Source organism: Inquilinus sp. CAU 1745, from assembly GCF_039839375.1.
In the GTDB taxonomy this organism is placed as follows: Bacteria; Pseudomonadota; Alphaproteobacteria; order DSM-16000; family Inquilinaceae; genus JBDOQU01.
The window spans coordinates 1-56,030 of sequence record NZ_JBDOQU010000005.1 but is presented as its reverse complement, the minus strand read 5'-3'; the positions used below and the strand labels follow the sequence as shown (position 1 = coordinate 56,030).

Annotated in this window: 55 protein-coding genes (1 of these 55 running past the window's edge); 29 read left to right on the top strand and 26 right to left on the bottom strand. The window is 66.2% G+C overall.

Annotation, left to right across the window (positions count from 1 at the left end; all coding sequences use genetic code 11):
• The 4 genes from AAFN89_RS07840 to AAFN89_RS07825 form a co-directional block, all read left to right on the top strand.
• Positions 1 to 205: the 3' portion of a sarcosine oxidase subunit alpha gene (locus AAFN89_RS07840; protein WP_347537718.1), read on the top strand. The gene continues 2,825 nt to the left of window position 1, outside the view; the window shows 205 of its 3,030 coding nt (coding positions 2,826–3,030); its start codon lies beyond the left edge, outside the window; it ends in the stop codon at positions 203 to 205.
• Positions 198 to 770, top strand: a complete 573-nt coding sequence (locus AAFN89_RS07835; RefSeq protein WP_347537716.1) for a sarcosine oxidase subunit gamma family protein — start codon at positions 198 to 200, stop codon at positions 768 to 770. Before AAFN89_RS07840 ends, AAFN89_RS07835 begins: the two co-directional genes overlap by 8 nt.
• A 34-nt stretch (positions 771 to 804) precedes the next feature.
• On the top strand, positions 805 to 3,267 hold the full coding sequence (locus AAFN89_RS07830) for an FAD-dependent oxidoreductase (RefSeq protein WP_347537714.1): 2,463 nt from the start codon (positions 805 to 807) through the stop codon (positions 3,265 to 3,267).
• A 115-nt stretch (positions 3,268 to 3,382) separates the two neighbouring features.
• A complete protein-coding gene (locus AAFN89_RS07825; protein WP_347537712.1) occupies positions 3,383 to 4,915 on the top strand; it encodes a trimethylamine methyltransferase family protein in 1,533 nt (510 codons plus the stop codon).
• A 9-nt stretch (positions 4,916 to 4,924) separates the two neighbouring features.
• On the opposite strand, the gene era is transcribed toward AAFN89_RS07825, so the two are convergent.
• From era to rpoZ, 6 genes are all read right to left on the bottom strand, one after another.
• A complete protein-coding gene (gene era / locus AAFN89_RS07820) occupies positions 4,925 to 5,836 on the bottom strand; it encodes a GTPase Era (RefSeq protein WP_347537710.1) in 912 nt (303 codons plus the stop codon).
• Positions 5,833 to 6,540: a ribonuclease III gene (gene rnc, locus AAFN89_RS07815; RefSeq protein ID WP_347537708.1), complete on the bottom strand. Its 708-nt coding sequence runs from the start codon at positions 6,538 to 6,540 to the stop codon at positions 5,833 to 5,835. Before rnc ends, era begins: the two co-directional genes overlap by 4 nt.
• Complete coding sequence (gene lepB, locus AAFN89_RS07810) at positions 6,537 to 7,289, bottom strand: signal peptidase I (protein WP_347537706.1); 753 nt, start codon at positions 7,287 to 7,289, stop codon at positions 6,537 to 6,539. Before lepB ends, rnc begins: the two co-directional genes overlap by 4 nt.
• A 96-nt stretch (positions 7,290 to 7,385) precedes the next feature.
• Positions 7,386 to 7,793, bottom strand: a complete 408-nt coding sequence (gene acpS, locus AAFN89_RS07805) for a holo-ACP synthase (protein ID WP_347537704.1) — start codon at positions 7,791 to 7,793, stop codon at positions 7,386 to 7,388.
• A 10-nt stretch (positions 7,794 to 7,803) separates the two neighbouring features.
• On the bottom strand, positions 7,804 to 9,963 hold the full coding sequence (locus tag AAFN89_RS07800; RefSeq protein WP_347537702.1) for a bifunctional (p)ppGpp synthetase/guanosine-3',5'-bis(diphosphate) 3'-pyrophosphohydrolase: 2,160 nt from the start codon (positions 9,961 to 9,963) through the stop codon (positions 7,804 to 7,806).
• Positions 9,964 to 10,066: 103 nt separating this feature from the next.
• A complete protein-coding gene (gene rpoZ / locus AAFN89_RS07795; protein ID WP_347537700.1) occupies positions 10,067 to 10,513 on the bottom strand; it encodes a DNA-directed RNA polymerase subunit omega in 447 nt (148 codons plus the stop codon).
• Between the two features lie 214 nt (positions 10,514 to 10,727).
• On the opposite strand from rpoZ, the gene AAFN89_RS07790 reads away from it, so the two are divergent.
• Genes AAFN89_RS07790 through AAFN89_RS07775 form a run of 4 tightly spaced genes read left to right on the top strand, consistent with a single transcriptional unit; the run spans position 10,728 to position 12,699 of the window.
• A complete protein-coding gene (locus tag AAFN89_RS07790; RefSeq protein WP_347538135.1) occupies positions 10,728 to 11,354 on the top strand; it encodes an NYN domain-containing protein in 627 nt (208 codons plus the stop codon).
• Positions 11,351 to 12,010 (top strand): uracil-DNA glycosylase, encoded by a 660-nt coding sequence (locus AAFN89_RS07785; protein ID WP_347537697.1) that lies wholly within the window; start codon positions 11,351 to 11,353, stop codon positions 12,008 to 12,010. Before AAFN89_RS07790 ends, AAFN89_RS07785 begins: the two co-directional genes overlap by 4 nt.
• Positions 12,000 to 12,380, top strand: a complete 381-nt coding sequence (locus AAFN89_RS07780; RefSeq protein WP_347537695.1) for a type II toxin-antitoxin system RelE/ParE family toxin — start codon at positions 12,000 to 12,002, stop codon at positions 12,378 to 12,380. The genes AAFN89_RS07785 and AAFN89_RS07780 overlap by 11 nt, the downstream gene beginning before the upstream one ends.
• Positions 12,381 to 12,399: 19 nt before the next feature.
• Entirely contained in the window at positions 12,400 to 12,699 is a 300-nt protein-coding gene (locus AAFN89_RS07775) for a transcriptional regulator (protein ID WP_347537693.1), read from the top strand.
• 6 nt (positions 12,700 to 12,705) lie between these two features.
• On the opposite strand, the gene smpB is transcribed toward AAFN89_RS07775, so the two are convergent.
• Complete coding sequence (gene smpB / locus AAFN89_RS07770) at positions 12,706 to 13,185, bottom strand: SsrA-binding protein SmpB (protein ID WP_347537691.1); 480 nt, start codon at positions 13,183 to 13,185, stop codon at positions 12,706 to 12,708.
• 3 nt (positions 13,186 to 13,188) lie between these two features.
• A complete protein-coding gene (gene dapA, locus AAFN89_RS07765; protein ID WP_347537689.1) occupies positions 13,189 to 14,064 on the bottom strand; it encodes a 4-hydroxy-tetrahydrodipicolinate synthase in 876 nt (291 codons plus the stop codon).
• Between dapA and AAFN89_RS07760 the strand changes: the two genes are divergently transcribed.
• From AAFN89_RS07760 to AAFN89_RS07750, 3 genes are read left to right on the top strand one after another with little or no spacing between them, the layout of a single operon-like run.
• A complete protein-coding gene (locus AAFN89_RS07760) occupies positions 14,056 to 16,092 on the top strand; it encodes a transglycosylase SLT domain-containing protein (protein ID WP_347537687.1) in 2,037 nt (678 codons plus the stop codon). The two genes, dapA and AAFN89_RS07760, sit on opposite strands and share 9 nt — an antisense overlap.
• Positions 16,089 to 16,772 (top strand): haloacid dehalogenase type II, encoded by a 684-nt coding sequence (locus AAFN89_RS07755; RefSeq protein ID WP_347537685.1) that lies wholly within the window; start codon positions 16,089 to 16,091, stop codon positions 16,770 to 16,772. The genes AAFN89_RS07760 and AAFN89_RS07755 overlap by 4 nt, the downstream gene beginning before the upstream one ends.
• Positions 16,772 to 17,773, top strand: a complete 1,002-nt coding sequence (locus tag AAFN89_RS07750; RefSeq protein WP_347537683.1) for a threonine/serine dehydratase — start codon at positions 16,772 to 16,774, stop codon at positions 17,771 to 17,773. The genes AAFN89_RS07755 and AAFN89_RS07750 overlap by 1 nt, the downstream gene beginning before the upstream one ends.
• Here the strand turns inward: AAFN89_RS07750 and AAFN89_RS07745 are convergent.
• Both AAFN89_RS07745 and AAFN89_RS07740 read right to left on the bottom strand, forming a co-directional pair.
• Entirely contained in the window at positions 17,764 to 18,798 is a 1,035-nt protein-coding gene (locus AAFN89_RS07745; RefSeq protein WP_347537681.1) for a peptidoglycan DD-metalloendopeptidase family protein, read from the bottom strand. The two genes, AAFN89_RS07750 and AAFN89_RS07745, sit on opposite strands and share 10 nt — an antisense overlap.
• A gap of 290 nt (positions 18,799 to 19,088) precedes the next feature.
• Positions 19,089 to 21,521 carry an ABC transporter substrate-binding protein gene (locus tag AAFN89_RS07740; protein ID WP_347537679.1) on the bottom strand — a complete coding sequence of 811 codons (2,433 nt, stop codon included), beginning with the start codon at positions 21,519 to 21,521 and terminating at the stop codon, positions 19,089 to 19,091.
• Between the two features lie 242 nt (positions 21,522 to 21,763).
• Here AAFN89_RS07740 and AAFN89_RS07735 point away from each other — a divergent pair, with 242 nt between their 5' ends.
• Both AAFN89_RS07735 and AAFN89_RS07730 read left to right on the top strand, forming a co-directional pair.
• Positions 21,764 to 22,570: a cyclase family protein gene (locus AAFN89_RS07735; RefSeq protein ID WP_347537674.1), complete on the top strand. Its 807-nt coding sequence runs from the start codon at positions 21,764 to 21,766 to the stop codon at positions 22,568 to 22,570.
• Between the two features lie 107 nt (positions 22,571 to 22,677).
• Positions 22,678 to 24,141, top strand: a complete 1,464-nt coding sequence (locus AAFN89_RS07730; RefSeq protein WP_347537672.1) for an HTTM domain-containing protein — start codon at positions 22,678 to 22,680, stop codon at positions 24,139 to 24,141.
• On the opposite strand, the gene AAFN89_RS07725 is transcribed toward AAFN89_RS07730, so the two are convergent.
• Positions 24,138 to 24,614, bottom strand: a complete 477-nt coding sequence (locus AAFN89_RS07725) for a DCC1-like thiol-disulfide oxidoreductase family protein (protein ID WP_347537670.1) — start codon at positions 24,612 to 24,614, stop codon at positions 24,138 to 24,140. The genes AAFN89_RS07730 and AAFN89_RS07725 overlap by 4 nt on opposite strands.
• On the opposite strand from AAFN89_RS07725, the gene AAFN89_RS07720 reads away from it, so the two are divergent.
• Entirely contained in the window at positions 24,613 to 25,269 is a 657-nt protein-coding gene (locus tag AAFN89_RS07720) for a glutathione S-transferase family protein (protein ID WP_347537668.1), read from the top strand. The two genes, AAFN89_RS07725 and AAFN89_RS07720, sit on opposite strands and share 2 nt — an antisense overlap.
• Positions 25,270 to 25,470: 201 nt before the next feature.
• Here AAFN89_RS07720 and AAFN89_RS07715 read toward each other — a convergent pair whose 3' ends face one another.
• From AAFN89_RS07715 to AAFN89_RS07675, 9 genes are all read right to left on the bottom strand, one after another.
• Entirely contained in the window at positions 25,471 to 26,751 is a 1,281-nt protein-coding gene (locus tag AAFN89_RS07715; RefSeq protein ID WP_347537666.1) for a cystathionine gamma-synthase family protein, read from the bottom strand.
• A gap of 144 nt (positions 26,752 to 26,895) precedes the next feature.
• Positions 26,896 to 28,287, bottom strand: a complete 1,392-nt coding sequence (locus tag AAFN89_RS07710; RefSeq protein ID WP_347537664.1) for a TRAP transporter large permease subunit — start codon at positions 28,285 to 28,287, stop codon at positions 26,896 to 26,898.
• Positions 28,288 to 28,292: 5 nt separating this feature from the next.
• Entirely contained in the window at positions 28,293 to 28,856 is a 564-nt protein-coding gene (locus AAFN89_RS07705; protein WP_347537662.1) for a TRAP transporter small permease subunit, read from the bottom strand.
• Between the two features lie 211 nt (positions 28,857 to 29,067).
• Positions 29,068 to 29,676, bottom strand: a complete 609-nt coding sequence (locus AAFN89_RS07700; RefSeq protein ID WP_347537660.1) for a biotin transporter BioY — start codon at positions 29,674 to 29,676, stop codon at positions 29,068 to 29,070.
• Between the two features lie 226 nt (positions 29,677 to 29,902).
• Entirely contained in the window at positions 29,903 to 32,143 is a 2,241-nt protein-coding gene (parC, locus tag AAFN89_RS07695) for a DNA topoisomerase IV subunit A (RefSeq protein WP_347537658.1), read from the bottom strand.
• A complete protein-coding gene (recO, locus tag AAFN89_RS07690) occupies positions 32,140 to 32,877 on the bottom strand; it encodes a DNA repair protein RecO (RefSeq protein WP_347537656.1) in 738 nt (245 codons plus the stop codon). Before recO ends, parC begins: the two co-directional genes overlap by 4 nt.
• A gap of 7 nt (positions 32,878 to 32,884) precedes the next feature.
• A complete protein-coding gene (locus tag AAFN89_RS07685) occupies positions 32,885 to 34,072 on the bottom strand; it encodes an MFS transporter (protein ID WP_347537654.1) in 1,188 nt (395 codons plus the stop codon).
• A gap of 427 nt (positions 34,073 to 34,499) precedes the next feature.
• A complete protein-coding gene (locus AAFN89_RS07680) occupies positions 34,500 to 34,841 on the bottom strand; it encodes a type II toxin-antitoxin system PemK/MazF family toxin (protein WP_347537652.1) in 342 nt (113 codons plus the stop codon).
• Positions 34,828 to 35,040, bottom strand: coding sequence for a type II toxin-antitoxin system PrlF family antitoxin (locus AAFN89_RS07675; protein ID WP_347537650.1), 213 nt, complete (start codon positions 35,038 to 35,040; stop codon positions 34,828 to 34,830). Before AAFN89_RS07675 ends, AAFN89_RS07680 begins: the two co-directional genes overlap by 14 nt.
• Positions 35,041 to 35,200: 160 nt before the next feature.
• Here AAFN89_RS07675 and AAFN89_RS07670 point away from each other — a divergent pair, with 160 nt between their 5' ends.
• From AAFN89_RS07670 to AAFN89_RS07645, 6 genes are all read left to right on the top strand, one after another.
• Entirely contained in the window at positions 35,201 to 36,064 is an 864-nt protein-coding gene (locus AAFN89_RS07670) for a dienelactone hydrolase family protein (RefSeq protein WP_347537648.1), read from the top strand.
• Positions 36,065 to 36,221: 157 nt separating this feature from the next.
• Positions 36,222 to 37,628 carry a cytochrome ubiquinol oxidase subunit I gene (locus AAFN89_RS07665; protein WP_347537646.1) on the top strand — a complete coding sequence of 469 codons (1,407 nt, stop codon included), beginning with the start codon at positions 36,222 to 36,224 and terminating at the stop codon, positions 37,626 to 37,628.
• Entirely contained in the window at positions 37,625 to 38,629 is a 1,005-nt protein-coding gene (gene cydB, locus AAFN89_RS07660) for a cytochrome d ubiquinol oxidase subunit II (RefSeq protein WP_347537644.1), read from the top strand. The genes AAFN89_RS07665 and cydB overlap by 4 nt, the downstream gene beginning before the upstream one ends.
• On the top strand, positions 38,613 to 38,750 hold the full coding sequence (locus AAFN89_RS07655; RefSeq protein WP_347537642.1) for a DUF2474 family protein: 138 nt from the start codon (positions 38,613 to 38,615) through the stop codon (positions 38,748 to 38,750). The genes cydB and AAFN89_RS07655 overlap by 17 nt, the downstream gene beginning before the upstream one ends.
• A 72-nt stretch (positions 38,751 to 38,822) precedes the next feature.
• Positions 38,823 to 39,551 (top strand): hypothetical protein, encoded by a 729-nt coding sequence (locus AAFN89_RS07650; RefSeq protein ID WP_347537640.1) that lies wholly within the window; start codon positions 38,823 to 38,825, stop codon positions 39,549 to 39,551.
• A 119-nt stretch (positions 39,552 to 39,670) separates the two neighbouring features.
• Positions 39,671 to 40,636, top strand: a complete 966-nt coding sequence (locus AAFN89_RS07645; RefSeq protein ID WP_347537638.1) for a polysaccharide pyruvyl transferase family protein — start codon at positions 39,671 to 39,673, stop codon at positions 40,634 to 40,636.
• Between the two features lie 16 nt (positions 40,637 to 40,652).
• Here AAFN89_RS07645 and AAFN89_RS07640 read toward each other — a convergent pair whose 3' ends face one another.
• A complete protein-coding gene (locus AAFN89_RS07640) occupies positions 40,653 to 41,582 on the bottom strand; it encodes an iron-siderophore ABC transporter substrate-binding protein (protein WP_347537635.1) in 930 nt (309 codons plus the stop codon).
• Between the two features lie 356 nt (positions 41,583 to 41,938).
• On the opposite strand from AAFN89_RS07640, the gene AAFN89_RS07635 reads away from it, so the two are divergent.
• From AAFN89_RS07635 to AAFN89_RS07620, 4 genes are all read left to right on the top strand, one after another.
• On the top strand, positions 41,939 to 43,441 hold the full coding sequence (locus AAFN89_RS07635) for a DegQ family serine endoprotease (protein WP_347537633.1): 1,503 nt from the start codon (positions 41,939 to 41,941) through the stop codon (positions 43,439 to 43,441).
• Between the two features lie 80 nt (positions 43,442 to 43,521).
• Complete coding sequence (locus AAFN89_RS07630; RefSeq protein WP_347537631.1) at positions 43,522 to 44,193, top strand: response regulator transcription factor; 672 nt, start codon at positions 43,522 to 43,524, stop codon at positions 44,191 to 44,193.
• The gene (locus AAFN89_RS07625; protein WP_347537629.1) at positions 44,186 to 45,577 is read left to right on the top strand and encodes a HAMP domain-containing sensor histidine kinase; all 1,392 of its coding nucleotides are present in this window, start codon (positions 44,186 to 44,188) and stop codon (positions 45,575 to 45,577) included. The genes AAFN89_RS07630 and AAFN89_RS07625 overlap by 8 nt, the downstream gene beginning before the upstream one ends.
• A 14-nt stretch (positions 45,578 to 45,591) precedes the next feature.
• Positions 45,592 to 46,518, top strand: coding sequence for an esterase-like activity of phytase family protein (locus AAFN89_RS07620; protein WP_347537627.1), 927 nt, complete (start codon positions 45,592 to 45,594; stop codon positions 46,516 to 46,518).
• On the opposite strand, the gene AAFN89_RS07615 is transcribed toward AAFN89_RS07620, so the two are convergent.
• The 4 genes from AAFN89_RS07615 to AAFN89_RS07600 form a co-directional block, all read right to left on the bottom strand.
• Positions 46,497 to 46,790: a type II toxin-antitoxin system RelE/ParE family toxin gene (locus tag AAFN89_RS07615; protein WP_347537625.1), complete on the bottom strand. Its 294-nt coding sequence runs from the start codon at positions 46,788 to 46,790 to the stop codon at positions 46,497 to 46,499. The genes AAFN89_RS07620 and AAFN89_RS07615 overlap by 22 nt on opposite strands.
• Positions 46,778 to 47,050, bottom strand: coding sequence for a CopG family ribbon-helix-helix protein (locus AAFN89_RS07610; RefSeq protein ID WP_347537623.1), 273 nt, complete (start codon positions 47,048 to 47,050; stop codon positions 46,778 to 46,780). The genes AAFN89_RS07615 and AAFN89_RS07610 overlap by 13 nt, the downstream gene beginning before the upstream one ends.
• A 92-nt stretch (positions 47,051 to 47,142) precedes the next feature.
• Positions 47,143 to 47,367: a hypothetical protein gene (locus tag AAFN89_RS07605; protein ID WP_347537620.1), complete on the bottom strand. Its 225-nt coding sequence runs from the start codon at positions 47,365 to 47,367 to the stop codon at positions 47,143 to 47,145.
• 80 nt (positions 47,368 to 47,447) lie between these two features.
• The gene (locus AAFN89_RS07600) at positions 47,448 to 48,620 is read right to left on the bottom strand and encodes a S8 family serine peptidase (protein WP_347537618.1); all 1,173 of its coding nucleotides are present in this window, start codon (positions 48,618 to 48,620) and stop codon (positions 47,448 to 47,450) included.
• Positions 48,621 to 49,134: 514 nt separating this feature from the next.
• Here AAFN89_RS07600 and AAFN89_RS07595 point away from each other — a divergent pair.
• From AAFN89_RS07595 to AAFN89_RS07575, 5 genes are all read left to right on the top strand, one after another.
• Positions 49,135 to 49,452, top strand: a complete 318-nt coding sequence (locus AAFN89_RS07595) for a hypothetical protein (protein ID WP_347537616.1) — start codon at positions 49,135 to 49,137, stop codon at positions 49,450 to 49,452.
• Between the two features lie 79 nt (positions 49,453 to 49,531).
• Complete coding sequence (locus AAFN89_RS07590) at positions 49,532 to 50,035, top strand: PAS domain-containing protein (RefSeq protein WP_347537614.1); 504 nt, start codon at positions 49,532 to 49,534, stop codon at positions 50,033 to 50,035.
• Positions 50,036 to 50,206: 171 nt separating this feature from the next.
• Entirely contained in the window at positions 50,207 to 50,740 is a 534-nt protein-coding gene (locus tag AAFN89_RS07585; protein WP_347537612.1) for a PadR family transcriptional regulator, read from the top strand.
• A gap of 130 nt (positions 50,741 to 50,870) precedes the next feature.
• Positions 50,871 to 51,899, top strand: a complete 1,029-nt coding sequence (locus tag AAFN89_RS07580) for an efflux RND transporter periplasmic adaptor subunit (protein WP_347537610.1) — start codon at positions 50,871 to 50,873, stop codon at positions 51,897 to 51,899.
• Positions 51,896 to 55,075 (top strand): efflux RND transporter permease subunit, encoded by a 3,180-nt coding sequence (locus AAFN89_RS07575; RefSeq protein ID WP_347537608.1) that lies wholly within the window; start codon positions 51,896 to 51,898, stop codon positions 55,073 to 55,075. Before AAFN89_RS07580 ends, AAFN89_RS07575 begins: the two co-directional genes overlap by 4 nt.
• A 24-nt stretch (positions 55,076 to 55,099) precedes the next feature.
• Here the strand turns inward: AAFN89_RS07575 and AAFN89_RS07570 are convergent, their stop codons facing one another.
• On the bottom strand, positions 55,100 to 55,777 hold the full coding sequence (locus AAFN89_RS07570; RefSeq protein ID WP_347537606.1) for a CDP-alcohol phosphatidyltransferase family protein: 678 nt from the start codon (positions 55,775 to 55,777) through the stop codon (positions 55,100 to 55,102).
• Positions 55,778 to 56,030 lie beyond the last annotated feature (253 nt).

Genomic DNA, 56,030 nt, shown 5'->3' with positions numbered 1-56,030 from the left:
CGCCCCGCCCGTGCCGATACTGGGCCATGTGACCTCCAGCTACCGAAGCCCGACGCTGGGCCGGTCGATCGCGCTGGCACTGGTCAAGGGCGGGCGGGAGAAGATGGGCCGGAAGCTCTATGTCGCCATGCCGGACAGGACGATCCCCGTCACGATCGTCGATCCGGTCTTCGTGGACCGGGAGGGAGCGAGGCTGCATGGCTGATCTCGACACGCTGCGCCGCCCGGCGCTCGCCGCCCTGGACCCCGCGCCGCATGGCACGCCGGACGCGCCGGTGCGCCTCAGGGAGATCGCGCACGTCCGCAAGATCAATCTGCGCGGCGACCCGCAGGACAGGGGCTTCCTGGCGGCGGTCGGGGCCGCACTGGATCTCGTCCTGCCGACCGAACCCAACATGTCCGCCGCCCGCGACGGCGTCACCGCCTTGTGGCTGGGGCCGGACGAATGGCTGTTGACCGGCGAGGTTCCGCCGATCGCACTGGAGGGACATCACGCCTCCAGCGTCGACGTGACCGACAACAGCACGATCCTGCGGCTGGCCGGCCCCCGCGCCCGGGACGTGCTGGTGAAGGGCTGCCCGCTGGATTTCCATCCGTCCACCTTCCCGGTCGGCAAGGTGGCGCAGAGCCTGATCGGGCCTGTCGACATCATCATCCATCAGGTCGAGGCTGATGGTTTCGATCTCCATGTGCGCCGGTCCTTCGCCGAATATCTCTGGCTATGGCTTGAGGATGCCGGGCTGGAATATTCAATATCCACTGGCGTTTGATGTAATTTCATAAGAGTTTGGATGAGGTGAAGTGATGCAGACCAGCGCCAGACTCGTGATCATCGGAGCCGGCATCGTCGGCTGTTCGACTGCCTATCACCTGGCGAAGCTGGGATGGCGGGACGTGCTGGTGATCGACCAGGGTCCCTTCCCGCGCACCGGCGGCTCCACCAGCCATGCGCCGGGCGGTATGTTCCAGACCAACACGTCGAAGCTGATGACGGGTCTGGCGCATTATTCGGCCCACCTCTACGAAAGCCTGCGCTGGGACGACCAGCCCTGCGCAGCACTGGTCGGCGGCATCGAACTGGCCGAAACGCCGGAGCGGTGGGCGGACCTGAAGCGCAAGGCGGGGCTGGGCCGGAGCTGGGGGTTGGAGAACCATCTGCTGACGCCGGACGAATGCAAGGCGAGGATCCCGATCCTGGACCAGCGGAAGGTGCTGGGCGGCTTCTTCGTACCGGACGACGGCGTCGCCCGGGCGGTCAATGCCTGTTCCGCCATGGCGCGGGAGGCCTCGGCGGGCGGCGCGGTGACGTTCCAGGGCAATGTCACCGTGCAGGATATCGAGGTCGTGGACGGCCGGGTCCGGGCGGTGGTGACGGACCAGGGGCGAGTCGCCTGCGAGGCCGTCCTGTGCTGCGCCGGCATCTGGGGACCGCGCATCGGGCGGATGGTAGGCCAGCCGATCCCGCTGATGCCGATGGAGCATCAGTACACGAAGACTGAGCCGCTGCCGGAACTGGCCGAATGGGCGGCGAGCGAGATCACGATCCCGCTTCTGCGCGCCCAAGATCATGCTTCCTATTACCGGCAGCATTTCGACAGTTGGGGCATCGGCAACTATCGGCACGTGCCGCTGCCCGTGGAGCCGGACGCCATACTGTCGCCGAAGGACGCGCCGGTGATGCCGTCGATCCGCGACTGGACGCCGGAACATTTCGAGGAGGCGCACCGGGCCGCGATCAACCTCTTCCCCGCCGTCGAAGGGCGGGCGCTGACCTACAAGATCAACGGCATGTTCTCCTTCACGCCGGACGCGCAGTCGCTGCTGGGCGAAAGCCAGGTCGCGCGCGGCTTCTGGGTCGCCGAAGCGGTCTGGGTCACCCATGGCGGCGGCGTCGGCAAGGTGATGGCCGAATGGCTGGAGGCGGGCGAGCCGCAACTGGACGTCCATGAGGCGGACCTGCACCGCTTCTATCCCCACCATGCCACCTCCAGCTTCGTGCGACGGCGGGGGAAGCAGAACTACCTGGAAGTCTACGACATCATCCATCCCAAGCAGCAGATGGAGGAGCCGCGCAATCTGCGCACAGGGCCGGCGCATCCCCGGCTGGTCGAGCAGGGAGCGGCGTTCTTCGAGACGGCGGGGTTCGAGCGCGCGCAATGGTGCGAGGCGAACGCCCGCCTGCTGGATGGCCGGAACCTGCCGGGGCGGGATGGTTGGGCCGCCCGCTTCTGGAGCCCGATCGAGGCGGCGGAGGCCCTGCACACGCGGGAGAACGCGGCGCTCTACGATCTCTCCGCCTTCGCGATCATGGAGATCAGCGGGTCGGGCGCCCTGCCCTTCCTTCAGCACATGACGACCAACCAGATGGACGTGAAGCCCGGCCGGGTCGTCTACACCAACATGTTGGACCGGCGCGGCGGCATCGTCTGCGACCTGACCGTGGCGCGGCTGGCGGCCGACCGCTTCTGGATCATCACCGGCGGCGGCGTCGGCCCGCACGATTTCGCCTGGATAAGGGACCACGCGCCCGACGACGGCAGCGTCCGGCTGGAGGATGTCGGCGGGAAATGGGCGGTCTTCGGTCTGTGGGGGCCGAAGGCGCGGACGATCCTGGAGAGCGTCACGGAAGACGATGTCAGCCATCAGGGGCTGAAATATTTCCACTGGAAGGACATCACCATCGGCTATGTCCCCGCCCGCGCGTTCCGCGTCTCCTATGTCGGAGAGCTGGGGTGGGAGATCTACTGCCCCATGGAGCTGGGACTGAAGCTGTGGGACACGCTGTGGGAGGCGGGCCGGCCGCACGACCTGATCGCCGCCGGGATGGGCGCCTTCGACAGTCTGCGGCTGGAGAAGGGCTATCGCGGTTGGGGCGCGGACATGACGCCCGACGACACGCCGCTGGAGGCCGGGCTGGACTTCATCGTCCGCTGGGACAAGGGCGACTTCCACGGCCGCGAGGCGCTGGAGCGGCAGAAGGAGCAGGGCATTACCAAGCGTCTCTGCACCCTGACCTTCGAGGATCCCGACGCGATCGTGCTGGGGAAGGAGCCGATCTTCGCCAATGGCGGCGAACGGGCGGTCGGCTATGTGACCAGCGCCAACCATGGCTACAGCGTCGGCAGGACCATCGCGCTGGGCTGGCTGCCGGTCGAGCATTCGGCGCATGGATCGAAGCTGGAGGTCGAATATTTCGGCCGGCGCTTCGCCGCCACGGTCCAGCCCGACGTGCTGTTCGATCCGGAGATGACGCGCATCAGGGTCTGAACCCACGTCATCCTCTATGTCGTCCGCGCGCCCTTCCCTGGCGGAAACGGGCTGATAGCGGCCACCGCCGCATGACAGGCTGCCCTCCGGTCAAGTTCCGGAGGTCCAGCAGCCCGTGTCCCGCGATCGTTCGGCCCAACGCCGCCCCCGCCGTGAACGCAGCGCCGTCGCCAGCCAGCTTCCCTGGCGACCGCTCGCCAACCCACTGTCCCCCATCGAGCCCTTGAGCGCCGACCAGGTCGAGGCGATCCACGACGCCTCCCTGACTGTGCTGGAAGAGATCGGGATGGATTTCCTCCACCCCGAGGCGCTGGCGATACTGAAGAAGGCGGGCGCGGATGTCGCGCCGGATGGCAACCGCGTGCGGTTCGACCGAACGCTGGTGCTGGACAGCGTGCGCCACGCGCCATCCCAATTCACGCTTCACGCGCGCAACCCGGCGCGGAACGTCACGATGGGCGGCAACAATCTGGTCTTCGCGACCGTGGGCAGCGCGCCCAACGTGTCGGACATCGTGGGCGGCAGGCGCATCGGCAACTTCAAGGATTATTGCGACCTGATCAGGCTGGCCCACAGCCTGAACATCATCCACATCTTCGGCGGCTATCCGGTGGAGCCGGTGGACCTGCCGCCGGCCACCCGCCATCTGGACGCGCTGCACGCCTTCATCACCTTGTCGGACAAGGCGTTCCACGGCTATTCGCTGGGCTATGGCCGGATCAACGACGCCATCGAGATGGCGCGGATCGCGCGCGGCGTCAGCGCGGAACAGCTTCGGTCGGAACCGTCGCTGTTCACCATCGTCAACTCCTCCTCCCCCCTGCGGCTGGACACGCCGATGCTGGAGGGCATCATGGCGATGGCGCGGGCGCGGCAGGTGATGGTGCTGACTCCCTTCACGCTGGCCGGCGCGATGGCTCCGGCGACGTTGGCCGGGGCGCTGACGCTCCAGAACGCCGAGGCGCTGGCCGGCCTGGCGTTCGCCCAGATGGTCAATCCGGGCGCGCCGGTGATGTATGGCGGTTTCACTTCCAATGTCGACATGAAGACCGGCGCTCCGGCGTTCGGAACGCCCGAATATACCCGCGCCGCGATGGCCGGCGGGCAGTTGGCGCGGCGATACGGCATTCCCTACCGATCCTCCAACGCCAACGCCTCCAACGCGGTCGACGCCCAGGCGGCCTGGGAGAGCGAGATGTCGCTGTGGGGCGCGGTGATGGGCCATGCCAACATGGTGATGCACGCCGCGGGCTGGATGGAAGGCGGCCTGCGCGCCAGCTTCGAGAAGATGGTGATGGACGCGGAGATGCTCCAGCACATGGCGGAATTCCTGCGCCCCATTGAGGTCAATGAGGACACGCTGGGGCTGGACGCCATCCGGGAGGTCGGCCCCGGCGGCCATTTCTTCGGTTGCGCCCATACGCTGGAGCGGTATGAGACCGCATTCTACGGGCCGATGCTGTCGGACTGGCGCAATTTCGAGAATTGGCAGGATGGCGGCGGCCCCGACGCCACCCAGCGCGCGCATGCGACCTACAAGCAATTGCTGACCGACTATGAAGAACCGGAACTCGACCCCGCGATCCGCGAGGAACTGGATGCCTTTGTCGCCCGGCGCAAGCAGGAAGGCGGCGTTCCCAGCGACTGACGAATACGCTCAGGCGTTGAAATTCAGGCCCCAGTCGCGATAGCGATCCGGATCGTCGATCCAGTTCTCCCGCACCTTCACATAGAGCGAGAGATGGACCCGCCGCTCCAGCATCTCCTCCAACTCCTTCCGGGCGGCCGCGCCGACCGCCTTGATGGTCTGGCCGCCGCGGCCGAGGATGATCGGCTTCTGGCTTTCGCGCTGGACATAGATCACCTGGGCGATCCGCGTGCTGCCGTCCTGGAATTCCTCCCAGCTTTCGGTCTCCACCGCGATCGAATAGGGAAGCTCCTGATGGAGGCGGAGGAAGAGCTTCTCCCGCGTCACCTCCGCCGCCAGCAGCCTTTCCGGCATGTCGGAAAGCTGATCCTCCGGAAACAGCCACGGTCCCTCGGGCAGCCGGTCGGCCACCGTCCGGCGCAGGCGGTCGACGCCGTCGCCTTTCAGCGCGGAGATCATGAACGTCTCCTCGAACCGGCCGGCATCGTTCAGCAGCGCCGCCATCTCCAGCAGCTTCGGCGGCGAGACGGCGTCGACCTTGTTGAGGACGAGCATCGATGGCCTGCGGAAATCCTTCAGCCGCTCGACGATCGCCATCGTCTCCGGCCTCACCTTCGGCGCGGTGACGTCGATCAGCAGCATCACCAGATCGGCGTCGTCGGCCCCTTCCCACGCGGCTGCGACCATCGCCCGTTCCAGCCGCCTTCTGGGTTCGAAGATGCCGGGGGTGTCGACGAAGACGATCTGCGTCTGGCCCTCCATCGCGATGCCCAGGACGCGGCTGCGGGTCGTCTGCACCTTCGGGCTGACGATCGCGACCTTGGTCCCGACCACCGCATTCAGCAGCGTCGATTTCCCGGCATTCGGCGCGCCGATCAGGGCGACGTAGCCGCAGCGGGTGGGAGAAGCGTCGTCCGTCATGGCTGGTCGATCGCGGCCAGCATGCCGGCCGCCGCATGCTTCTCCGCCACCCGCTTGGACGCGCCCTTGGCGGCAAAGGGCTGCACGCCTTCCACCACCACCCTCACCTCGAAGATCGGGTCATGGTCCGGGCCGGTCCGGGAGACGGTTTCATAGCGCGGCAGCGGCTTGCCCCGCGCCTGCGCCCATTCCTGAAGAGCCGTCTTGGGATCCAGGGGCGGCCGCAAATCGGCCGACAGTTGATCGGCGAACGCCCGTCGGATGAACTTCTCCGCCGCCGGCAGGCCGCCATCCAGGAACAAGGCCGCGATCACCGCCTCGCACGCATCGGCGAGGATGGCGCGATTGTCGCGGCCGCCCGATTCCTCCTCCCCCGTCGACAGCAGGAGATATCGGCCGAGGCCGAGCCGCGAGGCGACCTCCGCCAGCGTTTCGCGGCGTACCAGCGCGGTGTGACGGCGCGCCAGCGCGCCTTCGTTCTCGTCCCGGAATTCCTCCAGAAGCCATTGCGCGGCCACCAGCCCCAGGACGCGGTCGCCCAGGAACTCCAGCCTTTCATAGCCGAAGGTCGCAACCCCGCGCGCATCGGGATCGATGCTGGGATGCGTCATCGCCTCCAGCAGCAGCGCCTGGTCGGCGAAGGAATGACCGAGGGCGTCGGCGAGCGCCTGGAACCTGTCGGGGGATATCGCGGTCGGAATCATTCGATGCTGGTGAACATCCGGTCGAAGCGCAGCGCGGTGGGCCATTTCCAGATCTCGAAGAAGCTGGCGTCGTCGAGGCTGAACCAGAGGATTTCCGCACGGCCGACCAGATTCTCGAACGGCACGTAGCCGACGACGGACTGGACACGGCTGTCCTGGCTGGAATCCCGGTTGTCGCCCATCATGAAATAATGGTCTTCGGGCACGGTGAAGACCGGCGTGTTATCCAGGAAGCCTTCGTCGGAATTCTCCAGGATCGGATGCCGGACGCCGTTGGGCAGCGTTTCGATATAGCGGGTGACCGAAACCGTCCGGCCGAAACGATCCTCCGTACGGAAATCCTCGGTCTGCTCCCGCTCCACCATGTCGCCATTGATGTAGAGCCGCCCGTCGCGCATCTGGATCGTGTCGCCGGGCAGGCCGATGACGCGCTTGATGTAATCGATCGAGGGATCGGTCGGCAGCTTGAAGACGACCACGTCGCCGCGTTCCGGCGGAGTGCCGAACAGCCGGCCGTCGAAGATGTCGGCGCCCAGCAGCCGGTCGCCCAGCGGCACGGAATACCGGCTGTAGCCATAGGCGAATTTGGAGACGAACAGGTAATCGCCCACCAGCAGGGTCGGGATCATGGAACCTGAGGGAATGTTGAACGGCTCGTAGGCGAAGCTCCGGACCCCCAACGCGATGAGTATGGCGAACAGCAGCGTCTTGAGGGTTTCGCCGATTCCCCCGGCCTTTTTATCTTCCATAGAAACGGACTGTCCCATCGGTCAAAGCGCCCCTGTATCGGCCGTCAGGCCCCTCAAATCAACCCGAGCAATAGCACGGATCGTCGCGACGTGCCGTCATATCGGCCTTACCGGCAGAGCGGAGATGATGACGATGGCCTGCGCGTTGGGAAAATCATCGGTGATCGTCAGATGGATCGCCGCCACCATCCCCGGCGGGGTCATGGCGTGCAGGCGGGCGAGCGCGCCGTTGGTCAGCCTGAAGGTCGGCTGGCCGCTCGGCAGATTGACGACCCCCATATCCCGCCAGAAGACGCCCTGGGACATGCCCGTCCCCAGCGCCTTGGCGCAGGCTTCCTTGGCCGCGAACCGCTTGGCGTAGCTGGCCGCGCGGAGCCGCCGCCGATCGGACTTGGCGCGCTCCACCTCCGTGAAGACGCGCCCGGTGAAGCGGTCGCCATACCGTTCCAGCGTCCGCTCGACGCGGCGGATGTCGATGATGTCGTTGCCGATGCCAAGGATCATGGGCGGATGATCAGCCGCTGCGGGCGCGTTCGACCGCGCTGATGATGGGCGTCGCCCGAAGGGCCGCGACGATGTTGTTGAGGTGCTTCAGGTCCGACACGTCGATGTCGATCAGCATCTCGAAGAAATCGGTCGACCGGGAGGTGATCTTCAGATTGGTGATGTTGCCGCCATTCTTGCCGATCACGGTCGACAGGGTGCCGAGGCTGCCGGGTTCGTTCGCGATGACGGCATGGATGCGGCCGACATGATCCTCCGCCGGTTCGCCGGAGGAATCCCAGCTTACATCGACCCACCGTTCGGGCGTGTCGTAGAAGCTTTCCAGCGTCTCGCAGTCGATCGTGTGGATCGTCACGCCCTTGCCGGTGGTCACGATGCCGACGATCCGGTCGCCCGGGATCGGATGGCAGCAGCGGGCGTAATGCACCGCCATGCCGGGGATCAGCCCCCGGATGGGGACCGGCTGGTCCTTCGTCTTACCCTGGCTGCGGCGCGCCCGGCCGATCGGCACGACATTGGCGTCCGCGCGCTGGGCCGCGGCCTTGTGGCCGGGGAAGACAGCGTTGAAGACATCGCGGGACGGCGTCAGCCCGGCGCCGACATTGGCGTAGATGTCGTCGACATGCTGGGCCTTGAAGATCTTCAGGACGCCGTCGATCGCCTTCTCGGTGAAATCGTAGCCTTCCTGGCGGAACAGCTTCTGCAGCATCGCCCGGCCAAGCTCGGCATATTCGGTGCGCTGCTGCTGGCGGACGAACTTGCGGATGCGCGCCCGCGCCTTGCCGGTGGCGGCGAACCGCTCCCATTCCGGGGACGGGCGGGAGGTCTTCGACGTGATGATGTCGACCTGGTCGCCATTCGACAGGACATGGCGCAACGTGACCAGACGGCCGTTCACCTTCGCGCCGACGCAGGTGTCCCCGACCTCAGAATGGACGGCGTAGGCGAAGTCGACCGGCGTCGCGCCGTGCGGCAGCGCGATCAGCATCCCCTTCGGGGTGAAGCAGAACACCTGGTCCTGGAACAACTCCATCTTGGTGTGTTCCAGGAACTCCTCGGGCTTCTGCGCATGCTCCAGAATCTCCAGAAGCTCCTGCAGCCAGCGGTATTTCGGCCGGTCGGCTTCGCCCGCCGCGCCCTGCTTGTAGGTCCAGTGGGCGGCAACGCCCAGTTCCGCCACCTCCTGCATCTCGGCCGTCCGGATCTGGATTTCGATCCGCTGGCGCAGCGGCCCGATGACCGCCGTATGCAGGGATTGGTAGCCGTTCGGCTTGGGCGTGGAGATGTAATCTTTGAAGCGGCCCGGCAGCGACTGGTAGCGGTCGTGCAGCACGCCCAGCGCCTGATAGCATGTGCGCTTGTCCTCCACCATGATGCGGAAGGCCATGATGTCGAACAGCTGTTCGAACGCCACGTTCTTGCGCTGCATCTTCCGCCAGATGGAATAGGGCCGCTTCTCCCGGCCCAGCACCGCAGCATCGACCCCGCCCTCTTTCAGCGCCGCGACGACCTCCCGGATGACGTCGTCGATCAGGCTGCTGTCTTCCTGGCGCAGTTCCTGGAGCCGCAGCACGATGCTGTCCCGAGCGTCGGGATTGAGCTGGGCGAACGCCAGATCCTCCAACTCGTCCTTCATCTCATGCATGCCGATGCGCTCGGCCAGCGGCGCATAGATCTCGATCGTCTCCCGCGCGATGCGGCGGCGCTTCTCCGGGCTGGCGATGGCGTCCAGCGTGCGCATGTTGTGCAGCCGGTCGCACAGCTTCACCAGCAGGACGCGGATGTCCTTCGACATCGCGAGCACCAGCTTGCGGAAATTCTCCGCCTGCTTGGCCTGGGAATCCTGAAGTTCCAGCTTGGACAGCTTGGTGACGCCGTCGACAAGCTGCCGTATCTCCGATCCGAACTGCTTGTCGATCTCGTCGATCGTGGCGACCGTGTCCTCCACCGTATCGTGGAGAAGGCCGGTCACGATCGAGCCGGTGTCGAGCTTCATGTCCGCGAGGAGCCCGGCGACCTCCAGCGGGTGAAGGAAGTAGGGGTCGCCTGACGCCCGCCGCTGGGCGCCGTGGACCTTCATAGAAAACACATAGGCGCGGTTGATCAGATCCTCGTCCGCATCCGGATCATAGGATTTGACTTTCTCGACCAGTTCATACTGGCGGATCATTCTGCCGGCACCACCGCGTTAGACGCACGTTCCCCATCTAACCACGTCGGGCGGTCGGCACCAATCAGCACGATGTCGCGGCGCACCAGGACAGCGGGGACGACTATTTGTTGTCGTCGTCCCCGCTGGTGAACGGGGCGTCGACCTGATCAGGCACGTCGTCCAGATTCTGCGGCTCGTCGCCCTCCAGGATGTCCTCCTCGACCGCCTCTTCGACCTGCTCGTCATCCTGAGAGGCCTCGACATGCTGGGCGGTGGCCTGGGCCATGTACTCTTCCTCGCCGGCCATCAGCTCGATAATTTCGTCATCGGCGTCGTCGGCTTCGGGAATCTTCTGGCGCTCCTTGATCAGCGCCTCGCGGAGGCTTTCCAGCGTCACCGTCTCATCGGCGATTTCCCGCAGCGCGATCACCGGGTTCTTGTCGTTGTCCTTCTCGACGGTCAGCGGGGCGCCGGCGGAGATGTCGCGCGCGCGCTGGGCCGCCATCATGACCAGTTCGAAGCGGTTCGGAACCTTGAGAACGCAGTCTTCGACCGTTACGCGGGCCATAAATGAAACTCCGGAAATTGGGGATTGGCCGGCACATATAATGTTCCAGCCGGAGAATCGCAAGGACAGCCTCGCTCCGGCCGATGACGGCGGCGCGGACGACCGAGAGAAATCAGGTTCGGTTAAGAAGACGTTGACGGCATGCGGGCAACCGATTACGCCCATGAACCGTTGTCAGAATAGCCCTTTTCTCTTAATTCGAATAAGGAAGATGATGATTTTCTATAAAGAAGAGCGATTGGCTCTCTTCATCGACGGCGCAAACCTTTATTCCGCGGCCCGCGGCCTCGCTTTCGACATCGATTACAAAAGGCTTCTCGACCTGTTCGCCAAGAAGGGGCGGATGATCCGCGCCTTCTACTACACCACGCTGGTGGAGGATCAGGAATATTCCCCCATCCGACCGCTGATCGACTGGCTGGATTATAACGGCTACAGCATGGTCACCAAGCCGGTGAAGGAATTCACCGACGGCCAGGGCCGGAGGCGGTCCAAGGGCAGCGTCGACATCGACCTGGCGATCGATGCGCTGGAGATGGCGGAGAAGGTGGATCACATCCTGCTGTTCTCCGGCGACGGCGATTTCCGCCGGCTGGTCGAGGCGATCCAGCGCAAGGGCGTCCGCGTGACCGTCGTGTCGACAGTCAAGAGCCAGCCGCCGATGATCGCCGACGAACTTCGTCGCCAGGCCGACAATTTCCTCGAACTCTACGATCTGGCCCCGCACATCCAGCGCAGCGCCCCGCCGCAGCGGGCGGCAGCGGCGGCCGATGATGACGACGGTGTCGAGGAAGGCGAAGAGGCCGAGGCACCGGCCGCAGGCTATTCCCGGACCGCGTGACGGAGACGGCCCCGCACCGGCCGCCCCAGCCGTCGCACGACTGCCCGTTGTGCCCGCGGCTGGAGGCGTTCCGGGAGAAGAACCGCCGGAAGTTTCCTGACTTCCACAACGCCCCCGTGCCCGGTTTCGGACCGGGGCGCGGCCGCCTGCTCATCGTCGGCCTGGCGCCCGGCCTGAAGGGCGCGAACGCCACCGGCCGTCCGTTCACCGGCGACTATGCCGGCGACCTGCTCTATGCCACGCTGGACAGGTTCGGCTTCTCCAAGGGGACGTTCAAGGCGCGGCCGGATGACGGGCTGAAACTGCTTGATTGCCGCATCGTGAACGCGGTCCGATGCGTTCCGCCGGAGAACAAGCCGAAGGGGAAGGAAGTCAGCACATGCCGCCAGTTCCTGGAGGGGGAACTTCAGGCAATGACGGAACTGAAAGCGATCGTCGCGCTGGGCGTGGTCGCCCATAAGGCCGTCGTGGCCGCCCTGGGGCTGAGGCAGGTCGCCCACCCGTTCAAGCACGGCGCCGTCCACGCGCTTCCCGACGACCGGTTCCTGGCGGATAGCTATCACTGCTCCCGCTACAACACGAACACCGGCCGGCTGACGACGGAGATGTTCCAATCCGTCTTCGCCGAAGTCAGGCGACGGTTGGATGAGGATTGAAAATTGTGACCCATTGGGCTACATACCGGCGATGAATGATGCCGGCAGCATCACCGTCGTCGAAACGGCTGAATTTCTATCGGCAGCCAAAGCGATCTTAGACGAATCGGCTCGTTTTGAGCTGCTGAGTTTTCTGTCCTCCAATCCGGAAGCGGGCGACATCATTCGAGGCACCGGCGGAGTTCGCAAGCTTCGGTGGGCGCTCAAGGGCCGCGGGAAGAGCGGCGGCGCGCGGATAATCTATTACTATCATAACAGGAATATGCCGCTGTTTATCTTCACGGCTTATGCGAAGAACCGCCAAGACGATCTGGATGAGGCAACGAAGAAAGAATTGAAGAAGATCGTCGCCGCGCTCTCTAAAACTTAGGGGAAAGGAGCCTGACGCCATGTCCAAGATCAGCGAAAGCATTCTTCGAGGAGCGCGTGAGGCGCTGGAGATCGCGGAAGGCAAGGCCAATCCAGCAGCCTACAACGTCCATCTACCGGAGCAGATCGACGTAAAGGCCATCAGGAAGAGTCTAAAGTTGACTCAACCTGCATTCTCCGCACGGTTCGCCATCAGCCTGCACACCCTGCGAAAATGGGAACAGGAGGGACGGCAGCCAGAAGGGCCGGCAAGAGCCTATCTCAAGGTAATCGCGAAGAATCCGAAGGCGGTCGCCGAAGCGCTGGCAACCACGGACTAACCTGCCTCAGCCCTTCACCCTCAGCAGGCGCTGCTTCTCGCGCTGCCAGTCCCGCTGTTTCTGGGTTTCGCGCTTGTCGTGCATCTTCTTGCCCTTGGCGAGACCCAGGGAAACCTTCGCCAGCCCCTTGCGGGTGAAATAGAGCGACAGCGGGACCAGCGTGATCCCTTCCCGCTTCACCGCGCCCAGCAGGCGGTTTCGTTCCTTGCGATGGACCAGCAGCTTCCTCGGCCGCTTGGTTTCATGGTTGAAGCGGTTGGCCGGCCCATATTCGGGAATGTAGGCGTTGAACAGGAACAGTTCCCCCGCCATCTCGCCGGCATAGCTTTCTCCGATGCTGGCGCGGCCCTCGCGCAGCGACTTCACCTCACTGCCGGCAAGCATGATGCCGGCTTCGAGGGTTTCCTCGATGAAATAGTCAAAGCGCGCCCGCCGGTTCTGCGCCACCGTGCGGGACGACGGATCCTGAGGCTGGGGTTTAGCCATGGATCAGTTGATCAGGCCGGCATGCGCCATCGCGTCGCGGACCGCGTCTTTCGTCGCCGCGCCCAGTTCCACCAGCGGCGCACGCACCGCAGGCCCGGACTTGCCCAGCAGGCTGGCCGCATACTTCACCGGCGACGGGCTGCTTTCCAGGAATAGCGCACGGTGCAGCGGTGCAAGCCTGTCCCTGATGTCACCCATCGTCTTCAAATCCCCGCGCGACCAGGCGGCGTGCATTTCCGCGCACAGGCGCGGAGCGGCATTGGCCGTGACGGAGATGCAGCCATGGCCGCCCTGGGCGAGAAAACCGGTGACGGTGGCGTCCTCGCCCGAAAGCTGACAGAAATCGGCCCCAACCTCGACACGCGTGCGAAGCGGCCGGGCAAGATCGTTGGTGGCGTCCTTGACGCCCACGATGTTCGGCAGCTTCGCCAGGCGGGCCATCGTCTCGACGGTCATGTCGACGACGCTGCGCCCCGGAATGTTGTAGATGATGATGGGGATATCGACTGCATCATGGATGGCCTTGTAGTGCTGATAAAGACCTTCCTGCGTCGGCTTGTTGTAATAGGGCGTGACGATAAGGGCGGCGTCCGCCCCCGCCTTGCGGGCATGGTCGGTGAACTCGATCGCCGTGGCGGTGGAGTTGGAGCCGGCGCCGGCGATCACGGGCACGCGACCCTTCGCGACCTCGACGCAGAGATCGATCACCCGTTTGTGTTCGTCATGGCTGAGCGTGGGGGATTCCCCCGTCGTGCCGACCGGCACCAGGCCGTCGGTACCTTCCGCGATCTGCCACTCGACGAACGACTGGAAGCCTCGCTCGTCGATCGCACCGCCGTCGAACGGCGTGATGAGGGCGACCAAGGACCCATGAAACATGACGCAAACCCTATCAGGCTCTTCGGAAAGGCCGCGACCATAGCCGCTCGTATCTCCCTTGCCAAGCGCGCCACGGAAGCCGTCGCCGCGCTGGTTCTCCTGTGCCTGTCCACGACCGCCTGGGCGCAGGGCCCCCTGTCCGCGTCGGACGTCCAACTCTACCGCAACGCCTTCCAGGCGGCGGAGGCGGACGAGTGGGCAAGGGCCCGCCAGTTGGCCGCCGGCGCGGAAGCATCGCTTCCCGGCAAGGTCCTGCAATGGCTGGATCTTTCCCGCCCGAATGGGACCGCGCCTTTCCAGGCGATCGTCGCCTTCCTGGACGCCAATCCGGACTGGCCGGGAACCGGAACGCTGCGGCTGCGGGCGGAGAACGTGCTGCCGCCCGGCCTGCCGGCCGGGGAAATCACGGGCTATTTCGACAGGCACCCGCCGCTCACCTTCGACAGCGTGATGCGCTATGCAGCGGCGCTGGAGCAGACGGGGCGGACCGGAGAGGCCGTCGAGCTGATCCGGTCGCGCTGGACGGACATCCCGCTGACCGAAAGCCAGCAGACGCGGATGCTCGCGCGGTTCGGCACGGCCCTCACCGCGGCCGATCATCTTGAACGGCTGAATTTCCTGCTCTGGCGGGGCCGTTCGTCCGAGGCGCGGCAGATGATGCCCCTTGTCGACACGGGGCAGCGGCGTCTGGCCGAGGCGCGCATCCGGCTGGCGGAGCGGTCGCCCGGCGTCGACGCCGCCATCGAGGCCGTGCCGGCTTCGCTCTCCGATAATGAAGGGCTGCTTTACGAGCGCGCCCGCTGGCGTCGCTATTTCGACATGACCGAGGGCGCGATCGAAATCCTGAACCGTCAACCCGCCACCATCGCCGAACCGGAAAGGTGGTGGACGGAGCGAAATATCCTGGCCCGCCGCCTGTTCAACGAACGCGACTATCGGCGCGCCTACGAACTGCTGAGCGATCACCGGCAGGTCGAACCGCTGCCGGTTTCGGAAGCCGAATGGTTCGCCGGATGGCTGGCCTTGCGCTTCCTGGGCGACCCGTCGGCCGCGATCGGGCATTTCCAGACGATGTACGATATCGTCGGTACGCCGATCAGCCTGTCGCGCGGAGCCTATTGGCTGGGCCGGGCGCACGAGGCGGCGGGGAACGGCGCTGACGCGGAGAACTGGTATCGTTCGGCGGCCCAATACACGAACACCTTCTATGGCCAGTTGGCGGCGGGAGAACTGGGGCTGCCGACGGTGGTCTCCCTGCCGACCGAACCGGCCGTCCCCCCGGAGGCGACAGCGGATTTTGAAGAGCGGGAGTTCGTGCGGATCGTCCGCGCGCTGGACCAGCTGGGCGAGGACGATCTGGCGGATACCTTCCTGCGGCGGCTGGCGGGCGTCACCGACGATCCGATCGGCCATATGCTGGCCGGCCATCTGGCGCTGGAGCTGGACCGGCAGCACATGGCGATCCGCATCGCCAAGGATGCGACGCGGGACGGGCTGGTGCTGACGGAGACGCTCTACCCCTTTCGGCCGGTCGAGGCGATCCATCCGGCAGCCGATGAGGCGCTGGTCTTCGGGCTGATACGGCAGGAGAGCGAGTTCAATATCCGCGCCGTCAGCCGGGCGGGCGCGCTGGGGCTGATGCAGCTCATGCCGGCGACCGCGCAGGCCACAGCGTCCGATCTGGGCATTGCCCATTCCACCGCCATGCTGACCAACGACCCGGCGCACAACATCCGGTTGGGATCGGCCCATATGGTCGAACTGCTGGACAGGTTCCGCGGCTCCTACGTCGTTTCGGCGGCGGCCTATAATGCGGGCGCAAGCCGGGCGATCGACTGGATGGCGACATGGGGAGACCCAAGGGGCGGCGCGATGGACGTCTATGAGGTCGTCGACTGGATCGAATCCCTGCCCTTCCCGGAGACAAGGAACTACATCCAGCGGGTCCTGGAGAACACGGAAGTCTACCGCCTCCGCCTTGGCGGGGAGCCGGAGGTCGGCGGGCTGGAGCGGGACCTGACGCGATGAGCCTGGCCGGCGTGAAGGTCTGCGTCTTCGACGCCTATGGGACGCTTTTCGACGTGCATGCCCCGGCAGCCCGCCTGCGCGACAGGCTGGGGGACGGGGCCGACCGCCTGTCGGCGATATGGCGGGCGAAGCAGCTTGAATATAGCTGGTTGCGCAGCCTGATGGGGCGGCATGCCGACTTCCGACAGGTGACGGAGGAGGCGCTGGATTTCGCCATGGCGGAAACGAAGCTGGGCGGACCGGAGGAACGTCGCCGGCTACTGGAACTCTACCGAACGCTCGACGCCTATCCGGACGCCGGTCCCGCGCTTCAGTCCCTGCGCGCCCGCGGGTTCAGGACCGCCATCCTCTCCAACGGCTCCCCTGAGATGCTGGAGGACGCGATCGGCAGCGCCGGGCTTGGCGACCTTCTGGACGAGGCGCTGTCGGTGGAGGCGGCAGGGATCTACAAACCCAACCCTTCCGTCTACCGGCTGGCGACGGAAGCCTTCGCCGTCGCGCCCGAGTCTGTGTGCTTCGTTTCCTCCAACGGATGGGATGCAGCCGGCGCAGCAGCCTTCGGTTTCCAGGTCGCGTGGCTGAACCGTTTCGGTCGGCCGGAAGAGCGACTACCCTGGAAACCCCGCGCCACGATCACCGGCCTGGACCAACTGCCCGACCTTCTCACCGGAGCTTCCTGATGGACACCGCCGCCCCCTTAGAGCCCTCCCCGACCATCGCCGACATCGAAGCCGCCGCGCGGCGACTGGCCGGAAAGGCGGTAAGGACGCCGCTGCTGGAATCGCCCCTGCTGAACGACCGGCTGGGCCGCCGCCTGCTGGTGAAGGCCGAGCCTCTGCAGTGGACCGGCAGCTTCAAGTTCCGGGGCGCCTACGCGAAGATGAGCCTGATCCCGGCCGATCGCCGCCCGGCTGGCGTCGTCGCCTATTCCAGCGGCAATCACGCCCAGGGCGTGGCCGCGGCGGCCAGGCTGCTGGGGATGCCGGCGACCATCGTGATGCCGAAGGACGCGCCGGCGATCAAGCAGCGGAACACGGAGGCCTGGGGCGCGCGCATCGTGCCCTACGACCGCTACGGCGAGGATCGTGAGGCGATCGGCGCGGCGCTGACGCGGGAAAGCGGGGCGACGCTCGTGCCGCCCTATGACGATGTCGAGATCATCGCCGGCCAGGGCACCATAGGGCTGGAAATGGCCGAGCAGCTTGCCGAAGCCGACGTCGAGCCGTCCGCGATCCTGGTCTGCTGCGGCGGTGGAGGCCTCGTCGCCGGAACGTCGCTGGCCCTGTCGGTCCGACTGCCCGGCGTGCCGGTCTATGCGGTCGAACCGGAAGGCTTCGATGACACCGCCCGCTCCCTCGCCTCCGGCGAGAGGCTGGGCAACAGGCCGGAGGCCCGCTCGATCTGCGATGCGCTGCTGTCCCCGATGCCGGGAGCGATCACCCTGCCGATCAACCGGCGCACGCTGTCCGGCGGCCTCGCCGTCTCCGACGACGAAGTCCGCCGCGCGATGGCGGTCGCGTTCGAGACGCTGAAGCTGGTGGTGGAGCCAGGCGGCGCCGTTGCGCTGGCCGCCGCCCTGTCGGGCAAGGCCCCCGCCGGGGACGGGCCTCTGGCGGTCGTCTGCTCCGGCGGGAATGTCGATTCCGGGCAGTTCGCCGAAATCCTTCGGAATTATTCCTGAAGATCGATCAGGCTGCGTCCGGCACGAAGGAAGTTGGCGGGATTGCGCGGATCACCGTCGACGATGATCTCATAATGGACATGGGGGCCGGAGGACCGTCCGGTGCTGCCGACCCGGCCGATCACATCGCCCGCCTCAACCGCCTCGCCGACGGCGACATCGATGTCGTGCATGTGGGCGTAACGAGTCACGATGCCCAGACCGTGGTCGATATCGACCATGTTGCCGTAGGCGCCGTGGCGTCCGGCGAACACCACCGTGCCGGCTGCCGAGGCATGGATCGGGGTCCGCGACCGGGCGGCGAAATCCAGCCCCTCATGCCGGGAACGGCGACCCGTGAACGGATCGGTGCGCGCGCCGAACCCGCTGGACCGGCGATAATCGCCCAGTATCGGCACGCTGAGCGGCAGCCGGTTGGCGACGTCCCTCAGATCGCTCGCCCGATCGACGAGATCGACCAGTTCCGCGCCCAGCGTATCGTCGCCCTTGTCGTCCAGGTTAGGCGGAGACGGCGGAAGCGGGATCAGCGGACCGCCGACACCCGCCGTCGTGGGCGTCACGCCGCCGCGCAGACGCTGGATCAGGCTGTCTATGTCGAGCCCGGTATAGGAGAGGCTTTCCTCCATCCCCGCCACGTGGATGTCCGTCCGTTCGCGAAGCTGCGCCAGCAATTCCTGCTGTTCGATCCGCAGCCCGTCGAGACGGTCCCTCAGGATGGCGACCTCGATGGTCAGGGATGTCCGTTCCGATGCGATGCGCTCGGATCGCGCCCATTGGTCGAGCGCGCCGCTATAGACCGATCGCAGGGAGCCGGCCAGCATGCCGACGCGCGCCTGTTCTTCTTCCAGTGCGGCGCTGAGATCGGCCGCGCGCCGTTCCGCTTCATCCGCCCGCCGTTCCGCAGCCGATTTCGCCAGCGCCAGCGTCTCCACCCGCGCCGACAAGGCCTCGATATCCGCCTGGGCGTCGTCCAAGGCCGATTGGTTCTCGGCCAGCGCCGCTGCGAACTGCTCCGGCGGGATCATGGTCGCCGCCCACCACCCCGACGCCGCGGCGGCAATCCATCCTCCGAGAGAGAAGACGGCAAGCAAGGCGACAGTGCGGGACGGGGTAGGGAGTTTTCGGTTGCGGAGCCAGGTCAAAAGCGGTCTCGATCAATCACATACTGGGTTGCGGCAGCCAATCGTGGCGCACCTTTCGGGGAAAGCCTGAAGAATTCATGAATGGCGGGCGCCGGCGGCGCGACGTTAAGCAGATCGCGGGACGACCGCAACCGGCCGCGCCCGTGACAAATTGGCGATGATCCTGAACAGCTTCAGGAAGCGGCCAGCGGCTGGGGTGAGGACGCGGAATCCTTCATCGTCAGCTTCACCGCAATCGGCAGCCCGTCCCATTCGCCGTGATGCTGGATATGCGCCCGCGTGACCCACGCCGCCTTGCGGTGGATAAGCGGGACCAGCGGCAGGTCCTTCAGCCCCAGGCGCGAGGCCTGGCGCAGCAGGGCTTCCCTTCCGCCGGATTCCGGAAGCGCGTTGGCCTGGGCCAGCAATTGATCTATCCGCTCATTGACATAGCCGCCCCGGTTGGCACGTCCCGATCCGCGGACGGAATCGCGGCTGGCCAGCAGGCCGTTGACGGAATAGGACGCCTCCCCGACCCATCCGATCCAGGTGGCCAGCCAGATGCTGAACAGGCCGCGCGTCGCCTGGACATAGAAATCGTCGGTCGGCAGGACTTCGAACCGCGTCTCGATGCCGATCATCATCAGCATCTCGCAGATCGCGCGGAACAGCATCCTCCCGTTCAGGAGACAGCTTGCGGGACCGTGCAGGGTGACCGCGAACCCGTCCTTGTAGCCGGCTTCCGCCAGCAGCCCGCGCGCGCGCTCGAGGTCATGGGCCAATTCCCCGTCGATGGAGGGGTCGTGCCCGATATAGCCTTCCGGCATCAATTGTCCGGCCGGAGTGCTGAGGCCCTCCAGCACCACATCGGCGAGGAACCGCCGATCCATCGCCAGCGAAACCGCCTTGCGGACCCGCTGGTCGAGGAACGGGTTGCGATCGAGAGGCCGGCCCTGCCGATCCTTGACGAAGGGCGTGGTCTGGCGCGCCAGATCGAACTGTATATAGGTCAACCGGTTGGAGAAGCTGTCGCTGATCGCCAAATCCGACTCCCCGCGCAACGAATGCATGACTTCCGGCTGGGTGGTCGACAGAACGTCGACCTCCTTCCGCCAGAAGGCGTCGAGGGTCGCTTCCGCGCCGCCATACCAGCGCAACGCGACTTCCCGCCAGAGCGGCGGACGCCCCCAATAGCGCCGGTTGGCGTGCAGGATGACCATTGATCCCGAATCCCAGTCCGCTATGCGATAGGGCCCGGTGCCGACAAGCTGGGAAGGCTGGGAGATCGGCCCGCCCAGCGACCATGCGTCGTTCGCCCGCATGATCGACATGCGAACGAAGTTCCGCGGCAGGTCGGGATAAGCGCCTTCGGTGGTCACCTCCACCGTCCGGGAGTTGGGCGCCCTGACCGACCGGATGCCGTGCGTGTCAATATTGTAGAGTCCGTCCCGGTCCGGTATCTCGCGGAGCCGATCGAAGGTCGCCACGACATCGGTGGCGTCGAACGGCGAACCGTCATGGAACGACACGCCCTGGCGCAGGGTGAATTCCCAGGTGACGTCGTCGACCTGACGCCAATCGGTGGCAAGGCCGGGCTGAAGGCGGAAATGGGCGTCATAGGCGACCAGCGTGTCGAACACGTGGCCGCCGACGATCATGTTGCTGTCCTGGCTATGGAAATGAGGGTCGATGCAGGTCACCGGCCGGTCGAGCGCGATCGTCAGCCGGCGGGTGCCGTCCAGGACCTCCGCCCCGCTCCCGGCCGCGAGCATGTCGAGCGGCAGGAAGAGCCGGAACTCCGACCCCGAGCCGGGCGCGCTCTCCGCCTCAAGGAAGCCGCCCAGCATCGCCGCGAGCCGCCTCGAGATATGGAGACCGAGTCCCGTGCCGCCGTAATTGTCGGCGGTCATCGGATCGGCCTGCTCATATTCGTTGAAGACCTTGTCGAGTTGCTCCGGCGTCAGCCCGATGCCCGTGTCGCGGACCGTGAAGACCGCCCAGTCCGACCCTTCGCGCGAACGGTGGCTGAAGCAGAGATCGATCCGCCCGCCCTGGGGCGTGAACTTGATCGCATTTCCCAGCAGGTTGATCAGGATTTGCTTGCTGCGCACCGGGTCGGTCACCAGCCGCCCCACATCCCCGTCCGTCGCCACCGTCAGCGTGTTCCCGGCCGTCAGCGCCACCGGCGCCAACGTCCGGTTGAGGTCGACCAGTAGCCGCCGGACGTCCATCGGTTCCGTGTGGACGTCAAGCCGCCCGGCCTCCAGCTTGGAAAGGTCGAGAAGATCGTCGATCAGCCGCAGGAGGTGCAGGCTGCTGGCGCGGATGTCGCCGGCATATTCCACATATTTCGGCATGCCCAGCGGGCCGAGAAGCTGGTCGGCCAGCATCTCTGAGAAGCCGATGATCGAATTGAGCGGCGTGCGCAGATCGTGCGCCATGCTGGCGAAGAACAGCGACTTGTTGCGGTTGTTGTGCTCCGCCTTGTCGGCCCGTCCCTCCAGCGTATCGCGCTCCTCCGTCGAGCGGAGATAACGCTCCAACATCCCGGCGACCAGCGGGTCCAGCTGTCCTTCGTTCGTCCTTTCGGGGTCGGCTTTGCTGTCCTCATTCATCGGTCCGATCATGCCCCCTTCGATCGCCCCAATTCGGATTGGGTCCGATCATCATCCCTGCCAGATCGGCAGCATACCGAAATTACAGGATGTGGAGAACGCATCATCCAAAACCGCAGGGATATAATATTGCACGATATTTTGGTTAATTTGCCGAACGGCGACGCTGAATGTAATAATCGGTCTCGTTCCGACCCATTGGCCCCGAAGCCGACAAAGGAGAAACAGCCATGTGTCCTCCAGGGTGTCTCGAAATGGTTCGCCGCCGCCTGAACCGCCGCGACTTCTTCAAGGGCTCGGGGATCGCACTGGCCGCCGGCGGCGCGAGCCTGGCCCTGCCGGCGTCGCGGCCCCGCGCGGCGGAACCGCGCAGCTTCAGCAGCGTGGTCGATCTGACCCATACGCTGGTCGAGGATTTCCCGACCTATTTCGGCGACCAGCAGCTTTCGATCGAGACGCTGACGACCTTCGATCCGGACGGCCTCAATATGAAGCGCTGGACGCTTCACGAACATACCGGAACCCATCTGGACGCGCCGCTGCACTTCTCCGCCGACGGCGCGTCGGCGGACGAGATCCCCGTGGAGGATCTGGTCGTGCCGCTGGCCGTGGTCGACATAGCCGCTCGCGCGGCCGATGATCCCGACGCCCAGTTGACGCCCGACGACATCGCCGGATGGGAGGCCGAACACGGGCCGTTGCCCGAGGCCTGCTGCGTCGCGCTCCATTCCGGCTGGGATCGTCATGTGGCGACGCCGATGTTCCGCAACGCCGACGAGGATGGCGGGATGCATTTCCCGGGCTTCCATCCGGAAACGACCGACATGCTGGCGAGTGAACGGTCCGTGGTCGGAATCGCCGTCGATACGCTGTCGCTGGATTACGGCGCTTCGGCCGACTTCGCCGTCCACAATGAATGGCTGCCCAGCGGCCGGTGGGGACTGGAATGCGTCGCCAGCCTATCCTCGCTGCCAGCGGCCGGCGCGACCATCATCGTCGGGGGCCCCAAGATCAAGGGCGCGACCGGAGGCCCCAGCCGGATATTCGCCCTGGTCGCCTGATTCCGCCTTTTCCTTCCGTTAGGGAATTTCCCGGATGGTCGACGCGTAATCGCGACGCCGGGCGGCACGATGGCGGCCGGTTTCCGTGAGGCTGGAGACCTTGTTCCATGACCATGCCGGCATCTCCCCCATCCGACGGCCACCGGCCGGCCTGGCGCCGGTGCGCCGACCGGCTGTTCGACCCGGTCAGCGTCGCGTCGCTGGTCGTCTTCCGAATCCTGTTCGGGACGATCATGGTCTGGGAGGTGCTACGCTACGCCAATCGCGGATGGATCGAGGCGTTCTATCTCGATCCGGAATTCCTCTTCACCTATTACGGCTTCGAATGGCTGGCCCCGCTGGGCGGCGTCGGGCTCCACTGGCTTTTCTACGGCCTTGGCGTGCTGGCGGCGATGATCGCGGTCGGCGCGTTCTACCGGATCGCGACGATCCTCTTCTTCCTAGGCTTCACCTATGTCTTCCTGCTGGACCAGGCGCGCTACCTCAACCATTTCTACCTGGTCTCGCTGGTCGCCTTCCTGATGTGCTTCATTCCCGCGCATCGGGCATGGTCGGTGGATGCGGTCCTGCGGAAAGGCTTCTGGTCGGACACCGTTCCACGCTGGTCGATATGGCTTCTGATCGTCCAGTTCGAGATCATGTACATCTTCGCCGGGCTGGTGAAGATCAACGGCGACTGGCTGCGGCTGGAACCGATGAGCATGTGGCTCGGCAATCGCACCGACTTCCTCTTCATCGGTCCGCTGTTCGCCTATCAGCCCGTGGTCGCCATAGCCGCCTATGGGGTCATCCTCCTGCATGTCGTCGGCGCGCCGCTGCTGCTCTGGAAACGCACGCGGCCATGGGTGTTCTCGCTCTATGTCGCCTTCCACTTCGCCAACCACCTCCTGTTCCAGATCGGCATCTTCCCGTGGCTGGCGATCGCCGGGACGCTGATGTTCTTCGAGCCGGACTGGCCGCGACGCTTCGCCCGGCTGGCGCGCGATCGGTTAGCAGCCGCCGGAGCGGCGATCGGAGACATAGCAGACCGCGCTCGGAAGGCCGCGCCGCCCTATCGGGCTACGCCATCCCTAATCCTCCGGACGGTGGTCATCGCGGGTGTCGCCTGCTGGACGCTCTTCCAGATCCTGATGCCGATGCGCCACCACCTTTATCCGGGGGATACGAGCTGGCACGAACAGGGGCATCGTTTCGCCTGGCAGATGAAGCTGAGGCAGAAATCGGCGACGACGGTCTTCATGGTCGCCGACCCCGCCACGGGGGACGTATGGAAGATCGATCCGCTGGATTATCTGAGCGACCGCCAGGACCGCTACATGGCCGGCCGCCCCGACATGATCCTGCAGTTCGCCCATCATCTGGAGGATGTCTGGGCGGAGGAGTACGGGATAGAGGATGTCGAGGTCCGGGCGCTCAGCTTCGCGTCGCTCAACGGCCGGGAGCCGCAGCTTCTGGTCGATCCCTCCAGGGATCTGACGGAGATCGAACGCTCCCTCGCCCCTGCCGACTGGATCATGCCCCTGACCGAACCCCTGCGCCGCCCCGAAAGCCAGGTCGCGGACGGGGGCTAGCGCCGTCCCGTCAGCCGTCGTCTTCCGATCAAGGACAGTGTCAGGTTCCGCCCCGCGCGCAGCGACGGGTAGAGCGCCCGCGACAGGGCGGGGGAGCGGAAGATGGCGGCGTTCAGCCGGTTGAAGAGCCCCGACCGGCTACCGAGCATGGCCAGCACGTTCAGGCAGTCCGCGCCGTGATAGAGGCGGCCGCCCATCTTCAGCACCATGCCCTGGTCCAGGTCGAGTCCCGCTTCGCGGACCTCCTCCACCAGCGGCCCGCCCTTCCGCGCGTCGACCAGTTCCAGGACGCCGACCGACCGGCGCACCCTCACATACCGGGCATAGGCCGTGCAGAACGGGCACGCACCGTCATAGACCAGCCAGGCGGCCTTTGGAGGGTCTCCACTCATCCGGCCGAAGATAGGGCGGGATCGCGGATAAAGCGACGATTGCCCTATTCCGCCGACTGCGGCTTTGCGGATAGGCTTCATGTCCCATCCATCGGCGCGAGGCGAGATCATGACCTATATCCTCTACGGCGAACCCGGCAGCGGTTCCTTCACGCCGGAGGCGCTTCTGGCCGAAGCGGGCGCTGAGGTCGAGAAGAAGTGGCTGGACCTTTCACGGGACGAGCAGCTTGACGAGAACTACAAGCGCGTCAATCCGATGGGACGCGTGCCGACGCTGATCCTCCCCGACGGGACGATCATGACGGAATCCGCCGCGATCATCCTGACGATCGCGGAGCGCCATCCGGAGGCGGAGCTGCTGCCTCCGCCGGCCAGCCGCGAACGCGCGCTCGCCTATCGCTGGATGATGTTCATCGCGTCGAACATCTATGAAGCCGTCAGCCGGGAGGACTATCCCGCCCGCTTCACGACCGATCCGGCCGGCGCCGACGGGATCAAGGAAGCCGCTACGATGGAGCTTCGGCGGCTCTGGACGCTGCTGGACCGCACGCTGAACCCGTCGCCCTACGCGATCGGCGACCGCTTCACGGCGCTGGACGTCTATATCGCCAATCTCAGCCGCTGGATCGTCGGCGCGGAATGGCGAGCGGAACATTGCCCGCGGCTGGATCGCCTGGCCGAAGCCGTCGCCCAGAGGCCGAAGATCGCACCGATCTGGCGCGCCCATTTCGGCTGAAGAGAGAGGCTGCGAGGCCGCGCCGGAAGGAGAAGAACCGGGCGGGGTTTCGGCCGGCATCGACACCGTATGGATGCTGGATCAAGTCCAGCATGACATTGTTTTTGTTGGTCATTCCGGACTTGATCCGGAATCCATGCGATGTCGGACGCGAGTCCGGCATGACGATGGTGGTGGCTGCGAGGCCTTTCCCCCAAGCCTTCAGATAGCGTCCAGCGCCTGGCCGAGGTCCGCGATCAGGTCTTCGGCATGTTCGATGCCGACGGAGACGCGGATGGTGGAATCGGAGATCCCGATCCGCTCCCGCGTTTCCTTCGGCACGCCGGAATGGACGGTCGTGGCGGGATGGCAGACCAGCGATTCCGTCCCGCCCAGGCTGACCGCCAGCTTGAAGATGCGCAGCGCGTTCAGGAACTTGAACGCCTCCGCCTCGCCGCCGGCGATGTCGAAGGAGAAGGTGGTCCCGGCGGCCGAGCACTGCCGGTCGAAGAGGGCGCGGGCCGGGGTCCCCTCCTCCAGCAATGCTGGATAATAGACTTTCCGCACCGCCGGATGGTGGGACAGGAAGAAGGTGACGCTTTCGGCATTCCGGCAGGCGGCCGACATGCGCAGGGACAGCGTCTCCAGCGACCGGCCGATCATCCAGGCGGAATGCGGATCGAGCTGCGTGCCGATGGCGCCGCGCAGCATCTTCACCGGGCGGATCAGATCCTTCCGGCCGAGCGTCGCGCCGGCCACGAGGTCCGAATGACCGCCGACATATTTGGTCAGCGAATAGACGACGATGTCCGTGCCATGCTCCAGCGGCTTCTGGAAGATCGGGCCCAGCAGGGTGTTGTCGCAGACGACGATCGGGCGATGATCCTGGCGTTCGGCGATATCGTCGGCGACGCGCCGCACCAGCGCGAGATCGACCAGGCTGTTCAGCGGATTGGACGGCGTCTCGACCAGGATCACGGAGACTCGGCCTTTCGCCAGCGCCGCGTCGGCGGCGGCGCGCACCGCCTTCTCGTCCACCCCGTCGACGAACCCGACCGAGGCGATTCCGAAGGGCTGCAGCGTCTTGGCGATCAGCGTCTCCGTCCCGCCATAGAGCGGCTGGCTGTGCAGGATCACGTCGCCCGGCCGGGCGTAGGTGAGCAGCGTGGTCGAGATCGCGGACATGCCGCTGGAGAAGATCGCGCCGGATTCCGCCCCTTCATAGACGGCCAGCCGGTCTTCCACGATCTCGCTGTTGGGATGGTTGAACCGGGAATAGACGAGGCCCGGCGTCGCGCCCGGTTCGGGCTCCCGCCGGCCGGCGGTGTAGTCGAAGAAGTCGCGGCCGTCTTCCGCCGACTTGAAGACGAAGGTCGAGGTCAGGAAGATCGGCGGCTTCACCGCGCCTTCGGACAGCACCGGATCGTAGCCGTAGCCGAGCATCATGGTTTCGGGATGCAGGCGATGGTCGCCGATATGGTCCTTGCGATAGTCCGAGGGCATGGGATGCTCCTTGTTTCCGGGCCGCCGCCGGTGTAGGCGCGGCCGATTTGGGCCCGTGATAGGCTCTCGTCACCAACGCGGCAAGGATGGAGCGGTTTCGAAGCGAAGAGGGCGCGCCCATCGGACGCGCCCTCTTCCCGGTCCTCAGCCGAACACGACGCTGGGCAGCCAGGTCGCGAGCTGCGGGAAGAACCACAGGAGCGCGATGCCGGTGATCTGGAGCAGCACGAACGGCGCGACGCCCTTGTAGATGTCCGTCGTCTTCACCTCCCGCGGCGCGACGCTGCGCAGGTAGAACAGCGAGAAGCCGACCGGCGGGGTGAGGAAGCTGGTCTGAAGATTGACGCCGATGATGACGCCCAGCCACACCGGATCGATGCCCATCTTGAGCAGGATCGGCGCGGTCAGCGGCATCACGATGAAGATGATCTCGAACGTGTCGAGGATGAACCCCAGCACGAACATCAGGATCATCACGAACAGCATGGCGCCGATGGCCCCGCCCGGAAGCTGGGCCAGGAATTCCTCCAGCAGCACGTCGCCACCCAGCGTCCGGAAGACCAGGGCGAACAGCGACGCGCCGAACAGGATGATGAAGACCATGGAGGAAATCTGCATGGTCGAGACCATGACCTGGCGCAGCGTCCGGTAGTTCAACTGCCTGTTGAGCGCCGCCAGGACCATCGCGCCGACCGCGCCGACCGAGGCCGATTCCGTGGGCGTGGCAACGCCGGCGAGGATCGAGCCGAGAACGGCGATGATCAGCAGGAAGGGCGGCAGCAGGGAAACCAGCACGTCGCGGCCCAGGTTGGCCTTGTCCTCCGCCGTCATCACCAGCGCCGGGGCCGCCTTGGGCCGGAAGGTGGCGACGATGAGCGTATAGAGCAGGTAGAGCACGACCAGCGACAGGCCGGGGATGAAGGCGCCGGCGAAGAGGTCGCCGACCGAGACGACGCTGGGCGCGAAGTTGCCCAGCTCGCGCTGCGCCTCAGCATTCGCGCCCTGGATGATGTCGCCCATGAAGATGAGGACGGTCGAGGGCGGGATGATCTGCCCCAGCGTGCCCGAGGCGCAGATGATGCCGCTGGCCAGCTTCGGGCTGTAGCCGGCCCGCAGCATGGCGGGCAGCGACAGGAGGCCCATCGTGACCACGGTCGCGCCGACCACGCCGGTCGAGGCGGCCAGCAGCGCGCCGACGATGATGACGGAGAGGCCGAGGCCGCCGCGCATCGACCCGAACAGCTTGCCCATCGTCTCAAGGAGGGCTTCCGCGATCTTCGATCGTTCAAGCACCACGCCCATGAAGACGAAGAGCGGCACGGCGACCAGCACCTCGTTCGTCATGTAGCCGAACCAGCGCGGCGTGATAAAGCCGAAATCGCGGGGATCGAAGACCCCGAAGGCATAGCCGATGCCTGCAAACAGTAGGGAGACGCCGGCCAGCGTGAACGCCACCGGGAACCCCAGCATGAGGAAGCCGATCACGCCGAAGAACAGGGTGACGCTCAGAATCTCGCCGATAAGAACCGGATCCATGATCTTCAGGCCCCTTCCCTGTGCTCAACGTCGGCTTCCGGCATGCCGCCGGGAAGAAGGTCCTGCCGCCCGCCGAGGACGACGATGCTGCGCGCGGCGAGCGACAGCCCCTGGAGGCCGACCAGCCAGACGAAAAGCAGCACGCAGGTCTTCAGGACGAAGAGGCCCGGCATGCCGCCGACATTGCTGGAGGCTTCATGGAGCCCCCAGGACCGCATGACGTAGGGCCAGCCGCAATAGCTGACGACGGCGACCAGCGGCAGCAGGAACAGGCAGACGCCGATCAGGTTGATGATCGCCTTATAGCGGGGGCTGGCCGGGTGATAGATGATGTCCACCCGCACATGATGTTCGTGCCGAAGGGCATAGGATGCGCCCAGCGTGAAGACGGCGGCGTGGAGCCAGACGTAAAGGTCCTGCATCCAGACGAAGCCGATGGAGAAAGCGTAGCGCAGGACGACGACGGAAAAGCAGACGGCGACGACGCCGATCGTCAGCCATGAGACCAGACGACCGACCCGGTCGCTGAAATCGTCGACCAGCCGCACGAACAGGACGAGTGCGGACAATTGGACCTCCCAGGAATACCCCCTACTCCGGACGGTAAGGCCGCCGCCGGGGGGCATCGCTTTAGCGGACCCGTTCGATAATTGCCAGCCTCTTGGGAGAGACCTCGCCACATACAAGTCTGGCGCGTAGCCGAACCGAAAGAATGTTCCGGAAACGAAAAAGCCCCGGCACGAACGCCGGGGCCCTTCCGTAGTCGAGTCGGGTTCGGGTTCAGGCCCGGCCTTCGCCCTTCACCTTGCGCACCAGCGACCATGCGGCTGGCAGCAGCGAGGCTGCCAGCGCCAGCTTCAGCGCGTCGCCGATGAGGAACGGATAGAACCCGCCGGTAAGCGTGGCCTGGAGATCATGGGTCCAGGCAAGGTGCAGCCAGGCGAGGCCCGGCAGGTAGATCAGCGCGTTGCCGATCAGCAGCGCAAGCGCCGCCGTCGCGACCTTGCGGCCCCAGCCCAGATCGGCGAGGAAGCCGACCGCCGCGCCACCCAGCAGGAAGCCGAAGATGTAGCCCATCGTCGGTCCACCCGTCAGGAAGGCCTGGCCGCCGGCGAAGACCGGCATCCCCATCGCGCCTTCCAGGATGTAGAGGCCGATCGCGGCGGCGGCCAGCCGGCCGCCATAGGCCATGCCGAGCACCAGCGTCGCGAAGGTCTGCATGGAAACCGGCACCGGCCACATCGGCACCTGGATCTGCGCGCTGACCGCCATCAGGGCCGATCCGGCGAGGACCAGCAGGATATTGCGGAGCCAGACCTGCCGCCCCTCGGCCGGCCACACGGCGGCCATCAGGGAGGCGCTTCCCAGGGAGTTGGTTTGTGTCGTCATCGGCCTTCTCTCGTCCTTTCGGATCTTCCATGAACCGCCGCTTCCTATAGTCCCGACGGTCGCCCAAGTAAATCTTCGGGAGGTTTTCCGGCTGGTCACCCCCGACCTGATCGGGGGTCCAGGCGCCTTGCCGGTTGCCGCCTTCACCGGAAGGGGGGCGGCTGTTCGATCGTGCCCCTGGATGCCCGATCAGGTCGGGCATGACGTTCCTCCACGTCAGGTTCGTCTAGCCGAAGCGGTTGGCCTTGGGGAAGCCCTTGGGAACGAGGCGGCCGGTCTGGGCGCGTTTGCCGATGGCGGCCAGGAGTTCGTCCCGCGTGAAGGTGCGTCGGCCCCAGGAGAGGCCGGTCTCCATCGGGAAGGTGACGAGGTCGGCCAGGGTCGCGCCCAGATATTTCTGCAGGATCACGCCGCGGCCGCGCGCCATTTCCGGCACCTCCTCCAGCGGGAAGCAGAGCAGCTTCCGGTTCGTCCCCAGCACGGCGACCCAGTCGCCGGCGACCGGCGCGCAGATCGCCGCCTCCACGTCGCCGGAGACGTTCAGCACCTGTTTCCCGGCGCGGGTCTGGCCCAGCACGTCGGCCTGGCGGACGACGAAGCCCCTGCCGTCGGCCGAGGCGACCATAAGCTTCCCTTTCGGATCGTGCCGGAACATGGTCACGATGTCGGAATCGTTGCCGAGATCGACCATGAGCCGCACCGGCTCCCCGAACCCGCGCCCGCGCGGCAGCTTGTCGGCCGCGAGCGTATAGAAGCGCCCGTTGGTGGCGAACAGCACCAGCCTGTCGGTGGTTTCCGCGTGGAGGACGAACTTCTCCCGGTCACCATCCTTGTACTTCACTTCCGACACGTCGGCGACATGGCCCCGGACGCTGCGGATCCAGCCCTTGGCGGAAAGGAAGATCGTGATCGCCTCCCGCTCCACGAACGCTTCCAGCGGCACCACGACCGCCGACGGAGCCGATCCCACTACCGTTCGGCGGCGGCCGATAGCGGTATCCTTGCCGAACTTCTCCCGCGTCTCCCGGACCTGGAGGGCGAGCGCGCGCCAGCGGCGGCCTTCCTTCGCCAGCAGGTCGACAAGGTCCGCCCGCTCCGCCGAGAGCGCCTCATGCTCCTTCCGGATCTCAATCTCCTGGAGCTTGTGGAGGGCGCGGAGGCGCATGTTCAGGATGGCGTCGGCCTGGGTTTCGGTCAGCCCGAAGCGGGCGATCAGCTCGGCCTTCGGTTCATCGGCCGTCCGGATGATGTGGATCACCTCATCCAGGTTCAGATAGGCGATCAGGTAGCCGGCCAGCACCTCCAGCCGCTGATCTATCTTCTCCAGCCGGAATTGCGAGCGGCGGACCAGCACCTCGTGCCGATGGTCCAGGAAGGCGTCCAGAGCCTCCTTCAGATTCATCACGCGCGGCACGCCGGAAGCGTCCAGCACGTTGAGGTTGAGGCTGATCCGGCTCTCAAGCTCCGTCTGACGGAACAGGTGCTCCATCAGCATGCCGGCGTCGACATTCCGGCTCTTGGGAACGAGGACGAGGCGGATATCCTCCGCCGATTCGTCGCGCACATCCTCCAGGAGCGGCAGCTTCTTCGCCAGCAGAAGGTCCGCGATTTTCTCCACCAGCCGCGATTTCTGGATCTGGTAGGGCACCTCCGTCACGACGATCTGGTACTGGCCGTGGCCCAGATCCTCCTTCATCCAGCGCGCCCGGACACGGAAGCCGCCACGGCCGGTGGCATAGGCCTCCCGCACAGCGGCGGGCGTCTCCACCAGTTCGCCGCCGGTCGGGAAATCGGGCCCGGGGACGAAGCGGATCAGGTCGTCTACCGTGACCTCACCGCCCTTCTGGCGGGATTCGATCAGATGAAGCAGCGCGTCGCACAGCTCCCCCGCATTGTGCGGCGGGACGGAGGTCGCCATGCCGACCGCGATGCCCTGGGAGCCGTTGGCCAGCAGGTTGGGGAAGGTCGAGGGGAGGACCACCGGCTCCTCCCCATCCTCGTCATAGGTGTTGCGGAAATCGACCGCGTTCTCGTCGATCCCGTCCAGCAGCGCCTGGGCGACGGCGGTCAGCCGGGCTTCGGTGTACCGCATGGCCGCGGCGTTATCGCCGTCGATATTGCCGAAATTGCCCTGCCCGTCGACCAGCGGGTAACGCTGCGCGAAATCCTGCGCCAGCCGGACCAGCGCGTCATAGACGGACTGGTCGCCATGCGGGTGGAACTTACCGATGACGTCGCCGACCACGCGGGCGGACTTCTTCGGCGCGGAGCCGGGATCGAGCCGCAACTGCCGCATGGCGAAGAGCAGCCGGCGATGGACCGGCTTCAGCCCGTCGCGCACGTCGGGCAGCGAGCGGGAAGTGATGGTCGACAGCGCGTAGCTGAGATACCGGTCGCCCAGCGCGGTGGCGAGCGGGATCGGCTGGATGTTCTGCGGGACGGCCTGGGCGTCGGAATTCTTGGTCATGATGTCGGCAAGCTACCAGATGTGGTGGCCATCTTGCGATAGCGTTCTACAAATCGTTCCCTGGCGGGCGGGACGTTTAGATGCGCCTGGGCGAAGAGGTTGCGGGCGAGGAAATGGCCCGTCATCTCCAGCCCGGCCAGGATGGCGGGCGGATCGGCCTCGCCGCGTCCGACCAGGAAGCCGGGCAGCGGCAGCAGCCGGTCGCGATAGGGCTCCCCCGCCGACAGCGACACCGCCCGGCCGGAGCGAGGGCTGACCCAGGCCAGGGAATCATTGACGCCGGTCGCGGCGCAACGCTGGAGATCCAGCCCGAACCCGAGCGCGCCCAGCAGCCCGATCTCCCACTGGACATAGGCAGCGTCCCAGAAATCCCCCTCCAGCGCCGACAGGAGGGCGTCGAAGCCCTGATGGATGGCGGGATAGGGCGCGCGTTCGGGCAGCGCCGCCTCGACCAGCGCGCAGGCGGAGGAGAGCGCCGCCAGCCGCAGCGGGTCGTCGATCAGCGCCGCCGGTCCGCCGTCCAGCGGCTCCAGCGCGTAGCTTCCCAGATGGTCGGAGAGCCGTGCCCGCCATGCGGCCCTGACGCGCGCGCCGGGCTGGAGCTGGGCGCGCAGGCGCTGGCCCCGCGCCAGCCCGGCATGGCGGCCGTGCCCTTCGGTCATCAGCATGACGATGGAGCCCGTCTCCCCATGCCGGCGGGCGGAGAGAACGATGCCGTCATCCTGCCAGTCCATCGCGGTCTCAGCCCTCCGCCGCGCTGGGGGCGGCGACGCGGTCCTCCGTCCCTCGCCGGAAGACGGCGAGGGCGTAGAGCAGGCTGGCCGCGCCCAGCGCCAGCAGCAGCCCGTGGGGATGCCACAGCCGCATGGCGCCGCCGCTGACCAGCGGGCCGACGATCATGCCGATGGTGTAGGCCAGGATGTAGACCGTGTTCGCGGAGGCGAGGTCGCCGTCCTGGAACCGTTCGCCCAGCAGGATCAGCCCCAGCGTATAGAAGGCCGCGACCGAGCCGCCCCAGATGAACAGCACCGGCCAGACGGCGTAGGGCAGTTCCAGCGCCGGGGCGACCAGCGCGATGCACAGCGCCGACAGGAGCGCGACGATCGCCAGCACCCGGCCCCTGTCCATCCGGTCCGCCATCCAGCCGATCGGCGCCTGGAGCGCGATCGCCCCGGCGGAGAAGACGGAGGTGAGCAGGACCGCCGTCGCGGAATCGAAGCCGCTCGCCAGCCCGTAGATCGGGAAGAGGGAGAAGACCGACCCCTCCCCCACTCCGCAGAGGAAGGCCGCGCTGACGGCGAGCGGCGCGGCGCGGAAGGCCGAGCGCAACGCGCCGCGCGCGGCCGGCTTCTCCAGCCGGGGCGCCAGGCGGCGGGCGAGCAGCAACGGGACCAGCGCCGCGGCGAGGATGCCGGCCGCGATAAGGAAAGGCAGCGCGCCCTCCGTGCCGATCAGCGTCAGCAGCAGCGGGCCGCCGGCGATGCCCGCGCCCCAGACCGTGGCGTAGAGGCCGACCACGCGGCCGCGGCTGCCCTCCGCCGGCAGGGCGTTGATCCAGGTTTCGCTGACCACCCATTCCAGCGCGTTGCCGATGCCCATGGCGAAGCGCAGCGCGAGGATCAGCCCCAGCGCGGCGGTGAACGGGATCGACAGCAGCGCCAGCGCGGACAGCGCCGTCCCCAGCGCCAGCGCCGGCACCGGGCCCATCCGGTGGATCAGCGCCGGGATGAACGGGCCGACCAGCAGGATCGCGCCGGCATAGATGGCCGCCGCGACTCCGACCACGAAGGTGGAATGGCCCAGCCGCTCCAGCGTCAGCGACACCAGCGGCGTCGCCATGCTGATCGTCAGCCCGACGCCGAACGCGCCGGACAGCACGGCCGTCAGGCAAAGCGCGCGTTCGGTCGGGGTGAGGTCACGGCCGGTCATGGGGCAAGGTCGCTCCGGTCAGCGGGAAGAAAGGCCGGCAGAGTGGCCTTGTTCGGACATGCCGTCACGTAGGGAAATGTTCCTGCGATGTGTCATCATTTGTCATCATTCGTCATCATCGTGCCGGGCCATGATCGGCGGCGATGGGGCGGCGACGGTGGTATGGACCCCGGATCAAGTCCGGGGTGACGAAAAAAAAACGTCATCATTTGTCATCATTCCATGCCGCGTCGTCATCACACTCTCTCCGCCGACAGGACAGAACCTCACCCAATATATGAATTTAAGCCTAAACTGCAATCCCGGGCTCAAGAGGGAGCAAATGCCCCTGATGCTCGCACAGGTCCGCCCTCACCAACGTCGTCATACTGGACTCCGGATCAAGTCCGGGGCGACGAAGAAGGGTGGGACGGTGCGGCGGCGGGGGTCAGATACCTAGCGAATGGCCGATCCGCGCCATCACGTCGGCCAGCAAGGATGCCGGGGCCTTGCCGATCGGGTCGGCGCGGCGGGTTTCGATCGTGGCGATCTTGCTGGCGCGAACGACCGACGGCGCGGGCAGGCCGGCCTCCGGATAGCGGTCGCCGAAAGGAACATCGTCGGACCAAGACCGGTTTTCGGCGCTGGTGATCATAGCCACCCACAGCAACGTCGCCCGATCCCCCAGCGGCCCTTTGGAAACGACGAGAGCCGGCCGGTGCTGTCGGGTTTCCCTGTCTGTGTAGGGAAAGGGCACACGAACGATATCGCCCTGTTCAAAGTCCGGCATAGGCCTTCCTGTCGGCCTCGCCATTCCATTCGTCGAAGGTCGCGAACGGGTCATCGATGACGGGATCGGCGCGAGAAAGGATCACGCATCCATCCTCGATCCGGTAAGCCAGCGCATCGCCTTCCTTGAGGTGCAGGGCGGCGCGAATCGGCTGCGGGATCGTCGTCTGCGATTTGCTCGTCAGTCGGCTGGTGATCATGGCATTCCTCCGTGCGATCCCAAATGTAAGGAATATCCTTACGCGAAGCAAGATTTGGCTCCACCCTAAGACGAAGAAGGGTCCTAAGGCGCATCGACATTGCCCGGCGTTGGTCTAGAATCACTCCTGTCCTGAAACGATCATCGTGCGGGAGGGCCTCATGCGGCAGGAGATCATCGCCCTATACGACGAATACACCCACAAGGGGATGGACCGTCGGTTGTTCATGGAGCGGCTGGCCGCACTGGCGGGCGGGATGGCCGCCGCGGCCGCGCTGGTGCCGCTGCTGGAGGCGAACTACGCCCATGGGGCGATGACGGAGCCCGACGACCCGTCGCTGACGACGGAGCGGGTTTCCGTGCCGACGGACAGCGGCGAGCTGGCGGGCTACCTGGCCAAGCCGGCCGATGCTTCCCAGCCGCTGCCGGCGATCATCGTGGTGCATGAGAACCGGGGGCTGAACCCGCATATCGAGGATGTGGCGCGGCGGGCGGCGAAGGAAGGATTCCTCGTCCTGGCGCCGGACTTCCTGTCCTCCCTGGGCGGCACGCCGGACGACCCCGACGCGGCGCGGGAGATGTTCGGCGGGCTGGACATGGACCAGGTGACGGCGCAGGCGCGGGCGGCGATCGACTGGCTGGCGGCGCGGGAGGACAGCAACGGCAATGTCGGCATCGTCGGTTTCTGCTGGGGCGGCGGGGTCGTCGGCCGGGTCGCCGTGGCCGCGCCGGAACTGGATGCTGGCGTCGTCTTCTACGGCCCCGCACCGCCTTCGGAAGAGGTGGCGTCCATCCAGGCGCCGCTGCTTCTGCACTATGCCGGGCTGGACGAGCGGATCGGCGCCGGCGTGCCGGATTTCGAGGAGGCGCTGGAGGCGGCGGGGAAAACCTACACGCTGCATATGTATGAGGGCGTCAACCACGCCTTCCACAACGACACGTCCGAAGCGCGCTATGACGAGGAGGCGGCGACCCTGGCCTGGGAACGCACCATCGCCTTCTTCAAGGAGACGCTGGCCGGCTGATTTCGCCTTTTTCGCCTGTGACCACGGATGCAAGGCGGCGTTCGGTCGCAAGACAGGATGCGCAATCGACCCGGCCACGGGATCGGCGATAGTCGACATCGTGTTTAGAGGAGTGCGCCACCCGCCACGGTAGAGCCCGACGAAAGGCCAGGATGCCATGGATTTCGACCCGCTGCTGCTTTCCCGCCTGCAGTTCGCCTTCACGATCGCGTTCCACATCCTGTTCCCGTCCTTCACCATCGGGCTGGCGAGCTGGCTCGCCCTGCTGGAGGCGCTGTGGCTGAAGACGGGGAACGAGGACTACCGGACGATCTACAAGTTCTGGGTCAAGATATTCGCCATCTCTTTCGCCATGGGCGTCGTGTCCGGCGTGGTGATGAGCTACCAGTTCGGCACCAACTGGAGCCGGTTCAGCGAGATCGCCGGCAGCATCATGGGTCCGCTTCTGAGCTATGAGGTGCTGACCGCCTTCTTCCTGGAAGCGTCGTTCCTGGGCATCATGCTGTTCGGCTGGAACAAGGTGGGGCCGAAGCTGCATTTCGTGGCGACGCTGGCGGTCGCCGTCGGCACCCTGATCTCCACCTTCTGGATCCTGTCGGCCAACAGCTGGATGCAGACGCCGCAGGGCTATGAGATCGTGGACGGGATATTCCACCCGGTCGACTGGTGGGCGATCGTCTTCAACCCCTCCTTCCCCTATCGCCTGGTCCATATGACGCTGGCGGCCTACCTGACGACCTGCTTCGTCATCGGCGGCGTTTCGGCCTGGTATCTGTGGCGGGGCGTCCATGTCCGGCTGGCCCGCATCATGTTCTCCCAGGCGATGGGCTTCGCCGTGATCGTCGCCCCGGCGCAGATCGTCGCCGGGGACTTCCACGGGCTGAACACGCTGGAGCACCAGCCGGCGAAGGTCGCGGCGATGGAGGGCCATTGGGAGACCGGGACCGTCCCGCTTCTGCTGTTCGCGGTGCCCGACGAGGAGGCGGAGGAAAATCATTACGAGGTGGCGATCCCCCATCTGGGCAGCCTGATCCTGACCCACAGCCTGGACGGGACGGTGACCGGGCTGAAGGATTTCCCGCCCCAGGACCGGCCGCCGGTCGGCTGGGTGTTCTACGCTTTCCGCATCATGGTCGGCATCGGAATCCTGATGGCGTTCGTCGGGCTGTCCGGCGTCTATCTCCGATGGCGAGGGCGGCTCTACGACACGCGGTGGTTCCAGTATCTCTGCATGGCGATGACGCCGGCGGGCTTCGTCGCCATCCTGGCCGGCTGGACGGTGACGGAGGTCGGCCGGCAGCCCTACGTGATCTACGGGCTGCTGCGAACGGCCGACGCCGTGTCGCCCGTGCCGGGGGCCAGCGTCGCGACCTCCCTCGCCTTCTTCATGATCGCCTACGCCGCGGTGTTCGGCGCGGGGACCTACTATCTTCTGAGGCTGATCGGCCATGGCCCGGTCACGGCGGCCCCCGCCCACACGGCCGACGACATGGCCAAGAGACCGAGCCGCCCGATGTCGGCGGCCGACGAGCCTCCCATCGAAACCGCGGAGCGCCAGCCATGACCGAGATGCTTCCCATCATCTGGGGCGGAATCATCGCCTTCGGCATCGCCATGTACGTGCTGATGGACGGATTCGATCTGGGCATCGGCATCCTGTTCCCGTTCCGGAAGGACGAGGGCGACCGCGACGTCATGATGAACACGGTCGCGCCGATCTGGGACGGCAACGAAACCTGGCTGGTCCTGGGCGGAGCCGGGCTTTTCGGGGCCTTCCCGCTGGCCTACGCCGTCATCCTGCCGGCGCTCTACCTGCCACTGCTGGTCATGCTGATCGCGCTGATCTTCCGGGGCGTGGCGTTCGAGTTCCGTTTCAGGGACGAGCGGCACCGGCCGGGATGGAGCCTGTCTTTCATCCTGGGTTCCGTCCTGGCGACCTTCGCGCAGGGCGTGGCGCTGGGAGCCTACGTCCAGGGTTTCGAGGTTTCGGAGCGGGCGTTTTCCGGCGGCGCGCTGGACTGGCTGACGCCCTTCAGCCTGATGACAGGGGCGGCGCTGGTCGCCGGATACGCCCTTCTGGGCGCGACCTGGCTGGTGATGAAGACGGAAGGCGAGCTTCACCGCTGGGCGCGGAAGGCGGCGGAGCGGGTGCTGATGCTGGTGGTTGCGTTCATGGCCGTGGTCAGCCTGTGGACGCCGTTCCTGGAGAACGATTTCCAGCAGCGCTGGTTCTCCTGGCCCAACATCGCGATCCTTTCGCCTGTGCCCCTGGCCGTGGCCGCCGTCTCCTGGGGCATCTTCTCCGGCCTGAGGCGGGGCGCGGACTGGCGGCCCTTCGTCCTTTCCATGGCGCTGTTCCTGCTGGGCTTCCTCGGCCTTGCGATCAGCATATGGCCGAACGTCATCCCGCCCGAAATCTCGCTCCAGGAAGCCGCCGCGCCACCGGAGAGCCAGATATTCCTTCTGGTCGGGGTGGTCATCGTGGTGCCGATCATCCTCGCCTACACGGCCTATACCTACTGGGTCTTCCGCGGGAAGGTGACGGAAGATGCCGGATACCACTGATCCGGATACCACTGATCGGCCCCTATGGCTGAAGCTGGCCTGGTTCGCCGGGCTGTGGCTGGCCGGGCTGGCGACGGTGGCTGCCGTGGCCTACGGGCTGCGGCTGCTGATGGGGCTGTGACGGTTCGGAATAAACTCGCCATCGGGACGTCGTGAAACTGTAACAAATCCCGTCGTCCCGAGTTCATGCACCATGGATATCCGCCGATACCGCCGCGAGGAAGCCGGCGCCGCCTTGCTGGCGGCCGGCATCATCGCCGCTCTGATCGCCATCGTCATCCTGTTCCCCGCCAGCCGCACGGTCCTGTCGACGGAGGACGGGGTGGTGGAGATGGCCGGCGCGTCTTTCTTCCTGACGGCGGCGATCGCGGCCCTCTACTCGCTCATCCGGCGCGGCTACGCCACCAATTTCCTGCTGCTGCCGATCGTGCTGGGCGTCGTCGGCGCGCTCAGCGAGGTCAGCTTCGGGGCGCGGCATCTGGGGACGCCGGTGCCGGAGATGTATGGCGGCGGCGAGCTGGATGGCGCGCATGACCTGATCGTTCTGGCGGCGCGGCTGCTGGAGACGTTCTGGATGCAGACGCCTTATCTGACGGCGGGCGCGGCCCTGCTGGCGATCGGCATCCTCGGCGCGATCGTCTGGCGGCTGCGCGACGCGCTGGAGCGAGCGGCGGGATATCTGTGGATCCATCACCGCCTGCTCTATCTGTTCGCGGCGGTGCTGGGCCTGGCGCTCGCGATCGACACGGCCATCCAGCATCCGGCGATGCGGCCGGTCGAGGAGATCATGGAGATGGCGGCGGCGCTGGTCCTGCTGTTCTACGCCCTCGCCCTGCACCGCAAGCCCAGGACGATCGAGACGGGGTCGCTGCCGCTGTTGCGCAACCTCGCCGGCCGGATGACGGGGCGAAGCGCGGGCTAAAGGCGGCGAAGCGCCCTCCAACGGCCCTGACATCGATTTGTTTCAGCCCTTAAGCGACCATATTAGCTTACGATAAAGGTGTAGTCCCGAATTCCCCCCGACGGAGACACAGCTCCCCCATGTCCTCCACCGAGATTTCACCCCCCGCGACCATGGACGCGCTGAAGCAGCGTCTGGCCGACATCCATGAGATCATGCCGCCTGACCGGCCCGTCCTCTACCTGGACTATCCGGTTCACCTGAACATCGGCGACAGCCTGATCAACATGGGCACCGAAGCGTTCTTCCAGGATCACGGCCACCGCGTGGTCGGCCGGGCCAGCCTCTACAACTTCACCCCTTCGCTCCAGGCGGCGGTGACACCCGATACGATCATCGCCCTCCATGGCGGCGGCAATCTGGGCGACATCTATCCGTGGCACCAGACCTTCCGCGAGGATGTCGTGGCCGCGTTCCCGGACAACCGGGTCGTCTTCCTGCCGCAGACCATCCATTACGGGTCGGACGAGGCGCTGGCGGCGTCCTCCGACGCGCTGCGCCGGCATGGCGACCTGCACATCCTGGTCCGCGACGAGAAATCCTATGAGATCAGCGCGACCCATTTCACCGAGAACACGGTGATGATTCCGGACATGGCGCACCAGCTCTGGGGCCGCTGGCCGACCGACCTCCCAACGTCGGCCGAAAGCCGGGTTCTGCCTTTCCTGCGCAAGGACGAGGAAGCCGTCGCCATGGAGGGCGACCAGCCTGAGGAAGGCGAGCCGGTCGATTGGGAAGATCTCATCCAGCCGTGGGAGACGCTGATGTTCCGCGCCTGCCGCAAGACCCATTGGCTGGACGGTCGGGTCGACCTGCCGATCGACCCCAGCCGCGCCTGGTACAAGCTCCAGGACCGGATCGTGGAGCGGATGGTCGGCTTCTTCCGCGACCATGAGCATGTCGTCACCAGCCGCCTCCATGGCTGCATCCTCGCCAGCCTGCTGAGTCGGCGGGTGACGCTGCTGGACAATTCCTACGGCAAGCTGTCTGCCTATCACGACGCCTGGTTCGCCGACCATCCGGAGATCATGGCCCGGGCGGCGTGAATCCGGCGGCTCGCGCTCACGGCGGTGGCGCGCCCAGGGTGGTGAGGATCTGGCGGACGAAGGGTTCGGCTGAGAGGATGCCGGGGGAGAGGGGGATGTCTTCCGGAAGGGGCAGCGCCTTGCCGGCCTGGACCATGGGAAGTCCCTGCCAGGCGGGGCTCGTCGTCAACGCGTTGATGGCGGGATCGTCGGCGTCGGCGGCGTAGAGCAGGGTGGCGTCGGGGATTGCTGCCAGCGCCTCGACTTCGACCGTCTGGAAACCGTCATCGTCGAAGCCGCCGGGCCAGGCGTTGACCAGCCCGACCTTCTCCAGCACCAGCGACGCGAACGCGTTGGGCGTCATGACCGCGATCCCCGGCGGATCGGGCAGGATTCGGGCGACGATCACGCGCGTGCCGGCAAGGCCGGCCGCTTCCAGTGCGGCGCGGGCCTGGCTGAAGATGGAGTCCAGATGGGCCTGATGGGCGTCCGCCCGGTCGATCCGGCCCAGCACCACGGCCAGCGTGCGGAAGGTCGAAACTCTCTCCTGATAACGGCTCATGTCGCCGGGGCCGGGACGCGGATCGAACAGGAGGGTGGGCGCGATTCCCGCCAGCCGGCCGTAAAGCCCGCCATGGCCGGGGATCGAACCGACGATCAGGTCCGGCGCCAGTGCCGCGATGGCCCCGAGATCCGGGTCCAGCCGAGGGCCGACATCCACCGCTTTGGCCAAAAGGTCGCCCCCTGCCCTGTTCTCGCGGCGCCAGGAATCGAGATCGGATATCCCGACCGGGGCCAGCCCCAGCGCCAGCAGATCCTCCACATAGACCGGCCCGAGCGCCACCACGCGGTCGAAGCCGTTCAGCACCGCCGGCGGTTCCGGCGTCGGCGTCGCATCCTGCGGATGCGCCCTTCCAGGCAGGAGCATGGGCAGGAGCAACAGGATCGGCAGAAGAAGAAAGCGCATCGGGAGCCTTATGAGAATCGTCGTAGACACCCTTCAACATTGCGGATTTGTAATGTAGCCGAAAGGGCCGGGTCACGTGACGGGGTGTAAAAGGACATCATTGCTTTCGATCAGATGTTCGACGCACACCCCGGACAGGCTGATCGTCTCCTGAAGAGTCCCTCTCTAAAGGCCGGCCCGGTCCCCTCCAGGCCGGCCATTTCTTTGGTCCGTCCCCGCATTCCATTCCGCCTTTCAAACAATTAATGCGGCCGACACCCGGAGGTCATCGGCCATGCGCTATCGATTGGATCGTTCGGGTCGCGCAGGCCCGTGAGCGACTTCAAGGTTCTTCAAGGAACAGGAGCAAGAAACCGATGCGCAAACCCTTTTCCCTTCTCCCCCGCCGATCCCGAGGCAGGGCGGCCGTCGTCGCGCTGCTGATGGGGTCGACCGTGCTGACCGGCGGCGCCATCGTCGGCATGGACCGGATCGTTACCCCCGCCCATGCCGCCACCGCTTCGGAGACCGCCGGCCATCCCGGCAGTTTCGCAGACCTGGTGGAGCGGGTGAGCCCGGCGGTGGTCGCCATCTCCACCACCCAGACCCAGCCCGGCGCACAGGCGCGGCCGATGCCGGACATGCCCATGTTCCCGCCCGGGTCGCCGTTCGAGCACTTCTTCGAGCGGTTCGGCGGACGGCCCGGCCATCCCTCCGAGCCCCGCGAAGTCCACGCGCTGGGATCCGGCTTCATCACCGATCCCGAGGGCTACATCGTCACCAACAACCACGTCATCGAGAACGCCACCGACATCAAGGTGACGCTGAAGGACGGGACTGTCCTGCCGGCGGAGCTGGTGGGGCGCGATCCCAAGACCGACCTGGCGCTGATCAAGGTCGATGCCGAGGAGGACCTGCCCTATCTGGAATTCGGCAACAGCGACGAAATCCGCGTCGGCGACTGGGTGGTCGCGGTCGGCAGCCCGTTCGGGCTGGGCGGCACCGTGACGGCGGGCATCGTTTCAGGCCGCGGGCGCGATATCAATGCCGGCCCCTATGACGATTTCCTTCAGATCGACGCCTCCATCAACCAGGGCAATTCCGGCGGCCCCACCTTCGACGCCGAAGGCAGGGTGGTCGGCATCAACACGGCCATCTACACCCCATCCGGCGGTTCCGTCGGCATCGGCTTCGCCATCCCGTCGAACCTGGCGGCCCCGGTGATCGCCGAACTGCGGGAGGATGGCGAGGTCGATCGGGGCTGGCTGGGCGTGCGTATCCAGGAGGTAACGCCCGAGATCGCGGAAAGCCTGGGCATGGAGGAGCATGAGGGCGCGCTGGTCGCCGCTGTCGAGCCCGAAAGTCCCGCCGCCAAGGCCGGCCTGCAACAGGGCGACGTGATCGTCACCTATGACGGCCAGCCGATCGAATCCATCCGCGACCTGACCTACGACGTGGCCGCGACGACGGCCGGCGACGAGGTCGAGATGGTGGCGGTCCGCGACGGCAACCGCCAGACGCTGAACGTGACGATCGGCGAATTGGAAGAGACCATGGTCATGGCCTCCACCGACCCCGCCTCGCCGGAAGGCGACACCACGCTGGGGCTGGCGCTCACCTCGCTGGACCAGGCGACGCGCCAGCGGTTCGGCATCGATCCGAAGGTCGAGGGCGTGCTGGTCGTCGGCGTGCAAGACCCCGAGACGCCGCTGCGTCCGGGCGACGTGATCGTGGAGGCCGGATCGCACCCCGTCACGAACCCGAACCAGGTGGCCGAGGAAGTCGACGCCGCGAAGGATGAAGGCCGGAACGCCGTCCTTTTCCTGGTCAATCGCGGAGGAACACAGCAGTTCCTGGCGGTCGAGATCGATAAGGCCTGATCGGGCGTCAACCGAAGGAGGGGCCGGGCCATCGCCCGGCCCTTTCCGCCTCTCCGCTTCATCCCCTATAGTCCATGTCCATGAAAATCCTGGTCATAGAAGACGACAAGCAGGCCGCTGCCTATATGGTCAAGGGCCTGAAGGAAAGCGGCCATGTCGTCGATCACGCCGCGGACGGCACGCAGGGCCTGTTCCTGGCCGGCAGCGAGTTCTACGACGTGATGATCGTCGACCGCATGCTGCCCGGTCGGGACGGCCTGTCGCTGATCGAGGTGCTGCGCGCGGCCGGCAACCAGACGCCGATCCTGATCCTGAGCGCGCTGGGCAGCGTCGACGACAGGGTGCGCGGCCTGCGCGCCGGCGGCGACGACTATCTGACCAAACCCTACGCCTTCACCGAACTGGTGGCGCGGATCGACGCGCTGGGCCGGCGGAGCGCCGGGGCGACGCCGGACACCAAGCTGGAGATCGCCGATCTGGAGATGGATCTGCTGGCCCGCACGGTCCGCCGGGGATCGAAACCGATCGACCTGCTGCCGCGCGAGTTCAAGCTGCTGGAATATCTCTTGCGCCATGCCGGGTCCGTGGTGACCCGGACGATGCTGCTGGAGAATGTCTGGGACTATCATTTCGACCCGCAGACCAACGTCATCGACGTGCATATCGCCCGGCTGCGCCAGAAGATCGACCGCGACTTCACGCCGCCGCTGATCCATACGGTGCGCGGCGCCGGATACTGCCTGCGTGCCTAGCACCGCCAACCTTCTCCGGACCACGACCTTCCGGCTGGCCGTCCTCTATCTGGGGCTGTTCACCATCTCCGTCATGGTGATCCTGGGCCTGATCTACTGGTTCACCGCCGCCTATATCGACCGCCAGACGAACCAGACCATCCTGGCCGAGGTCAGCGGCCTGACCGAGCAGTACAATCGCGGCGGACTGCGCGCCCTGCGCGACGTGGTGGCCGACCGGTCGGACGAGCCGGGCAGCGGGTCGCTCTACCTGCTGACCGCGCCCGACCTGACGCCCGTCGCCGGCAACATCATCGGCTGGCCGACCGACGCGCCGACGCCGCAGGGCTGGATCGGGTTCGAGATCGCGGGCACCAGCACGCCCGACGGCAGGCCCCAGCCGGCCCGGGCGCTGAGCCTGACCCTGCCCGGCAACTATCAGCTTCTTGTCGGCCGCAACATGCGCGACCGGCAGGTTTTCCAGCAGCGGATCATCGCGGCGCTGGCCTGGTCGCTGGTGCTGACGCTGGGGCTGGGCGGGCTGGGCGGCGTGCTGATCAGCCGCAGCATGATGCAGCGGGTGGAAGCGATAAACCGCACCACCACCAAGATCATGGGCGGGTCGCTGCAGGAGCGGGTAAGGCTTCACAATACCGGCGACGAGTTCGACCAGCTTGCACGCAATCTGAACGCCATGCTGGACCAGATCGAGCAGCTCATGACCGGCATGAGGCAGGTGGGCGAAAGCATCGCGCACGATCTGCGCACGCCGCTGACCCGCCTGCGCAGCCGGCTGGAGCTGGCGCTGATCGAGGAGCACGACAAGGAGGGCTATCGCGCGACGCTTCAGGAGACGATCGCCGAGGCGGATCAGCTTCTGGCGACCTTCACCGCGCTGTTGTCCATCGCCCAGGCTGAATCCGGCACGCTGCGCGAGGCGTTCGAGCCGGTGAGGCTTGGCGAGTTGGCGGAGACGCTGGGCGACCTCTACGGCGCTGTGGCGGAGGAATCCGGCCTGCATCTGGAGATAGACCGGTATGCGGACCCGATTGTTTCGGGCAACCGGCAGCTTCTCTCCCAGGCACTGGCCAACCTGCTGGACAACGCCGTCAAATACACGCCCGAAGGCGGCCGGATCACGCTTTCGGTAAGGAACGGCGCCAATGGCGGCGGCCCCGCGCTCTCCGTGGCCGACAATGGCCCCGGCATTCCGCCGGAGCACCGGGAGGAAGTCCTGCGCCGCTTCGTCCGGCTGGAGCAGAGCCGCAGCTCGCCCGGCAACGGGCTGGGACTCAGCCTGGTGAACGCCGTCGCGCGGCTGCACGGCGCGTCGCTGACGCTGGACGACAACGATCCCGGCCTGCGCATAGAGATGGTGTTTCCCCACGACCGCGACGTTGCATGACCCTTGGCCGATGGATGTCTGCCGCGGGCGTGGCGGCGGCCGGACTTGCGCTGGCGGCCTGCGCCCGCGAGCCTTCGGTTTCGCAGGCGGCCGAGGCGGCGGAGGCGGGGGCCTGGACGCTGACGCGCGAGGCGACGGTCACGCTGTCCGGCGGGGACTCCTTCGGCGGCCTGTCCGGTCTGCGCGTCGATGGCGATCTGCTGATCGCCGTGACCGACACCGGCCATTGGACGACAATCGATCCCGCGGCAGGAACGGCATCCGACATCCGGCCGCTGGGAGGCGTGCCGACCGACGCGCCGAAATCAACGCGCGACGCGGAGGCGCTGGCCCGCGCGGCGAACGGCGACTGGCTGGTCGCCTTCGAGGGTCGTCACCGGATCGCGACTTACGACGATCTAGCCGGGCCACCGACAGCGACGGCCACGCTGCCTGGAACCGATGATCTTCCGGCGAACGGCAGCCTGGAATCGCTGACGGTGCTACCGGATGGAAGGCTGCTGGTCCTGGCGGAGACCGCCGAAGCCGACGGGAGCCACAAGGCTTGGATCGGGCGGGGCGACGAGTGGGAGCAGCGCCGCTACCGCACCAGCGGCGGCTTCGTCCCGGTGGACGCCGCGACGCTTCCCGGCGGCGACGTTCTGGTGCTGGAGCGCCGCTTCAGCATCCTCGGCTGGTTCGAAAGCCGCCTCTCCCTATTGGAGGCAAGCGAGATCGCCGGCGAGGACGCGTTGATCGCGGAGGCGATCGGTTCGATCGCGCCGGAAGAGGGAACGGAGAATTTCGAGGGGCTGGCCGTAACGCCGGGCGACGATGGCGCGATCCTGGTCTACGCCGTCTCCGACGATAATTTCATGAACCTCCAGCGGACGCTGCTGGTCCGGTATCGGCTGGAGTGGGCTGAGCCTCTGTCAGATATTCAATATCCGTCTTCTTTCTGATGCCGGAAGGCCAGGATGTATACGGCGTCATCGATTGGTTGATAGCGATAGAGGGCGATATAACCGGAATCTCCGAACGCGATCATCAATTCGCGCAACTCCGGTTGCTCTGGAAAGGGCCGTCCTATGTCCGGCATTGTCTCCAACAGCAAGAACTGGCGGGCTATGGATTGAGCCGCGCGTCTAGCCGCCTGGGGCGCTTTACCGGACAAGAACTGCCTGCAACGCTCAAGGCCTCGTCTCGCGCCTGGGGTGACGATTACTCGTGGCACTCAGGCGCGGCCTTTTCATTCTCCGTGCCCCAGCTATCCAGCCAGTCGCGCACTTCTTGTCCGGTCAGATGCCGACCTGTCTCTTGATATTCGGACCATGAGGCCAGAGCTTCTTGTCTCAGGCGTTCGCGAGCTTCTTCACGCTCCACGTACTGCGTGATCGCTTCGCGCATGATCCAATGCGCCGACCGCCTTCTCAGACCAGCAAGCTGCTGGATGCGCCCCTTCAAATCGTCATCAATTTTCACGGAAGTGGACATGCCGCTTCTCGATAATGGGTATTACCTTTCGATAAGGTAAGACGAGTCAGACAGGTTGTCCACATTGGCGGGCTGACATGAGGAGCCGCAGGCTAACGGGCCGACGTCCGGACCTCGCGTTCCTCCTCCACCGCCGCCACCTCCGCCATGGATTGGAGGCGCGGGAGGCAGGATTGGTCGACCGAGCCGCAGACGATGCCGACCGCGCCCAGGACACGCTCCACCGTCAGCCCCTCGCGCTTCAGGGCTTCGGTGGCATGGTCGAGCCCGGCGGGACTGCTGTCCCGGAGCGTGACGATGACGCGGGCAAGGCTCATGGGTCCTCCCCCTTCTCGGATTGGATCGGCGGAGCTTAGCAGACGCGCCAGCGGGGCGCGAGACATCCTAGGGGACATCCTCAGGGGCAGCGGACCAGCCCCGCGCCAACATCGCGTGCCGGCAGGTCGAGATCCCGGGCGGCGGCGACCAGCGCGTCCCACAACGCCCGGCCGCGCAGGCTGCGGGCCGAGGCGTAGAGCGCCGCCGCGCCGGCGACATGAGGCGTGGCCATGCTGGTGCCGCTGATCCGGCGATGCAGGTCAGGCGCCGGCCAGGCGGAGAAGATGTCGACGCCGGGCGCGGCCAGGTCGATCTCCGCCCCCTCGCCGCGCAGGCCGGCGTTGGAGAAGGCGGCGACGGCGAGGTCCCGGTCCAGCGCGGCGACCGCGACGACAGAGGGACAACTGGCCGGATCGCCGACCGGGGCCAGCTTCTCCGGCCGTTCGCTGTCATTGCCGGCGGCGGCGACCATCAGCGTTCCGTTCTGGAGCGCGACCCGCGCCGCCTGCTCGTAAGCGGGGGAGAAGGGTCGTTTCTCCGATGCCGGGGAGCCGAGCGACATGGAGACGATATCGGCCCCGTTCTCAATCGCCCAGTTGATACCGGCGAGGACGGAGCCCGTGCCGCCCCGCCCTTCATCGCTGAGCACCTTGCCGATCATCAGCCGCACCTCCGGCGCGACGCCGTAGCGAAGGCCGTCCGGGGCGTCGGCGCCGCCGATCGTGCCGGCGCAATGGGTGCCGTGACCGTTGCCGTCCGCCGCCGTTTCCCCTTCGATGAAGGAGGCGGTCAGGTCGATCCGCCCCGCCAGCCCCGGATGGTCGAGGGCCACGCCGGTATCAAGGACCGCGACCTTGATACCGGCCCCGCGCGACGTCGCGGCGTCCGCGCCGATCGCCCGCAGTCCCCATGTCAGCCCTTGCTCTGCCGCGACCTCGCCAGAGCCGCCGCCGGTGGCGTAGACGGCTACCTCCGGCTCCACCGACACGACCCCCTCGATACGGTCGGCGGCCATCGCCATCATCCTGTCCGGGTCGGGCCGGACGATCGCGATGCCCAGCCGGTCGAGGAGGAGGGAATCGCCGCCTGCGGGCCAGACCGGAGGCTCTCCCCCGAAATCTGAGCTGCGGGCGACCCCGCCGCCGACCCAGCGACGGATCACGGCGTCCGCGTCGCCGGACGGACAATTCAGCACGACGACATACCGGCCGAGCGGTTCACGGTTTCGGGGACGGATGGTGGGGGCAGCCATCGATCGCTCCCTATGAGGGGAATGGGTACAGGAATTTTGTCACAGAACCTGGTCCAGGCACAATCCGTTTCCGAATTTTATCCCAGACCGATGGCGAGTTGCCCGCACTGTCGCCGGTCACATGTCGTCGGCGGTAGGCGTACCCCAATCCTCATAAAACTCCCTGGCTTCAGGCGAAGATGCGACATAGGCGGCAATCGCCTTGCCTTGCGCCCGAGTACGCTCGCGGCGAACACGGCGCGCCTCGGCATTCGCCAACTGCGGAGATATGTTGAAATACCGATCCCCCTCTCCTTGGCGGCGGCCTCCAAAATAGCCTGAACGCTGTCATCCAGACGGACGGAGACGGGTCGACCCATGAACACCTCCTGTATCGTCAATATAGGGGAACGAACTGAGGACGCTTCCACATTAACAAAATCGTAGTGCTTCGCGGCGATGCTCCGGCTTGTGGCGGGCTTTTCCGCGCCGCTTAGAAGCCGCCAATCGCAAGCAGGGACGCCGTTTCAGCCCCGTGTCGAACGCCGAAAGCATCACCTACACCGTCCAGGCGCTGGGCCAGGGCGGATGGCAGCCGCAGGGCAGCACGCCAGACATGCAGACGGCGCTGGCCGCCGCACGGCAATTGCTGGGCAGCAAGCGGTTCCGCCAGGTCAAGGTCGACAAGCAGTTCTATGACCGGACCAACGCCCGCTCCGTCACGACGACCATCTATGACGAGACGTTCGCGCGCGGCCGTTCGTTGGCCATGCCGCTGCTGATCGGGCTGGCGCTGCTGGGCGGGCTGGTCAGCTTTGCCGTTACCTATTACCTGATGCGCGTGCCTGCCTGAGGCGGCTGCTTCGCGCATCCACGAACCGTCCAGAGCATTTCTTCGCCGCGTCGGAACCTGTACGCTCAGAGGCACGCTCATGGTGACGATCTCCACCTCCATCTCCGCCGTCAAATCGGCGAAGATCCGCAGGCTGTCCGACTATTGGAACGGCCTGCGCGGCGACCGGCCCGCGCCCCGGCGGGACGAGATCGACCCGTCCGAGATAGGCAGCCTGCTGCCCTACATCATGATCACGCAGTTGGAGCGCGATCCGTTCCGCGTGCGGTTCCGGCTGGTCGGGACGAAGGTGGTGGAGATAACGGGCTTCGAGTTCACCGGCCGCTATCTGGACCAAATCGCCCTGCCGGAAGATGAGGGCGAGTTCGAGGCCTGCTACAGGATGGCGGCGGAGAAGCGCGCGCCTGTCTTTTCCCGCCCTGTCTGGCATGTCGATCAGTGGACGGCGCTGAGCTACGACTTCGCCGTCTTCCCCCTGTCCGACGACGGCGCGACGATCGATAAGGCGCTGTCGATCGAATGCTATGACGAGGTGGAGCGCCATCCGAGCGTCCTCCGGAAGCTCCAGGGCCCTTCCCGCTAGAAGCTGATATGTAGAGCGCGATTCAGCGCATCTCCCGAAAGCTCGCGGAAATCTCCATCGCCGAATGAGTTGCGTCAGAGGCGATTCGCATTCGATATTACGGTCCGATATATTCCTTGACTATATATCGGGCTGAAATTACCGTCCCCCGCTCTTGAAGAGGCTCCCCAAATGGATGTGAAGACCCTGTGCCTTGGCGTTCTCAGCAAGTCGGAGGCGTCGGGCTATGAGATCCGCAAGCAGTTCGAGGATGGCTGCTTCTCCTATTTCCAGGAGGCGGGCTTCGGGTCGATCTATCCGGCGCTGAAGAAGCTGACGGACGAGAAACTGGTGACCTGCGAGCAACAGTCGCAGGACGCCCGGCCGGACAAGAAGGTGTACAGGATCACCTCGAAGGGCCGTCAGGCGCTGTTCGACGCGGTCAATGAAGAGCCGGTGGCCGACAAGGTGCGGTCGGACTTCCTGTTCATGACCTTCTTCGCCGAACTGATCCCGCCCCGGGAACTGGATCGCCTGCTGGGCAACCGCATCGCCTACCATCGCGCGGTTGTGGAAAAACTGGGGTCCTGCGGGAAGCAACAGACGCCGGGCGAGCGTTTCGTCCAGCATATGGGACTTCATATCCACAAGGCGGCGCTGGAATATCTGGAGAACCATCGGCACGAGCTGATCGGGGCGCAACTCCAGACGAACGTGGCCGAATAGGTCGAACGCCATAACAGGGGCGACGATCGACGGCGCCCCCCCAGGGAGCCAGGGAGAACCCCTTATGACGCGGTCGTGGATGATTGCATGCCTGGTTGCCCTCCTTGCCGCCGCATGGGTGGCCTCGGGCATGCTGTTCGGATCGGACAACCAGGCGCAGTCGGAAGTCGTCGCGCCGGAGGAGGAGGCAGCCCCCCTGCCCCAGGTCCGGGTCACGACAATCGCGGCCCAGCCGATGATCAACGACATCATCCTGCAGGGTCACACGCTGGCGGACCGGACGGTCGAGGTGCGCGGCGAAATCTTCGGCCTCATCGAGGAAATCCTGGCCGACCGGGGCGCGACGGTGGAGGAAGGCCAGGTCCTGGTCCGCATCGCCCCCGGCGACCGGGAAGCGAAGCTGGCCGAGGCCCGTGCGCTGCTGGCGCAGCGGGAGATCGAATTCCGCGCCGCCGAGCAGTTGAACGAGCAGGGCTATCGCGCCGACGTGTCGCTGGCGGAATCCCGCGCGGCGCTGGATTCCGCACGCGCGGGGGTCGAGCTGGCGGCCCTGGAGGTCGAGAGGCTTACCATCTCCGCGCCGTTCGGCGGGATCGTCAACGAGCGGCCGGTGGAGGTCGGCGACTATATCGCCGAAGGCGACATCGTCGCGACCATCGTCGATCTGGACCCGATCCGCGTCGTCGGGCAGCTCTCCGAACGGTATCTGGGCCAGGTCGAGCCGGGCGGCGAGGGCTTCGTCCGGTTCCTGGACGGCACCGAGCTTGAGGGCCGCGTCAGCTATATCGGCCGCGTCGCCGATCCCGAGACCCGCACCTTCGCCGTCGAACTGGAGATTCCGAACGCCGACGGCGCCCTGATCCAGGGCGTGACGGCGGAGATGCGCCTGCCGGTCGACCGGGTGATGGCTCATATGGTCGATCCGTCGATCCTCGCCCTCTCGGATGAAGGCAACCTTGGGATCAAGACCGTGGATTCCGAGAACAAGGTGGTCTTCAACGAAGTGCGGATGCTGGGCAACGGCCCCGGCGGCGTCTGGGTCGACGGGCTGCCGGAACAGGCGCGGATCATCAGCGTCGGCCAGAGCTTCGTCATCGCCGGCCAGACCGTCGATCCCGTGCCCGCCGATCAGATCGCCGCCGGCGGAGCCCGGCCGTGAACGCGATCATCGATGCGGCGCTCAACCGGTCGCGGATGGTCCTGACCGCGCTGGTCCTGCTGCTTCTCGGCGGCCTCTACGCCTATATCGCCATCCCCAAGGAATCCAACCCGGACGTCAACATCCCGATCATCTACGTCTCCATGACGCTGGACGGGGTGTCGCCGGAGGATGCCGAGCGGCTGCTGGTCCGGCCGATGGAGCAGGAGCTTCGGTCGATCGAGGGCGTGAAGGAGATGACGGCGACCGCCTATGAGGGCGGCGGCAACGTCATCCTGGAGTTCGACGCCGGCTTCGACATCGATCTGGCGCTGCTGGACGTCCGGGAGGCGGTCGACCTGGCGAAGCCCGATTTGCCGGAGGAGGCCGACGAGCCGACGGTCAACGAGGTCAATCTGAGCCTGTTCCCGGTCCTGGTCGTCACCCTGTCAGGCGACGTGCCGGAGCGGACGCTGGTCGATCTGGCGAACAACCTCCAGGACCGGATCGAGACGATCCCGAGCGTGCTGGAGGCCGACATCGCCGGCGACCGGGAGGAGATGGTCGAGATCATCATCGACCCGCTGCTGGTCGAGAGCTACGGCCTGTCCGGCGACGACGTGGCGACGGTGGTCAACCGGTCCAACCGCCTGGTCGCCGCCGGCAATCTGGACACCGGGGACGGGCGGTTCTCCATCAAGGTGCCGGGCCTGATCGAGAATCTGGACGATCTGCTGAACATGCCGGTCAAGACCAGCGGCGACGCCGTGGTCCGGTTCCGCGACATCGCGGAGGTGCGGCGCACCTACAAGGACCCGGAGGGCTTCGCGCGGGTCAACGGGCAGCGGGCGGTGGCGCTGGAGATCAGCAAGCGGACCGGCGAGAACATCATCGAGACGATCGAGGCGGTCCGCGCCGTGGTCGAGGAGGAGCGCGCCCGCTGGCCGGATTCGGTCCAGGTCGCCTATACCCAGGACCAGTCCGACGACATCCGGACCATGCTGTCTGACCTGCAGAACAACATGGTCAGCGCCATCCTGCTGGTGATGTTCATCATCGTCGGCACGCTGGGCCTGCGCACGGCGGGGCTGGTCGGCGTGGCCATTCCGGGATCCTTCCTCGTCAGCATGCTGGTGCTGATGGGCATGGGGCTGACGGTCAACATCGTTGTGCTGTTCGCCCTGATCCTGGCGATCGGCCAGGTGATCGACGGCGCGATCGTGGTGACCGAATTCGCCGACCGCAAGATGGCCGACGGCCTGACCCCTCGCGACGCCTATGCGACGGCGGCCAAGCGCATGGCCTGGCCGATCATCGCCGGCACCTGCACCACGCTGGCCGCCTTCTTCCCGCTGCTGTTCTGGCCGGGGGTGGTGGGCGAGTTCATGAAGTACATGCCGATCACTCTGTTCGCGACGCTGCTGTCGTCGCTGCTGATGGCGCTGATCTTCATCCCGGCGCTGGGCGCGCATGTCGGACGGCCCCAGCCGGCCGGCGACGGGCTGCACGCGCTGGCGCGGGGCGAGCATGAGGATCTGACGAAGCTGACGGGGCTGACCGGCGCCTATGTCCGAACCCTCTCCTGGGCGCTGAAACGGCCGGCGACGGTGATCCTGGCGACCACCGGCATCCTGTTCGGCATCTGGTTCTACTATGTGAACAACAATAACGGGGTCGAGTTCTTCCCCGACGTCGAGCCTCAGCAGGCGATCGTTCTGGTCCACGCCCGCGGCAACCTGTCCATCGAGCAGAAGGACATGCTGATGCGGGAGGTCGAAACCCGCGTCCTGGAGCTGAGCGACGAGTTCACCGCCGTCTACACCCGCACCGGATCGGCCGGCGAGGGCAGCGACGTGGCGGAGGACGTGATCGGCCAGATCTCCATCGAGCTGGTGGATTGGGAGGAGCGCCGTTCTGCCGATATCATCCTGGACGACATCCGCAACCGCACCAGCGATCTGGCCGGCATCCGTGTGGAGACGCGCGAGCCGGACCAGGGTCCGCCGGTGGGCAAGCCGATCCAGGTCGAGCTGACGGCGCGGAACCCCAGCCTGCTGCCCCAGGCCGTGGAAGATCTACGCACATATATGGAGGGACTGGAGGGGCTGATCGCGCTGGAGGACGACCGGCCGCTGCCCGGCGTCCAGTGGGAGCTGTCCGTGAACCGTGCGGAGGCCGCCAAATACGGGCTGGACGTCATGGCCGTGGGCCAGTCGGTCAAGCTGGTGACCAACGGGCTGGTGCTGGGGACCTACCGCCCGGACGACAGCGACGACGAGATCGACATAACGCTCCGCTATCCGGAGGAGTGGCGGTCGATCGAGCAGTTGAACCACATCCGCATCGTGACGCCCGAGGGCGCGGTGCCGATCAGCAACTTCGTCACCTATACGCCGCAGCCGATGGTCGGGACGCTGAACCGCACCAACGCCCAGAGGGTGATGACGGTCGGGGCCGACGTGCTGCCGGGGCACAATGTCGACGCCAAGGTCCAGGAGATCCGGGCCTGGATCGACGAAGGCAATCTGGATCCCGCGGTCCGCGCCACCTTCGGCGGCGAGGATGAGGAGCAGCGGGCGGCCGAGGCCTTCCTGTCCAAGGCCTTCATGGGCGCGCTGTTCATCATGGCGGTGATCCTGCTGACGCAGTTCAACAGCTTCTACAACACGCTGCTGATCCTCTCCGCCGTGGTGATGTCGACCATCGGCGTGATCGTCGGGCTGATCGTGACCGGCCAGCCCTTCGGCATCGTCATGACCGGCATCGGCATCATCGCGCTGGCCGGGACGATCGTGAACAACAACATCATCCTGATCGATACCTACGACCAGTTGAAGGAGAGCGAGCCGACCGCCTTCGAGGCCCTGCTGAAGACGGGCGCGCAGCGGATGCGGCCGGTGCTGCTGACCGCGCTGACCGGCGCGCTGGGGCTGATCCCGATGATGCTCAGCGTCAATATCGACTTCATCGCCCGGGACGTCACGGTCGGCGCGCCCTCCACCCAATGGTGGATCCAGCTTTCCACCGCCATGGTCTTCGGCCTGTCCTTCGCCACCGGCCTGACACTGCTGGTCACGCCCAGCGCGCTGATGATCCGCGCCAATCTGCGGGCGCGCAAGCTGCGGCGGCGGGAGCGCAAGCGGGCGGCCAGGATGGCGGCGTCCGGCCCCGCGCCTGCCGAGGGCGGCGCGGACTGACGCGAGCGGACTGACCCGTCCGGCTCAGCCGAAGGTCCGGCGCGCCTCCCATATCCGGGTCGCCGTGGTCAGCCAGCAGAGGCAGCCGAACAGGCCGGCTATCCAGGTGAAGGCGTCCGGCAAAAGGCAGAAGAGGCAGAGGACGATGATCGTCTCCGTCCCCTCCGTCAGGCCGCCGACATAGTAGAGCGCCTTCCGTCCGCCGCGAACCGTCGACACGCCGCGCTTGGCCGCCATGATCGCGAAGGCGAGGAAGGACGTGCCGGTGCCGACGAAGCTGAAGATCAGGAAGGCGGCGGCGAGCGCATGGTCCGGACGGCCGACCGCGAAGGCGAAGACGATCCCGGAATAGAACAGGAAGTCCAGCACGATGTCGTAATAGCCGCCGAGATCCGTCGGCCCGCGCCGTCGAGCCACCGCACCGTCCAGCCCGTCGAAAAGCCGATTGGCCAGAATCAGGACCAGCGCCGCCATATCGGCCCGGAGCGCGAGCGCGATCGCGGCGGCGATCCCGATCCCGAAGCCGGCGAAGCTGACGGCGTCCGCGCCCACGCCCCGGGCGGCGAGCCAGCGCGCGGCGCTGTCGAGCGGCGGGTCCACGATGGAACGGGCGAGCGGGTCGAGCATCGGCGGCAGGCCTTCGGCTGCGTCTTCGGGAAACCAGCAGTAGCCGCCAGCGGGAGCGTCCTCAAGCCTGCGCATCGAACAGAGAACCGTTACCCCCACCTTCCCATCCCTCCGGGACGGGCCCCTTCCTCCCCCGCAAGCGGGAGAGGAGCAGAACAGCGACTCTCTCGGCTCCTCTCCTGCGAAGCGGGGGAGGAAGGGGCCGGGTCTGAACCGGATAGATAGGTGACAGAATAGACCGGAGAGATGGTTGACAGGTTTTCTTGTCGGCGAAGGAGGGCTTTGCCGATGCCGTTCAAGGAGACCTGTGTGATGGACGAGAAGCTGC

Bases quoted from the DNA above. Each gene is read 5' to 3' on its own strand.
- AAFN89_RS07675 (WP_347537650.1), bottom strand. From the start codon at position 35,040: ATGATCACCAGCCGACTGACGAGCAAATCGCAGACGACGATCCCGCAG.
- AAFN89_RS07645 (WP_347537638.1), top strand. From the start codon at position 39,671: ATGTCCTCCACCGAGATTTCACCCCCCGCGACCATGGACGCGCTGAAG.
- rnc (WP_347537708.1), bottom strand. From the start codon at position 6,540: ATGATTCCGACCGCGATATCCCCCGACAGGTTCCAGGCGCTCGCCGAC.
- rpoZ (WP_347537700.1), bottom strand. From the start codon at position 10,513: ATGGCCCGCGTAACGGTCGAAGACTGCGTTCTCAAGGTTCCGAACCGC.
- AAFN89_RS07830 (WP_347537714.1), top strand. From the start codon at position 805: ATGCAGACCAGCGCCAGACTCGTGATCATCGGAGCCGGCATCGTCGGC.
- AAFN89_RS07630 (WP_347537631.1), top strand. From the start codon at position 43,522: ATGAAAATCCTGGTCATAGAAGACGACAAGCAGGCCGCTGCCTATATG.
- AAFN89_RS07740 (WP_347537679.1), bottom strand. From the start codon at position 21,521: ATGATCGGACCGATGAATGAGGACAGCAAAGCCGACCCCGAAAGGACG.
- AAFN89_RS07775 (WP_347537693.1), top strand. From the start codon at position 12,400: ATGTCCAAGATCAGCGAAAGCATTCTTCGAGGAGCGCGTGAGGCGCTG.
- acpS (WP_347537704.1), bottom strand. From the start codon at position 7,793: ATGATCCTTGGCATCGGCAACGACATCATCGACATCCGCCGCGTCGAG.
- recO (WP_347537656.1), bottom strand. From the start codon at position 32,877: ATGGACTGGCAGGATGACGGCATCGTTCTCTCCGCCCGCCGGCATGGG.
- AAFN89_RS07640 (WP_347537635.1), bottom strand. From the start codon at position 41,582: ATGCGCTTTCTTCTTCTGCCGATCCTGTTGCTCCTGCCCATGCTCCTG.
- cydB (WP_347537644.1), top strand. From the start codon at position 37,625: ATGACCGAGATGCTTCCCATCATCTGGGGCGGAATCATCGCCTTCGGC.
- AAFN89_RS07635 (WP_347537633.1), top strand. From the start codon at position 41,939: ATGCGCAAACCCTTTTCCCTTCTCCCCCGCCGATCCCGAGGCAGGGCG.
- parC (WP_347537658.1), bottom strand. From the start codon at position 32,143: ATGACCAAGAATTCCGACGCCCAGGCCGTCCCGCAGAACATCCAGCCG.
- AAFN89_RS07735 (WP_347537674.1), top strand. From the start codon at position 21,764: ATGGTTCGCCGCCGCCTGAACCGCCGCGACTTCTTCAAGGGCTCGGGG.
- AAFN89_RS07610 (WP_347537623.1), bottom strand. From the start codon at position 47,050: ATGTCCACTTCCGTGAAAATTGATGACGATTTGAAGGGGCGCATCCAG.
- AAFN89_RS07585 (WP_347537612.1), top strand. From the start codon at position 50,207: ATGGATGTGAAGACCCTGTGCCTTGGCGTTCTCAGCAAGTCGGAGGCG.
- dapA (WP_347537689.1), bottom strand. From the start codon at position 14,064: ATGTTTCATGGGTCCTTGGTCGCCCTCATCACGCCGTTCGACGGCGGT.
- AAFN89_RS07745 (WP_347537681.1), bottom strand. From the start codon at position 18,798: ATGATCCCGCCGGAGCAGTTCGCAGCGGCGCTGGCCGAGAACCAATCG.
- AAFN89_RS07720 (WP_347537668.1), top strand. From the start codon at position 24,613: ATGTCCCATCCATCGGCGCGAGGCGAGATCATGACCTATATCCTCTAC.
- AAFN89_RS07570 (WP_347537606.1), bottom strand. From the start codon at position 55,777: ATGCGCAGGCTTGAGGACGCTCCCGCTGGCGGCTACTGCTGGTTTCCC.
- AAFN89_RS07730 (WP_347537672.1), top strand. From the start codon at position 22,678: ATGACCATGCCGGCATCTCCCCCATCCGACGGCCACCGGCCGGCCTGG.
- AAFN89_RS07780 (WP_347537695.1), top strand. From the start codon at position 12,000: ATGAGGATTGAAAATTGTGACCCATTGGGCTACATACCGGCGATGAAT.
- AAFN89_RS07760 (WP_347537687.1), top strand. From the start codon at position 14,056: ATGAAACATGACGCAAACCCTATCAGGCTCTTCGGAAAGGCCGCGACC.
- AAFN89_RS07620 (WP_347537627.1), top strand. From the start codon at position 45,592: ATGTCTGCCGCGGGCGTGGCGGCGGCCGGACTTGCGCTGGCGGCCTGC.
- AAFN89_RS07700 (WP_347537660.1), bottom strand. From the start codon at position 29,676: ATGACGACACAAACCAACTCCCTGGGAAGCGCCTCCCTGATGGCCGCC.
- AAFN89_RS07800 (WP_347537702.1), bottom strand. From the start codon at position 9,963: ATGATCCGCCAGTATGAACTGGTCGAGAAAGTCAAATCCTATGATCCG.
- AAFN89_RS07580 (WP_347537610.1), top strand. From the start codon at position 50,871: ATGCTGTTCGGATCGGACAACCAGGCGCAGTCGGAAGTCGTCGCGCCG.
- AAFN89_RS07710 (WP_347537664.1), bottom strand. From the start codon at position 28,287: ATGGATCCGGTTCTTATCGGCGAGATTCTGAGCGTCACCCTGTTCTTC.
- era (WP_347537710.1), bottom strand. From the start codon at position 5,836: ATGACGGACGACGCTTCTCCCACCCGCTGCGGCTACGTCGCCCTGATC.
- smpB (WP_347537691.1), bottom strand. From the start codon at position 13,185: ATGGCTAAACCCCAGCCTCAGGATCCGTCGTCCCGCACGGTGGCGCAG.
- AAFN89_RS07670 (WP_347537648.1), top strand. From the start codon at position 35,201: ATGCGGCAGGAGATCATCGCCCTATACGACGAATACACCCACAAGGGG.
- AAFN89_RS07725 (WP_347537670.1), bottom strand. From the start codon at position 24,614: ATGAAGCCTATCCGCAAAGCCGCAGTCGGCGGAATAGGGCAATCGTCG.
- AAFN89_RS07680 (WP_347537652.1), bottom strand. From the start codon at position 34,841: ATGCCGGACTTTGAACAGGGCGATATCGTTCGTGTGCCCTTTCCCTAC.
- AAFN89_RS07665 (WP_347537646.1), top strand. From the start codon at position 36,222: ATGGATTTCGACCCGCTGCTGCTTTCCCGCCTGCAGTTCGCCTTCACG.
- AAFN89_RS07650 (WP_347537640.1), top strand. From the start codon at position 38,823: ATGGATATCCGCCGATACCGCCGCGAGGAAGCCGGCGCCGCCTTGCTG.
- AAFN89_RS07750 (WP_347537683.1), top strand. From the start codon at position 16,772: ATGGACACCGCCGCCCCCTTAGAGCCCTCCCCGACCATCGCCGACATC.
- AAFN89_RS07790 (WP_347538135.1), top strand. From the start codon at position 10,728: ATGATTTTCTATAAAGAAGAGCGATTGGCTCTCTTCATCGACGGCGCA.
- AAFN89_RS07590 (WP_347537614.1), top strand. From the start codon at position 49,532: ATGGTGACGATCTCCACCTCCATCTCCGCCGTCAAATCGGCGAAGATC.
- AAFN89_RS07605 (WP_347537620.1), bottom strand. From the start codon at position 47,367: ATGAGCCTTGCCCGCGTCATCGTCACGCTCCGGGACAGCAGTCCCGCC.
- AAFN89_RS07835 (WP_347537716.1), top strand. From the start codon at position 198: ATGGCTGATCTCGACACGCTGCGCCGCCCGGCGCTCGCCGCCCTGGAC.
- lepB (WP_347537706.1), bottom strand. From the start codon at position 7,289: ATGGAAGATAAAAAGGCCGGGGGAATCGGCGAAACCCTCAAGACGCTG.
- AAFN89_RS07715 (WP_347537666.1), bottom strand. From the start codon at position 26,751: ATGCCCTCGGACTATCGCAAGGACCATATCGGCGACCATCGCCTGCAT.
- AAFN89_RS07655 (WP_347537642.1), top strand. From the start codon at position 38,613: ATGCCGGATACCACTGATCCGGATACCACTGATCGGCCCCTATGGCTG.
- AAFN89_RS07685 (WP_347537654.1), bottom strand. From the start codon at position 34,072: ATGACCGGCCGTGACCTCACCCCGACCGAACGCGCGCTTTGCCTGACG.
- AAFN89_RS07755 (WP_347537685.1), top strand. From the start codon at position 16,089: ATGAGCCTGGCCGGCGTGAAGGTCTGCGTCTTCGACGCCTATGGGACG.
- AAFN89_RS07600 (WP_347537618.1), bottom strand. From the start codon at position 48,620: ATGGCTGCCCCCACCATCCGTCCCCGAAACCGTGAACCGCTCGGCCGG.